Origin of the sequence: Thalassospira lohafexi (assembly GCF_002844275.1) — a bacterium.
GTDB lineage: Bacteria > Pseudomonadota > Alphaproteobacteria > Rhodospirillales > Thalassospiraceae > Thalassospira > Thalassospira lohafexi.
The window spans coordinates 345,572-402,534 of the sequence record NZ_NXGX01000003.1; the positions used below are offsets into that span (position 1 = coordinate 345,572).

The following is a 56,963-nucleotide window of genomic DNA, read 5'->3' on the forward strand; positions in this document are numbered from 1 at the left end:
AGCGCGTGAAATGGAACAGGTCATTCGCGGCGCGATTGCTGATCCGGAAATTCAGGTGTCGATCAGCTATCCGGCGGGCCGCGACCATGCGCTGGGCGGATCGGCGGCTGAAATTGACCCGAACTTGCCTGAAGTCCGCGAATTGTCAAACGCCGTTGCCACCGCCATGGCCGGGCGCGGCAAGATCGAAGGTGCGCCGTTTTGGTCGGAAACTCCGTTCTTTGTCAATGAGTTGGGTACCCCGGCAGTCTATTGCGCGCCGGGTGATATCCGAAACTGCCACACATTCGAAGAACGCGTCGATATCGAAGAATATTTTGCAGGCATCGTCGCCTTTGCCTGCTTTATGGCCCGTTACTCAGGGATCGCAGACTAACCGTCCGGCGACACAAGACACGTTAAAGCCAAGACAAAACAACGAAACCACAAAACAAAAACACACCATCTATCAGAGGAATGGCTCATGTTGATTAAGGGATTGCTTAAAACCGGTCTTATTGCCGGATTCATGATGAGCAGCACTGCTGCCTTTGCACAAACCGTTGGTCCGAACGGCGAAACCGCCACCCCCAGTGCCGAAATCACCCTTTCGGATGCCGAATTTTCCAGCCTAAAGGAAAAAGGCCTTAAGGCTGCCTTGCTGTGGCATACATCATCGGATTTCATCAATGCGGTATCTGCTGGTGCAACCGATGAATTCGCCAAAGCCGGGGTCAAGATTGCTGTCACCACCGATGCCGGTTTTGATGCCGCACGTCAGCGCAGCGACATCGAAACGGCCCTGACTGCAGAACCTGATATCATTCTGGCCTTGCCGCTTGATCCGGTGACATCTGCTGCGGCTTTCCGCGAAGCAGTTGAAAACGATACCAAACTGGTGTTCCTGTCCAACCTGCCGTCTGACTATAAACATGGTACCGATTATGCCGCCATCGTCACCGATGACCTGTTTGCCATGGGCAAACAGGCTGCGGATGCACTGGCCACAGAAATCGGTGGCAAAGGCAAGGTCGGCTGGATTTTCCATGACGCGACCTATTACGTCACCAACCAGCGTGACAATGCGTTCAAAACCACGATTGAAAATAACTATCCGGACATCGAAATCGTCGCTGAGCAAGGCATCACCGACCCGGCCCGCGCCGAAGAACTGGCAAATGCCATGCTGCTTCAGAATCCCGATCTTGATGGCATCTATGTCACATGGGCCGAACCGGCTGATGGCGTTTTGGCGGCCCTACGTGCCAATGGCAACAAACACACCAAAATCGTCACCCTTGATCTATCCGAACCGGTGGCAATTGACATGGTCCGTGATGGCAATGTAACGGCAATTGTCGCCGACAAGGCCTATGAGTTGGGCCGCGCCATGGCGGCAACCGGCCTTAAGGCTATTTTGGGCGAAGAAACCCCGCCCTTTATCGTTGCGCCGGCCTTAACGGTGAAAAAAGAAAACGTCCTGGATGGCTGGAAAGAGTCGCTTAACCGCGATGCACCGGACTCCATCATCAAAATGATGAACTGATCACCTGCTTGCCGGGCGGTACCTCATCGCCCGGCAAACGGACACCGATAATGTTTTCTGACCATCCATCGACACCCTTTGCTTTGCCGTTCCGCCCAAGGAAGTGACCGATCATGTCCCAATCAAAACCCGGCAACCCGACATCTGCCAACGCCGCCGCAAGCAGATCACTGCGCCAGATTGTTGGCCGGATCAATCTGCAGCAATATGTCGTTTATTTTGGCTTTCTTGCCATCTTCCTGTTCTTTGCCATCACACTGGGCGACAACGGGTTTTTAAGCATCCGCAATCTGTCAAACATCGTGCTGCAAACCGCCCCGGCGACCATCCTTGCGATTGGTCTGGTGTTTGTGTTGTCGGCGGGTGAAATCGACCTGTCGTTTGGCTCCATCGTTGCCGTTTCCGCATTGGCTGCCGCCGTGGTCATGAATGAATACGGGATGGTGGCCGGCATTGCTGCTGGCATGGGGGCTGGTCTGCTGGCCGGGGCAATCAACGGAACGGTTGTCGCCTTTGTCCGTCTGCCATCATTTTTGGTGACCTTGGCAACCATGGGATTGTTTGCCGGGATTGCCCGATCAATGACCAATCTGCGCTCCATCCCGGTTCTGGATGGCGATTTTGCCGGTTTCTTTGGATCGGGCAGCTTTTTAGGCATTCCTTCGTTGATCTGGTGGACGGTTCTGGCCGTTGCAGTTGGTCATTTCATTTACCGCGAAACCCGGTTTGGCGCCCATGTCCTTGCCACCGGTGACAACCCGCAGGCTGCCAGTGTGTCGGGCATCAAGGTTGCGCGCATTCGGCTTTATGTCCTGATGCTGTCGGGCGGATTGGCCGGACTTGCCGGGTTGCTCTATGCCGGGCGTTTGCAGGCGGCCAAATACACGCTTGGCGAATCTGATCTGATGACCGTGATTGCCGCTGTCATCGTCGGTGGAACCCTTTTGCATGGGGGGCGGGGGACGATCATCGGTGCGCTGATTGGATCGCTGATGATGGGGATGCTCAATAACGGGCTGATCCTGATGGGGCTTTCGGTGTCCGATCAAATGATCGTCCGGGGCCTGATCATTCTGGCCGCCGTTGCCGTCTCGTTGCGCGAAAAAGCGCGATAAGCCCAAAAAGCAGGAAAAAAACCATGTTTCTTGATGTCTTACGCCGTCGCAATCCGAAATTCGTCGAGGCCGCCATGGCCCTTCACCGTGACGGCAAAGTGCCCGCCAATGCCTATATCCTTGATCTTGATGCGGTTGAGGCCAATGCGCGCACCTTGAAAACCGAGGCCGACAAACACGGTCTGAAAATATTTGCCATGACCAAGCAGGTCGGACGCGCCAGCTCGTTCTCGCATGCCGTGATGCGTGGCGGCATTGACCGGTCGGTCGCGGTCGATATGGCCTGCGCGCGCGCCACTCATAATGCCGGGCTGCGCGTTGGGCATCTGGGCCATCTTCAACAGGTCGCCAAATTCGAAGCAAACGCAGCCGCCGCACGCTTCCGCCCCGATTATTGGACCGTCTTTAACGATACCAAGGCGACCGAGGCCGCCACCGCCGCCCACAAGGCCGGGTATGTTCAGGATATTCTGGCCCGCATCCACGCCGAAGGCGACACCTTCTATCGCGGCCATGAAGGCGGGTTTAGCGCCGGTGACATCACAGATATTGCTGATTTCATTGATGATTTGGCGGGCGGACGCTTTGCCGGAATTACAACATTCCCGGCCTTACTGTTTGATCATGACAGCCGCAAGGTCCTGCCAACCCAGAATTTAACCACGCTGACCAAGGCCGCCGAACGTCTGGCAAAACATGGCCGTTCTGATATCGAAATAAATGCGCCGGGCACCACATCCTCGGTCCTTTTGGCCGGTCTGGCCGAGGCGGGCGCAACTCAATGCGAACCAGGTAACGGCATCCACGGCACCACCGCCCTTCATGTGGTTGAAGACCTACCGGAACTGCCTGCTGTGCTGTATCTGTCCGAGGTGTCCCACCTGTCGGGTGGTAAGGCTTATTGCTTTGGCGGCGGGTTCTATATTGATCCGATTTTCCCCGATTATGACGTCCAAGCCATCGTTGGCGATGAGCCAACCACCGCGGCAACGGCATTGCGATCGGTTGAAGTACCCCCGCCCTCGATGATTGACTATTACGCCATGATCGATGCCACCGGGCCAAAGGCTCCGAAACCGGGCGATACCGCCATATTCGGTTTCCGCGGGCAGGCCTTTGTCACCCGTGCCTATGTGGTTGGGGTATCGGGTATTTCGACCGGTAATCCGGTTGTTGAAACCATTGAAAACAGCTTTGGCGAAACCACCGCATGGCCGGTTTAGGAGACATCTCATGAGCAATACAAAACCGGTCCTGAGCCTCAAAGACATTCAGAAGCATTTTGGCGCGGTCACCGCGATTGAAAACTTCTCCCTTGATATCCATCCCGGGGAAATTGTTGCCCTTGTCGGTGATAATGGCGCGGGCAAGTCGACCCTGATCAAGATCATCTCGGGCGTTTATGCGCCCAGTTCCGGCACCATCACGATTGAGGATGAAACGGTGTCGATGGCCAGTGCCGAAATTGCACGGTCGCATGGGATTGAGGTCGTCTATCAGGACCTCGCCCTTGCCGATCAGCAAAGCGTGTATATGAACATGTTTCTGGGCCGTGAAATCACAAACAAAATTGGCATGCTTGATCGCAAAACCATGATTTCCGAAACGCAGAAACTGGTTGATGAACTGGATGTCCGTATTCCAAGCCCGCATGCCACCATCCGTGATCTTTCGGGCGGTCAACGCCAGGGGGTTGCGATTGCGCGGGCCACGCGCTGGGCGAAAAAGGTCATCTTGCTTGATGAACCAACGGCGGCATTGGGTGTTGCTGAAACCGCCAAGGTCGAAGAAATCGTTGAATCACTGAAACGGCGCAATATCGGTGTTCTGATCATCAGCCACAGCCTTGATCAGGTTTTCCGTCTGGCTGATCGCGTCTGTGTGCTCCGCCGCGGTCAGCAAATCGGCATTCGTGAAACAGCCAAAACCGACAAAAACGAAATCATCGGCATGATCACCGGCTTACAGCAAAGTGATGCGGCGTAACCCGGACATCCATTGGAACGCCCACCTCCAGCCGAGACGGCTTGGCTGGGGGATACCCTATCAGATATCAGCCTAACTGGTTTCCTCAACCCGCCGGAAGGTATCAGGATAATCCATCACCAAGCCAAACCGATCCAGTTCCAGCTCGGCCTTGAATGACCGGAATAATCCTTCGTAGCGATACCGCCGATCCACAATCAAACAGGTATAGCGCTGCTGTGCCGGGACGGGAAGAAACGCCCCTTCAATCTGGCTTGGCAGTGGGACATAGGCCGCGACAATATCCTGACGGGCCTTTGGCGCCAGCCCAAGCCGCTTGATCGCCAAGGTGTTGGTGGCCGGGGTTACACCAATATCAACATCAAAGCACCCATCAAGCGACGGCACCGGCCGGTCGCCAAGGATGTCATGCCAATGACCGTCCCCATCGGCCACAACATGCAACGTTTGACCACCAATATATTTGACCAGCACTTCACGTGTCCGACATTGCGCGTCCGCACGCACCGAGTAATAGGCACCATATTTGCCCCCGCGCATGCCTGAAACCACTCCTTCAAGGATCAAATGCGCGTCATCCTGAACAAGCGTGCAGCGTTCAAGCCCCTGTCCCTGCCAGTTGGTCCAACACACCGATGTCCGCATTCAATCCTCTCCTCTGTGCAAAATGTCGTCAAACTCCGTCGCCACCGCATGTTGGCGATTTGGGCAAGCAACAACGGAAAATTTCTTACCGCCGATACATCATCTGCCGGTAATTCAGCGCCTCGGCAATATGGGGGCGTTTGACAATGCCACTGCCCGCCAGATCGGCAATCGTGCGCGCAACCCGCAAAATCCGGTGATATCCACGCGCCGAAAGCTTCATGCGCCGGGTGGCATCCTGCAACAGTTCTCGCCCGGCATCATCGGGGGCGGCCGCAGTTTGCAGAACCTCGCCATCGGCCAAGGCATTGGTTGAGATATGTTCGTTTTTATATCGTAACATTTGAAGTTCACGCGCCAGAAACACCCGTTCGCGCACAGTCGCACTGGTTTCGCCGTTTGCCGGCAAATCAAGTTCTTCAGGCTTTACTGCCGGTACATCAATCTGAATGTCAAACCGGTCCAGAAGCGGGCCGGAAAGCCGCGCCTGATAATCCTCGCCACAGCGTGGGGCCCGGCTGCATGCAAGGTCATTATCACCCAGATACCCGCAACGACACGGGTTCATCGCCGCCACCAGCTGCACCCGCGCCGGATAGGTCACATGCGCATTGGCGCGTGCCACTGATACCTGCCCGGTTTCAAGTGGCTGACGCAGCGCATCGAGTACATTTCGCTGAAATTCCGGCAGTTCGTCCAAAAACAGAACCCCGTTATGAGCCAACGACATTTCGCCGGGTTTGACCCGATGGCCGCCACCAACCAGTGCAGGCATCGATGCAGAATGGTGTGGTTGCCTGAACGGCCGCGTGCGGATCAACCCGCCTTCGGGCAGCAATCCCGAAACCGAATGAATGACCGTGGTTTCAAGTGCTTGTCTTGCATCCAGATCAGGTAAAATACCCGGAAGACGTGCGGCCAGCATGGATTTCCCCGATCCGGGCGGGCCGCTCATCAATAAATTATGCCCGCCAGCAGCGGCGATTTCGAGTGCCCTTTTGGCACTTTCCTGTCCCTTGATGTCACGCAGGTCTGACACCGGACTAGCCGGGGCGACATTGGCAACGGCACGTGGCCGGGCGAGAATTTGTGTGCCTTTGAAATGATTGATCAGGCTGACAAGGTTCTTGGGCGCCAGGATCTCAAGATCGCCCGCCCAAAGCGCCTCTGCCCCATTGTCACACGGGCAGATCACGCCAAATTCCTGCATGCTGGCTTCCATGGCGGCGGGTAAGACCCCGCCAACACTGGTGATGCTGCCATCAAGGCCAAGCTCACCGAGGGCTAAAAACCGGGCGATATCCTCATGGCCGATAACATCCATCTCGGCCAGAAGACCCAATGCAATCGGAAGATCGAAATGCGACCCTTCTTTGAGCAAATCGGCCGGGGCAAGGTTAATCGTGATGCGCTTGGGTGGTAAGGCCAGCCCCATGCTTGATAAGGCGGATCGCACCCGTTCGCGGGCCTCGGACACGGCTTTATCAGGCAATCCAACAACCGAAAACGCCGGCAGGCCACTTGCCATTTGCACCTGAACATCCACGGCAATCGTTTCAATCCCGGCAAAGGCAACCGTTGTAACCCGCGCTGTCATGTTGGCTGATCCCCATAACCCCTAGTTGTATCACTTTGACGGGAAATGGGGATCAAGGCAACATATCGTTGGGTGACAGGGGCTTAATGGTCAACTTACCCCCGAAACTTACGACCGACTATTCTGGCGCGTAGTCGGTATTAACCATCCACGGTGTGCCGAATTTGTCATTCACCAGTCCAAACCCCTTGGACCAGAAGGTTTCCTCGAACGGCATCACCACGGTGCCGCCCTCGGCCAGCTTGTCAAAAAGCTGTTTGCCCTCCGCCGCATCGGGGAAATGCACGGAAATATTCATGCCCTGCATCGCGGTAAAATGCTCCGGCGGGCAATCGGATGCCATGATGTGCCAGCCATCCCCCATCAAACAGGCATGGGCAATTTTATCGGCAAAATCGGGCATGTCCTTGCTCATCGGCGTATCGCCAAACGGCATGGCGATCAGTTCGCCACCCAGAACGGATTTATAAAACTCCATTGCCGGGCGGCAATTTCCATCAAAGTTGAGGTAGCTGATAACTTTCATTGGGGCATTCCTTTGTGAAAATCGCAAGTGTGGTGGATGTAAAATTACGGCTGTAACCCGAACTGGGCCTCACAGTTTTCAAGATCAAACGGCACGGAAAAATGTTCATGTGCGATGCGCCATTGCCCATCGCGCTTTTCAAGGTGGCTTGTCGCCCGCATCCAACTGGCCTGTTCGCTGCCATCGGCTTCACGCACGCCACAACGGATCAGAAAATGCGCCACCGCCAGATGGCCTGACGCACGGATAACCGGTTCCTGTGACTGGAAAATCATCTCGCGCTGATCGGGCATACAGCGTTGCCAATGTGCGCGGTACGCGGCATGACCGTTAAATTGCAGCGGTCCGGCCGCGTCATAAGAACATATATCATCATGATAAAGCACCATGATCGCATCAAGGTCGCGCGCGCTGGCCGCATCAATCCAGCGGTCAAAAACGTCTTTGATCTCCTGATAATCCTTGCTGGTCGGATTTTTCATCAGACGGTCCTTTGGTTGGTGGCGAAAGGGGACTGAAAAGTATTCTTGTGTGTATTTCCGGGCCTTACGGCGCGGCAACTGCACGCTCAAGTGCTGCGATATCGATCTTTTGCATGGTCATCATCGCTGTCGCCGCCCGGGCGGCGACATTCGGGTCGGCATCGGTCATCAAATCAATCAAGCGGGTCGGGGTGATTTGCCAGAAAACGCCAAAACGGTCCCTGATCCAGCCGCAATCACGCGGCTCCCCGCCTTCGGACAAACAGTCCCAGTAATAATCGACCTCTGCCTGATCCTTGCACTCGACAACAAAGGAAACTGCTTCGGTGAATTTGAAATCGGTTGGGAAATTAAAAGCGGTAAATTTTCGGCCAAAAAGTTCAAAACCAATGGTCAGAACACTGCCTTCCGGGCCGGGCCCCGCTTTGCTTGCGCGCATGGTCTTGCCGATCTTTGCCTCGGCAAATACAGACGCATAAAAATTGACGGCATCTTCGGCACAGCCATTAAACCATAGAAACGGGCTAATCTTTTGCTGCATGGGGCATCCTCCTTGCCACAAAACAAATGGCACTTGATCAAAGCGGTCAAACCGGGTGGTTGATGAGTGTTTTATTGTATTCCCGTTTGACAAATACGTTGATATCAACATAATAATCTCATGTCAAAAAAAGATTTCAACCACAGCGATAGACCCGTACCGTTTGCCGATACCCTGATGGTGCGGGACTCGTGCCTGTGCCTGCATGTGCGCCGGGCGGCACGCACCATTGCGCGACGGTTTGACGATGCTTTTCGTCCGTTTGACCTGACCAGCGGGCAATATTCGCTGTTGATGTCGTTGAACCGGCCATATCCACCGCATATGAAGGATGTCGCCGACCTTTTGGCGATGGATCGCACCACATTGACCGCCAACCTCAAACCGCTTGAACGGCGCGGTCTGGTGGCAATTAATCCCGACCCAAAAGATAAAAGGGGCCGTTTGCTCACACTGACCGAGGATGGCTTGGCCCTTCTCGCGCGCGCCTTTCCCGTCTGGGAAAAAACCCAGCGGGACCTTGAAGGACTGGTGGCCCATTCAGATCCAAAACAACTGTTGGCGGATCTGATCAGTCTGTCTCAGGAACCAAAGCAGGAATCGGAAAAATAGGTTTCCAACGTCTTACGCGGTTTCAAGCCGATATTTAAGAAACGCTTTCCCGTCATGGTCCACCGGACCAACAAAACGGGCACCAATGCGCCGCAAGGCCCCCAGTTTCGTGCGCGACGGCGGCAGCAGAAAGGTGACAAAGGGAATGCGCGGGTCGGATCGGGCAAAGGCAAGCGCCTTGCGCGTAATCATCATGCCCAGCCCAAAGCAATCAGGCCGCAGCACCAACCCGAAATCCCATTCATCGCCTTCTTTTTGAAACCCGCCCCATCCGGCGTAATTCCCGTCATGCAGGATCGCCCAATGACCGAGCCCGTCGCGCTGCCAACAGGCATCCTTGGCAGCCCTGAACCGCACGTAATCATCATCACCCCACGCACCTGTCAAAAGCGGCATGTGAACACCCATGCGCGGATCAGACATATGGGAAATCACCACATCAGGGGCGACATCGCCAAGTGGCACAAAGGCAATTGCATCACCTGACATCACAGATCGGCTACGCATCGGGCTGGTCCAGTCAATCATCAAAAAAGGCGCAAAAGACACCCGTCCATTGCGCCGTTCCCTGATTGATCTGTCAATTGCCCGAACGATCACGCCCGATCACAATCGGTCAGACCCTATTCGTCCGATGTGCTGCCATCACGCGGCGGCAGGAATTCCTTGCGGCACGGAACAGCTTCTTCGTTGACCACAGTCCAGCCAAAATTGCGAAACTTGCCAAAGCTTTCTTTTTTCATCGTGATGCCGCTTTCCTTGTGCTTACGCACTTCGCGGGGATCTTCACCGTCAATCTTGTCGGCACGGATCCAGGCCCGTTCACGCATTCCTTTGGTGATCGTCGGTTCGGTCATACAGGCTCTTTTCATCGATTAAGTGGGTAAACCACATCATAACGCAATCTGGCTTGGTTCGCGATGGCTTTAACCGATGCGCAGGCGTCAATCAATTGACTTCGCATCGGTGTCATGGGGCAGGTGAAAAACGGTCTCGGTAAACGCTTCACGTTCAGACATGATCGCCATCCAGTCGCGCACCCGCACCGGAATGTCAAACCGCCGGTCCGGCCAGCGAAAATCAATATAATACAGCCCCACCAGAACCGAATAGGTGCCCAGATGCGCATCTTCGGTCCGCAAAGACGCCAACCCGTCCAAAATCGCATCGATGCTGCTTTGAACAGCCTGCGCCTGTCGCTCCATTACGAAATCAGAACGATCATCTTCGGGGCGCTGGGCATCGGCAAACAGCCGCCCGGTCGCCGCCATCATGCCATCGGCAAGTCCTTGCCATTTCAACGCATTCAGCCGGGCGATACCGTCTTGCGGAATGATGCCATCCGACGCCCCGGAAGCACGCGCAACCTGATCAAGGTAATCACAAATCACCGCAGACTCATACACCGCCATGCCATCGGGCAGGATCAATGTCGGGACCTTGGCCAAAGGATTGTGTGCGCGAAGCGCATCATCGGTCCATGGATCAATCAGGATTTCACGCACCTGTTTTTCCAGACCCAATTCACGCAAAGCCACGCGCACCTTGCGCGAAAATGGTGATGTTGGCGCATAATAAAGCTGCATCGTCAAAGCCCCTTGCCGTGATCTGCCCTGATCCGGGCGTCCTCCTAGACCTTAAGGTCCGGTGTCCAGCCAATCCCTTCGAGATGCCATTTCGCATCCCAGTTCTTACCTTTACGGGTCAGTGTAAGGTAATTTCGCGCCGCACAATAGACACCTTTGCGATCGGGCAGCGGTTTTAACTTTGTCGGGCGTTCAGGCAACGGATGATCACCGATCCAGGCCAGCAATCCCAATGCCCGCGCAAATGCCTTGGGTGGGGCGGTATGGGAAATGCCCGATGCCACCAGTTGATGGATGGTTTTGCCCATGGTTTCAAAAGTGCCCCGCGTGGCGACATGAATTTCACCCGACACGATCGTGATCTCGTGATCATGATCGTTGGCAATACGTTCAAGCAGTTCAAGGAACCGGCACCATTCGCGGCGATGCCAACGGCTTTGCCACTGATCACGCAGGTCATCTTCGTATTTCTGGGCACTGGGCATCATATACAGGAAAAATTCCACCAGCGACAAACGCGGACCAATTACCGGCACGCTCGACATCAGCAAAATGCGGTTGCCCTCGGGAATGCTCTCAAGGGCCGGGGCAATATCGCGCCAGCCATGATCGCCCATGATGACTTCCGGTGTCCGTTCAGATCGCAAATCTGGCGCGATCACGGTCATCCCGGGGAAATCAACCTTCCACGCAAGACTTTTGCCCGACCGGTCAAGCACCATGTCGGGCAGACAATCGGGCTCGGTGTCAGGCAGACCATCAGACAGGCCATCTGGCCGCCCATCGGCACTGGTACCAAGCTGCATCAAACAGAATGCCTCACGTGCGCAGGCAAACATACCGCGCGCCACCGCTGCCCCTTGGAACCATTTCTTGTGACTGCCCCAGCCATCAAAAATATCATGGTCATCCCACATCATAAGCGACGGAACCCGTGCGAGCATGTGGCTGATCTGCGGCTGGTCATAGATCGTCAGATAATAATCAAGATAGAATTTCAAAACCGCATCGCGCATCTCATCGGAAAAGGCGGTTGCCAGCTTTTGCCGACGCCGCGCCTTGTTCCAGGCGATAATCTCCGGGTGGCACTGCCAGACCCCGTCGGCATAAATCTGATCCCCACCATGCAGCAAAAGCGAAAAGGGCCGCTTTTCATGCTGATCAGCAAGGTCACTCCAAAGCGCATTGCGTTCCTCAAGCGGCCGGTCAAGATCGCCGTCTTCCTGCCCGTTGCACGACACAAATCCGATGTGTAAATCCGATGCCATTTCGGCACAAACATGGTATGTTTCGTTTCCGAAACTATAATTCGCATTAGGAATTGCTGGCAGGCCAAAATCAAACCGCCAGTAAGACCGGCCAAACAGGGTTGCCAGTTTTTCCGGCGTGACCAAGTCACGCCCCATTGCACGCAATTCCGGTACCTTGGCCCCCTCGGGTGCCACGATCAGGGCTGCCAACCGGGTGGTTGTGCCATCACTGCCACGCGCAAACAAAAACGGGCCAAACAGACCGTCACGGGAAGGTGTGGAAACCTGATTTTCTGTCATGCGGTCCTGTTACCTTGGCCAAAGATGCTCTTAAATCATACGCTTGATACGGGTTTTGGTTCCAGCGTTGCCTTTTGGATGGCGCAATCACACCAGAACAACATGCACAAAAAAGGGCAAGCGACCTTGATCACGTCGCCCAAAACTCGCTTCACGGATGTACATCCTCAAATTCAGTGATTGAGCTGCAAGGGCAATCGTTTACGCTACGAACATCAAGATACCAACCGGCCGTGACATTGAGGAGAACGCCCTTGGCTTCACAACGCCCCAAAGCAATCCCGACCGTTCAGGTCGATGACGATACCGTTCGCGTGACCGAATGGCATTTTCCCCCGGGTGCGGAAACCGGCGGTCACGTCCATGAAATGGACTATGTCGTTGTCCCGATGACCACCGGTGATCTGACCATTGAAATGCACGACGGCACCATCGTCACATCGCCGCTGACCGCCGGGAAATCTTATGCCCGTAAAACCGGCGTTGCCCATAATGTCATTAACGACAACACGTTTGCCTTCACCTTTGTCGAAGTCGAAATCAAACCTACCGCCAAATAACCAAAAAAAGGGCAGGTACCAATTGCACCTGCCCTCAATAAATAGCGTCGCCTGCGGGTTGAACCTATGCCAGCCGACTGTCAATCGCATCCCAGATCAGGCTTTCAAGCTTTGATCCGTCAAAACGGTTCACTTCCTGCAACCCGGTTGGCGAGGTGACGTTGATTTCGGTCATGTAATCGCCAATCACGTCAATCCCGACAAAGATCAAATCGCGCTTTTTAAGTTCCGGGCCGATCCGCTCGCAAATTTCGCGTTCGCGGTCGGTCAGCATCGATTTTACCGCCACACCACCAACATGCATGTTTGATCGTGCTTCGCCCTCGGCCGGGACGCGGTTGATCGCGCCAACCGCCCTGCCATCGACCAGAATGATGCGTTTGTCGCCTTTGCGCACATCGGGCAAATAGGCCTGCACCATCAATGGTTCACGCGACTGGGCGGCAAAAATCTCCAGCAGGGAATTTAAGTTCTCATCGCCGGGTTTAAGGTGGAACACACCCGCCCCCCCATTGCCAAACAGCGGCTTGACGATGATGTCCTTGTATTCTTCGCGGAAATCCCTGATCCGGGCGGCGGAGCGCGTGATCATGGTCGGCGGCATCAGGTCGGGAAACTCGGTGACAAAAATCTTTTCCGGTGCATTGCGCACATGCCCCGGATGATTGACCACGAAGGTTTCCGGGTGGATGGATTCAAGCAAATGGGTTGCTGTGATGTAATTCATGTCAAACGGCGGATCCTGACGCATCAGGATAACATCGGTTTCCTTTGCCAGATTAATGATCCTGGCATCGCCCAGCTCATAGTGATTGCCCGCTTCATAACGCAAGGTCATCGGGCGGACTTCGGCCAGAACCCGGCCCCGGTCATAAAACATGTCGTCGGGATGATAATGCAAAAGATCATATCCGCGTGACTGGGCCTCAAGGCCCATCACAAAGGTCGAATCGCCTTTGATATCAATGGATTCAATCGGATCCATCTGGATGGCAACGATACGGCTCATGAAATGCGTTCTCCTCTTCACCGGTTTGTATCAGCCATGTCGCAAATACGGCACAAAGCCGCCAATTGTGATCATTTGCGGGCACGGCTTGACCCGGCTGGCCTTCCCGGCCAAATGATGCGATATGTTATTCGCTCTTGTGGGTATTCATTTGGCAGGATTTTTATCATCTGCCATTCATGTTCCGCAATCGCGTTAAGATATTTGTTCCGAAGATCAGGCAGGCAAGACAGGCATATGACGTTTTTCTCCAAATTCTCGCAGACCGCTTTTCATACGTTCGGCAAGAAATCCCGTTCGTTGATGGCCGCCTCTGTGCTGAGTGCCGCTATCGGACTTGGCGCGATCACAAGTCTGACCTTGCTGCCAAATGCCGCCCATGCGCAGTCTGCTGATATCAGCCCGGAAATGATCAAAAAGATCGAAACCTATATGGGCGATATCACCACTCTTCGGGCTGATTTTGTTCAGATTTCATCGGATGGCGGGGCCGCCGAGGGCAAGCTTTACATGCAACGTCCGGGCAAAATGCGGTTTGAATATAACCCGCCAGCCCAGATATTGCTGGTCTCGACCGGGCATGATTTCATTTACTATGACAAGGAAATCAACGCTCCGACCTATTTCGATATTGATGAAACCCCCGCCGGGATCATTCTGGCTGAAAACATTTCCCTGACCGACAAGGTTAAAATCGTTGATTACCGCCGCACGGCCGAAACCATTCGTGTCGAACTGGTGCGTAAATCCGATCCGGGGGCGGGCAGTGTGACCCTGGTGTTTGCCGAAAGCCCGATGCAGTTGCGCCAGTGGATCGTCACCGACCCGACAGGGATCGAAACCACCGTGACCCTTTTCAACACCGAAGAGCACGTTTCACTTGATCCCGAGCTGTTCAAATTTGATCGCATCTGGCCAAATCAGCGCAACTAACCCGAAAATTTTCATCACCTGACGATCACGATCTGATGAGCGCAAAGCCGCTGGTCAAACCGTAAAATGATGTGATTCAAACCCTTGCAGACATTAGGGTTTCGTAACGATCTGCCTATCCTGATCAAATCGCCGCAAACGGCAAAAAATCTTGCGTTTGGGCCCTGGGATATCTGGCAGAAACCGGCTCTGATCCCTATATGAAAGACTGTCACAAGGTTCCTGATAAATGAATGGAACCCGGTGTGAGGATAAGGTCTCCCCTACCTGTCCTCACGCTCCAGATTAACGGAGCGCTGGCGTTCGGTCTTCCCCCCTGGCCGGACGCCTTTTTTTTGCCCAACCCGAACGATATGACGGTTTGCGCATAAAAATGGCCAAAGAAATTTCCCGCACAGGCAATAGATTTCACGCGCTGTTAATTTTCATTGCCTACTACTTTAAGGCATGATTCCCTCGTGGCGAGATTTTCCGCCAACTGAAGACACAGGACCGACACGTTCGATGATCAATGACTTTATGAAATCCGTCGCGCAATTCTCCGACCCGCGTTTCCGCAAGGTCGTGCTGATCGGTGTTGCTGGCGCGCTGGCAACCATTGTCGGTCTTTGGCTTCTGATCTGGTTCGGACTGAGTTCGATCACCTTCTTTGCCGATGGTGGCTGGCTTGAAAGTGCCGCCGACTGGATTCTTGGCATTGGCCTTGCCGTGCTTGTTGTCCTGTTGTTTCCCGCAGCCACGGTCCTGATCTCGAGCCTTCTGCTCGATCAGATTGCCGATGCGGTCGAAGACAAACATTACCCGACCCTGCCCGAAACCCGCCCGCAACCCATCAGCGAGGCCCTGATCAGCGGTCTGAAATTTGCCGCAACCGCACTGGCCCTTAACATTTTGATATTGCCGCTGCTTTTGGCGGGACCGGTCTATATCATCGCCTTTTACGGCATGAACGGTTACCTTCTGTCGCGTGAATATTTTGAACTGGTCGCCATACGCCGTTATGATGCGCGCACGGTTGAGGCCATCCGCAAAAGCCGCCAGAAAAAGCTATGGCTTGCCGGTGTCGGCCTGACCTTTTTAATGACAATTCCGCTGGTCAATCTGGTCGCACCGATTATCGCCACGGCCTTTATGGTTCATTACTCTGTTCGCCTGGGAACATATGTCCCGGAAACTGCGGTCTGACGTTCTGCAAATTGCTGTCGGACCGCGCGCCGAAATACCGAAACAAAGACTCAAAGGATCTGGTCATCCAATGTTTGGAAAGAAAAAAGCCAACAAAACAGTCGACAGCCGTCCGGCTTCGTCAGATACATCTCCCTCAGGAGAGTCAGGTGCTCTTTCCGCGGCAAACAATGAGACCAAGATCGAGTCTTCTGACGTCGCCAACAAAAATAGCGTCAATACCGGCCCTGCCGTAAAAACAGAAAAACGTACTGAGCCGCAGCTTTTCAGCAAGCCGCGTACAAAGGATGAACCACAAATGTCCAGTAAACCGCACTCCACCAGCTTCCGCCCGGAAATCCCAAAACGCCCGCTTGAGATTCCAACCCGCGGCAGCTCAGGACGCCCAGCCAGCGCCAGTCACAATTCCGACGGCAAAAAGCTGACAGTTGGTCGTGATATCCGTCTGGCTGGCGAAATCGGTTCTTGCGACGTTTTGGTCGTCGAAGGACACGTTGAAGCCCAGATCAAGGATTGCGCACGTTTGGAAATTTCCAACGGCGGCACCTTTGTCGGTTCAGCTCAGGTTGACGAAGCCGAAATCAGCGGAAAATTTGACGGTGATTTGAACGCACGCCGCGTTGTGATCATTGGCTCGGCTGAAATCAGCGGCAAAATCACCTATGGCGCGCTTCAGATCGAAAATGGCGCACGCATCAAGGGCAGCCTTGATTACGTCGAAAGCAGCGATGATGGCACGTCACGCAGCGGCAACAGTGCGGCAATCACCATTCCGCGCAAATCGGACGATTCCTGATCCCGTGTTCGCAGTGCGATCAAATATAACCCAGCCCCGAACGCATGCCTGGCGTGCCTTCGGGGTGGTGTTTCTTCTGGCCGTGATCGGCGCAACGCTCACCGCGTGTGGTGGAAATGCAGTGCCACCGGGCACCACCAATACAAGCTACGGCAAGACAGCAACCAGCACTGTATCTGGTCCCAAAACGGGGACCGTGGCCGGCAGATCGACAAAATCGATCACACAAGACGTCCCGCGCCGTAGCCAAACGCAAAAACCCAAAACCACTCCGAAAAAAACAGCCGCCATTCCGTTTAAACCCATCGCGGCCGAAACGCTTACCGGGTTGTCGGAAAAGGCTGTTTTGGAAAAAGTCGGCGAACCGGAACTGATGCGCGGCGAAGGTGACATCCGCGTCTGGCAATATCGGTCTGATGAATGTTCGTTTGATATGTTCTTTTCGCCCGCTGCACAGTCAGATGCCAAAACCGATGACCGCGAATTGCATCATATGCTGGCCCGAATGCGCCGCGGGAACGAAAAAATCTCCATCCAGGACTGTCTTGATCAGGTGCGGAAACAACGTCTTTCGCGCGGATAACGTCTTGTGTGATCGATTTTGCCGATACGATCTGATTTCCTTGGTTGAATATTTACCTTTTGTTGGCAGGGTCGATAAGCAACCTCATAAATTCGCCACATCAGGCGACTTTATTCGTCCAGTCATGGTCCTTTAGGGTCTGTACGCAATTGAATGGCTAAACACGTTTTAGAACAGTCCATTGCGTACAGATCCTAAGGGCCCGTCCCGAAACTTCTAGACACGATACGCGACCTCATGAAAAAACACGCCCATCGTCTCGTCAGAACTTCGCTGGCTGCTGCCTTTATCGCGCTGATAAGCACTTTTTGCGTGGCAGTCCCTGTCACCAGCGCACAGGCCCAAAACACTCCCAAGCTGATTGATGTCTTCGGCAAGTGGGAAGCCTATACCTATTCCGAGAAAGGCCAAAAAGTCTGCTATATGGGCAGTCAGCCAACCTCGGCAAAAGGTGATTATACCCAACGTGGACGGATTTACGCGATGGTCACCCATCGTCCGTCGCTTAAGCTTCTCAACGAAGTCAGCTTCATCACCGGCTATACCTATAAGTCTGATAGCAAGGTGGATCTCCGAATCGATTCCACATCCTTCAAGCTGTTTACCCATGATGATTCCGCATGGGCCTCGACCAGCGAAGGCGATCAGAAATTGATCAAGGCCATGAAAGCCGGATCAACGATGGTTGTTGTCGGCTACTCATCGCGTGACACCAAAACCACAGACACCTATTCATTGTCCGGGTTTACTGCCGCCTATAACGCGATTTCAAAGGCTTGCAGCGTCAAGCCGGTGAACTAGGCACAGCTTAGGGGTCAGGCTAGATAAACGCAGGGGTTCACCTTCTGCGATACATATTGCAACCGTGATTGCGCATGCGCGATGGCTGCAATGTGAAATTTATCATTTCTAAATTGGCTCAGCCCCGCTATATGCGGGGCTGAGTTCATTGCATTTGGATTTTGCGTGCCCGCGCACGCGCTCTGATCGATTTTCTGCTATGATCACGAAAACACAAGGCACGTTGTGCGTGATCGGCGAAATCACCAGATAGCAACATGACACACGACCACCAGAACCAAGAGAGAGACCGGGATGACCGACGTCCTGACTGAAAACGCATCCGCACTTCCAGCCGACGCCAGCACTGGCACGTCTGGCACTGGCACGTCCGGCACCACCGGTCCTTCGCTGTCCGACTTCGTCACGCGCGCCGCCAACGGGCAGGCAGCCGACGGGCGTCGCGATCTGGTGGGCATCCCCCGCGAAGAACTGACCGAACTGATGGCCGCCATGGGCGAAAGCAAGTTCCGCGTCAAACAGCTGTGGAACTGGGTCTATTACCGCGGTGTCACCGACATCGAGGATATGACCAACATTTCCAAGAAACTGCGCGATCGTCTGGCACAGGATTTCTATGTCGGGCGTCCGGTGCTGACGGCCGATCAGAAAAGTACCGATGACACCCATAAATGGCTGATGAAGTTCCACGACGGAAATGAAGCCGAAACTGTCTATATCCCGGATCGCAACGAAGACCGCGGTGCGGTGTGCATTTCATCGCAAGTCGGCTGCACGCTGACCTGTAAATTCTGCCACACCGGCACCCAGCTTCTGGTCCGCAACCTGACACCGGGTGAAATCGTCAGTCAGTTCATGATTGCGCGTGACAGTTATGGCGAATGGCCAACCCCGTCCAACGGTATTCGCCGTCTGTCAAACATCGTGATGATGGGCATGGGCGAACCGCTGTTTAACTATGAAAACGTCCGCGATGCGCTGCGCATTGCCATGGACGGCGAAGGCATTTCCATCTCGCGCCGCCGTGTGACGCTGTCGACATCGGGTGTGGTGCCTGAAATCGTGCGCTGTGGCGAAGAACTTGGTGTTGGTCTGGCGATTTCACTGCATGCGCCCGAAGACGACCTGCGCAACGAAATCATGCCGATCAACAAAAAATACCCGCTTAAGGAATTGATGGATGCCTGCCGGCATTATCCGGGCATGTCCAATTCGCGGCCGATCACCATGGAATATGTCATGCTCAAGGGCATCAATGACAAGCCCGAACATGCCCGCGCACTGGCCAAACTGGTCAAAGGCGTTCACTGCAAGTTCAACCTGATCCCGTTCAACAAATGGCCGGGGTCGGATTACGAATGCACGCCGACCAATGACATCAAGAAGTTCGCCCAGATTCTGCTTGATAACGGCTATGAAGCCCCAATCCGCTGGCCGCGCGGGCGCGATATTCTCGCTGCCTGTGGTCAGCTCAAATCCGAAAGCCAGCGTCAGCGCAAATCACGCGTTGGCGCAAGTGCGGGTGGCTGTGCCAAATCGGGTGACAGCGACGAAGGTGTGGTTGCCGCCCAATAAGGCCCCCCGCCAAAAGAGCTTCCACACAGATCAACACCGGACGGCACATCGCCTCCGGTGTTTTTCGTATCTGCAATCTGCACTAAATCACGATTTAACGATTTTGATGCAAAGATAATCACAGTTTAAAGGCTAAAATAATAAACAAAATACTTGATCAAGATGTTTTAAAACATCTTGATCAGATTAATTTTATTTAAAAAGGTCCGGTACTTACTCAGATGATGTGATGTCCGTGACATCAATATTCATCGACAAAATACCCCCAAGTCCGCCAACCGTCATATCAGAAAGCCGCCAGCAGGTTTCGTCATTATCAAGCCGGTCAAGATAGGCGTCACGCGCTTTTGCATCGACAAAATCAAGCGTGTAGCAATGCGTGAAACCTTGATTAAGCCCACCACCTTGCAGGTTTTTGCCCCCCGCAAACCCGACCATACCCGGTGTCGCCACAGCATTGGCTTTGATTGCCCCAAGAACGTCTTTGATGTCATCGGGTTTTGTAACACCAGAAAACTGCAGCAGGACAACATGGCGGATCATTGCGGAACCTTTTTTGGCCAACTGGCCGGATCAATGGTTTTGGGCAGCAACACAAATTTCTGACCGGTTCTATTCATATGTCCGGCAAACAACGCCGCGTCATCCCCCGGGCCAAAGAAGATATCCCCGCGCACCGGCCCGCGAATGGCCCCGCCGGTATCCTGTGCCACCATCAAACGATGAAACGTGCGATCCGCATTCATTGGATCAGACGTTTCCAGCCACACCGGAACACCCATCGCATGGAACCGGCGATCCACCGCCAGCGACCGGCCCGGTTCAAGTGCCACGCCTTGCGATCCCAGCGGCCCGGCATCGGGATCATCGGGATCGGTTTTAAGCGGCTGGAAAAACACAAAGGATGCATTGGTGTTCATCACCGCATCGGCCTCATCAGGATTGTCATGCAACCATTTTCGGATGGTCTGAAGCGACACGGTTTCACGGGTTAACGCCCCGCGCTCGATCAATTCACGGCCAATCGCGTAATAGGCCTGGCCATTGGTCGCGGCATAGCCCACCCGCAATACGCTGTCATCGGGTAAAACCACGCGTCCCGATCCCTGAATTTGCAGGAAAAACGCATCGACCGCATCATCAACCCAGACCATTTCAAGATTGCGCCCCGAAAGCGCCCCGCCTTCGATTTCAGCCCGGTCGTAATAGGGTTTCAAACTGCTGCCCGACAGACGCCCGACCAGCTTTTTGCCTTTAAGCTCGTCGCTAAACTCGCCGAGATCGACCGATACCATGTCATCAGGTTTTAGATAGATCGCTGTCTGATATTTGCCGTCCCGCGTCAGGTTGCCGCGCAGTTCCGGCTCATAATATCCGGTAAACAGCCCCTCGGATGTCTTGCCATTGCCGACAAGATACGGGGTAAAATCACTTTGGAAGAACGCCCGTGCGTCGTCTTTGCGTAGGGTATCAGCATCCAGTGCGAGCGCGGTCTCACATGGCCCGCGCCACTGGCCAATCGTCCCCATACGGGCATCTGGCCCAACCCCACGGTCATCGTCGCGGCGGACCATCGCCCGACATGACCGCTGAAACGCACGGACCGATCCGCGCATGTCATCGCGTTGCCAGCCATCAAGTTGGCCATACGGCACCGCGCGCAGGGTCAATTCATCTTTTTGTGGGGCCGGTTCTTTCTCCGTTTCTGTGATCAACCCGCTGATATCGGGCCAAAACATCCACACAAGGGCACATATCACCCCGACAAAAATCGACAAAAAGGAAAGGCTGCGCGACAGAACCAGACGTCTTTTCAAGATGGAACCCGTTAAATGCAAAGGCCAAAAATACGAAACCCGCGCTGTTGCGAAGACACAACATCACGCCAGTCCGATTTTCCAGAAACATGTTTAACAAGCCGATAATCCCGGGCGAATGTTTTGCCGCCAAACCGCAATAAAAAGCTGATTTCCACGTGGCCCATTAAACACGTGGCCGATTAAAAAAGGCGACCCGTCTGATGCGGGTCGCCTGATATCGTGTGTTTGGATGTAACCGGTTACGCGACGGCTCGTCAGATTACGCCGACGGTTCGTCTTCCGGGGTTTCGGTTGCCACCAGCTGCCAGTTCGGATCATTGTTTTGCGTATTGCGCGCAAACGTCCAAAGGTCTTCGGCTTCAACCACCTGATTGGGATCGCCCGAAACAACGTCGCCTTCGGCATTGCGAATGACCGAGACTTCTTCGGAAACAAATTTGACCGTCACATACGCCGTACGCTCTTCAAAGCTGGCATCATGGATCGTCGCACTTTTAATTCCGACCAGCGTCGTTTCCTCGTGCTCACCCTTTTCAGAGCGCGCATCGATCGCCGCAGAGAAATTCTTGTAAACCTCGGCCGACAGAAGCGGATTAAGCGCGTCCTTGTCGCCCTTGGCGAAATACTCAACAATCATTTCAAACGCCATGCGCGCGCCATTCAGGAAATCTTGCTGGGTAAAGCTCGGATCAGCCTTTTGAATTTTCTGCAACGTTGCGAACGTCCCAGATGGAACATCTGACTGCGCGTCTGCGTTTTCAGAATCCGGCAGGCGATAAACGTTATCGGTCTGCGGCGCAGCGCCATTCTGGGCGGTGCTGCCATTGTCTTCGTGCTTTTGACGGCCAAAGACATCGGACTGGTTCTGTTTTTCGTTGCCGGTACGACGGCCAAGAACACCGCGCAAACGCAGCACGAGAAAAACAGCGATCAGAGCGAAAAGAAAAATATCGAAATATTGCAAGATCCGGACTCTTGATCTTTGAGGTTTCAAAAAGGTCGCGTTTAACAAAACGACCGTGGACGAGAAATGGTATGAACCCAACCAAATGCAAGGGCAACCAATCATCACACCTTAAATGTGATCATCTTCACCCTCGAAGATGTCTGTTACGGGCAAACTGCCGTAATTTCGTCGCGTTATATATTTAATTGTTCGACAATTAGTTATCTACAGAGCATAGCAGATTAATCGGAAATAACTGAAATCCAAGTTGTTTTCTGTAATAATTATTCAGATGAACATGATCTGGCGGTGACATCCGCCGCAAATGTCGAACCAACAAGCGGGTCATTCCCCAAATATCGGAGCAATAATGGGCGTGTATTTTCTGGCCATCTTTGTCGCCATGCCGATCATCGAGATCGCCGTATTTATTCAGGCAGGCGAAGTCATCGGTCTGTGGCCGACCATTGGTGTGGTTATTCTGACCGCAATTCTTGGCACCACACTGATGCGTGCTCAGGGATTGCAAACGCTGGCCAAAGCACAAAGCCAGATGGATCAGGGTGAAATGCCCATCGGCGCGATGTTTGACGGGATTTGCATTCTGGTGGCCGGTGTGTTGCTCCTCACCCCGGGCTTTGTCACCGATACCATGGGCTTCCTGCTTCTGATCCCGCCGCTCCGTCAGGTTGTCGGCGCCAAACTGATCATGAAGCTGGTCCAGTCGGGCAATATCCGCACGAACTTTGGCGGCGGACCCGGTGGCGCTGGTGGCGCTGGTCATCCGGGCGGCTCAGGCCGCGCTGGCGGCGGTCAAAACTCCCGTCGTCCGGGCAGAGGACCGATCATTGATGGCGACTTCGAAGATGTCAGCCCCGATGATCACCCGTCCTCATCAGATCGCGACAAAAAGGACAGCAACGATCCCGATCAGGGTCCGCGCAATTTGCCCCCGCACAATTCATAAGAAAATCACAAGACCAATCCCATAACAGCATGTTGCCTGTCATTTCCGGGCCATCGCCCGGTTTTGACATGGCGGCATCGATGATTGCCCGGTAGAACCGCAGAACCGTGGGCTTTAGACGGCATCTGATTGGCTTGCCCGCATGGTTAAGACATGCTACCCCAGATCATCTGCCGCAGGGTTGCGGCGTCAGAAACAAGCATTTCAGCCGGTATTGTTCAATATCGAACGCCACATTTACACAAATTTGCGGTGTGCTCTGTCCTTCGGGCCTGAATGGCTTATTTCTGATCAAGACCGACTTTAATGGGAGCGAAACTTAATGGCCGAGAATACCACTGGTGCAGAGCAGGGCGGCGAAAAGAAGCCCGCGGCAAATCCGATTACGATCCATACCCAGTACATCAAGGATCTTTCGTTTGAAAATCCGAATGCACCGGAAAGCGTTGCCCTTCAGGAGCAGCCAAAAATCAACATCGATGTCGATGTCGAAGCCCGCACCACCCAGGATCAGAAGCTTCATGAAGTGACCCTTAAAATCAACGTCAAAGCCGACGTTGCCGATAAGGTCGCCTTCATTGCCGAACTTCAGTATGGTGCCGTTGTGACGCTCAATGTCGAAGAACAGCACCGCCTGCCAGTTCTGATGATCGAAGTGCCGCGTCTTCTGTTCCCCTATGTGCGCAAAATCGTATCAGACCTGACCGCCGATGGTGGCTTCCCGCCACTGATGATGCAGCAGATTGATTTTGCTGATCTTTTCCGTAAGAAATTCGCCAAACAGATGGACGGCCAGCCTGCGGGCAATGCCTGATCCTCTATTTGGTACGATACCAAAACAAAGGCCGCCAATCTGGCGGCCTTTTTATTTTAATATCGTAATAAATAACCACTGCCGACCGAAAGTACCGGGTCCAAAAGTGTGATCAGAACGGACGTGCGATCACCATAAAGACGATGATAACCATCAGGATCGTCGGGACTTCGTTGAAAATCCTGAAGAATTTCTGGGATTTGGTATTGGCATCGGCCTCAAACGCCCGGCGATAGCGCGCCAGCATCATGTGCGATACCGTCATCAGAACCACACACAGCAATTTGACGTGGAACCAGCCTTCGGTCATCACACCGGCTGCATGGATCAAATAACCGCCAAAAATCCATGACGCGATCATCGCCGGATTCATGATGGCGCGCAACAAACGCCGTTCCATCACCTTGAATTTCTCACTGGCTTCCGAGCCGGGTGCAACTTCGCAGTGATAGACATAAAGACGCGGCAAATAAAGCAGCCCCGCCATCCAGGAAATAATGCTGATGACATGCAGGGATTTGATAACGCTGTAACTGTCCATCTCTCTCTTCTCTGAATGACGTTTGCGGGTGGGATGGTTGTCGTAATCTTCGGGATACCAAAACCATATCAGCAAACAGGCCGGTTCCTAAGCGGTAACCGGCCTTATTTTTAACGATGTCTGTGCTTATGCGCCGCCAGGTTGCTTGGCAACTGCACAGGAATGTTCGTCCGGGCACCACCAACCGCGCGTTTCAACCGTGTAATCATCCGATCCGTTTTGATCGAGTTCAACTTGCGTTTGTTTCACAACCGAAACCAACCCGTTAATGAACTTCGGATGTGAGCACACGGTGCGGACCCGTTCATAGATCGGCACGTTTTTCTCATGCGCCAGTTCGCCGTATTCGATATCAAGCTCAACCAGCGTTTCGGAATGCTCGGTGACAAAGGCAATCGGCACAATCACAAGCCCGACACCTTCTTTGCCGGCTCGCTCGATCTCGGTTTCGGTCGACGGACCAATCCATTCCATCGGCCCAACCCGGCTTTGATAGCAAACCTTCCAGTCGAGGCCCTCAATCGCGAGTTTCTCAACAACCGCGGCAGAGGTTTTTTCAATCTGCGACTGATAGGGATCACCGCGCTTGGTGATCACCGCCTTGGGCACACCATGGGCTGAGAACAACAACCGTGGAGCGGCAATACCAAGTTCTTTGGCCTTTGCCACCGCCGTATCATAACCGGTTTTGATCATCTCGGCCGAGGCATCGATAAAGCCCGGATTGGTCGGATAACAACACGCGGTTTTAATCGGCGCGCTTAGCCCCACCTTATGGCACGCCCGTTTCCAATCCTTGACCGACGATCCGCTGGTCGTGGTTGAAAACTGCGGATACAGCGGAAGCAGAATTTGTTCATCCGCGCCCCATGCCTTGACCTCGGCAGCCGTCTGATCGGCAAACGGCTTCCAATAGCGCATGGCAATGAAGCAGCGATTTTCGTACTTGGTATCACCCTCATCGGCATTCAACGCCGCCTGAAGGGCATCTGCCTGTTCCTGGGTCAATTCCAGAAGTGGTGATTTACCCCCGATATGGGCATAGATTTCCTGTGCGACCGGCGCGCGCCGATGCGAAATCAATTTGGCCAGCAAATATCGAAACGGGTTCGGCAGGCTGATAATCGCCGGGTCATTGAACAGATTGAACAAAAACGGCTCGACCGCTTCCGGGCTGTCCGGCCCACCGAGATTGAAAAGAACAATAGCGCGTTTCTTACGCGTCGTTTCGGACATTTGGCGTATCCTTCATGGCGTTTTGACCAGTTCCCGACAAACTGGAAATCTTGATCACTGGATAAACCCGTCCCGCTCCAAAGGCCTATTCTGGTCAAACAAGCCGCGGACGCAACGGAATTAACCCACTATACGCATTGAATTTTCCAATCGATTTGATTGATTTCAAAAATCACAAAATAAAACGCAGTTATTTCAGTCCATTCATCGCCGGACGGCTGAAATAACTGCGTGCAGGTCTTATTGGCTACGGATGAATTTCACCAACTTATCGACATTATCGGGCGAGGTTTCCGGGGTAATGCCGTGGCCAAGATTGAAAATAAACGGCCCGTTTTTCAACGTTTCAAGGATACGGCGCGTTTCATCAATCATCTCATCACCACCAGTGATCAAATACATCGGATCAAGGTTACCCTGCACCGGACCAAGCTTCTGAAGGTTTTCCGCGACCCATTTCAACGGCACACCACTATCAAGCCCAACCGCAGTCACACCTGTTTGTTGCTTGAAATCAATCATGTGCAATCCGGCACCACGCGGAAAGCCAATGATCGGCAAATCCGGATGAACGGCGCGCAAACTGGCGACAATCTTTTTGGTCGGCTCAATCACCCAGCGTTTAAAGCCGTTCTCCGACAAAACGCCACCCCAGGTTTCAAACAGCTGGATGCATTCCGCCCCGGCCTCAACCTGTTTGAGCAAATATTGCGTTGTCGCCTCAACCACAATATCAATCAGCTGGTCAAACCCTTTGGGATCGCCATAGGCAAACCGACGGATATTGGCAAAATCCTTACTGCCTTTGCCTTCGACCATATAGGTCGCCACGGTCCACGGACCTCCTGCGAACCCAATGAGGGCGGTATGGTCGGGAATGGCGTCAGAAAGCTTTGAAACGGTCTCATAGATGGGTCCAAGCGATGCATGAATGCCATCAATCGACAATCTGCCAAGGCCTGAAGCATCACGGATGGGCTCAAGCTGTGGGCCTTCACCCTGCTTGAAGGCCAAATGCTGTCCAAGTGCCTTCGGAATAACGAGGATATCGGAGAACAGAATTGCCGCATCGAAGTCATAGCGCCGAAGCGGCTGCAACGTGACTTCGCAGGCAAGATCAGGATTGTAGCAAAGATCAAGGAACGACCCTGCCTCGGCACGTGTCGCACGGTATTCCGGAAGATAGCGACCGGCTTGGCGCATCAGCCAGATGGGTGGCACCGGCAGTGTTTCACCATTCAGGGCACGCAAGAAAGTCTTATTCGAATTGGGCATCTGGTTTCCTGTTTCTCTGTCCCGATCGGTTTTTATCGCTGACCAAGGCCTGACCCCCGGGCTCAGTGCCCGTGGCTCAGATTTTGATCTTCTGACCCCGTTAATTTTGTCCTGTGGCCTTGGCCGGGACGTTTTCCACGTTCTGCCTACCAAACCCTTATTTAATTAAAAAGGATGTTGTTTGTAGGTGGATACCTGTGGATAACAGGGATTAAATTTAACGCACAGTTTATTCACAATTCGACTCGGGAAAAATGATCCATCTCAAGCGGTCTTGGGGAAAACTGGGGACGACTCCGAACGACTCCCAGACTCTGCCTTGGGATAAGCTCGTTTTGAAGAGTGGGGATAACGTGGATAAAGCTGGTTTTTGCCTCTTTATCCCTGCTATTACGGGAAAAAATAATCAGTTATCCCGCTCGGGACAGAGGGTATGAGAAACTTTGTATGACGGGGAGGATAAATCCTGTGGAAAAAATGGACCCGGAGTCGCACCCGTTATCCACATTAATCCACAGGGGCGACTCCGTACCCCTAACTCCGGGTTGGACGAATATGCCTTATCCATCCGTCTAGTGATCGAAATATCGAACACCTAAAATAAAGAGTGCAAAAATCGCTTGGGCGGCAAAAAGTGGATAACTACGTGCTTGCATCGCTAAAAATCGCCAAAAGACGGATGGGCCATGGCCGAAACAGATAAAATTTTCCATCTTCATCTGGTTTCCGATTCCACCGGCGAAACGGTTGACGGGGTGGCACGGGCCTGTATTGCCCAGTTTCCTGATGTCCGGGCCCATGAACATGTCTGGTCGCTGATCAGAACCGACGCCCAGCTGGCGCGCGTCTTGGCCGATATTGAACGCAATCCGGGCATTGTCCTTTACACCGTGTTTGACAGCGAAATCCGCCGCAAACTCGAAGAAGGCTGTCGCCGTTTACAAGTTCCGCACAGCCACGTCCTTGATAATACCGTGACCATGATGGCCGGTTATTTGGGGCAGCAATCACGCGGCCGCACGGGCGCACTTCATAAAATGGACGAGGAATATTTCAGCCGGATCGAGGCCATTGATTACACCCTGTCGCATGATGACGGGCAGTCTGGCTGGGATCTGGAAGAAGCCGATGTGGTGATTGTTGGTGTTTCGCGCACGTCAAAAACCCCGACCTCGGTCTATCTGGCCAATCGCGGCATCAAAACCGCCAATATTCCGTTTGTGCCGGGCTGTCCGCTGCCGCCCGATCTTGATCAGCTTAAAAAGCCGCTGATTGTTGGTTTGATCAAGGATGTCGATCAGCTGGTGTCGATCCGCAAAAACCGCCTGCGCCAAATCGACCGCGGCGAGGGCGGGGATTATGTCGACCCGGTTGCCGTGCGTGATGAAGTCCATCAGGCGCGGCGCTATTTTACCGATCGCAGTTGGAAGATTATCAATGTAACCCGCCGCTCCATCGAAGAAACGGCTGCCATGATCATGGCGACCATGTATGACCGGCGCGGTCATTAGAAAACCTGCTTTGATCCGAAACTCTATATCCGGACACTCTATATAGAGTGACGCAAAATTCTTGAATTTGGGAAGTACCGCATGAACCACCGCCTCATTCTGGCCTCCAGCAGCAAAACCCGCCACGCCATGCTTAAAAATGCCGGGGTCGATTGCGATGCCATTGCCTCGATGATTGACGAGGAAGGCTATAAACAATCAATGAAGGCCGAGGGTGCCAATGCGGCGCAAGCCGCCGAAACACTGGCGGAAATGAAGGCGCTGCGCATGTATCGCCAGCAACCCGACGGCATTGTGATTGCCGCCGATCAGATGCTCGAATGCAATGGCATCTGGTTTGATAAGCCCAAAGACCGCGACAATACCCGCGCACAGCTTCTGGCCCTGCGCGGTAAAACCCATCAATTGGTCTCAGCCGCTGTTATATATAAAGAAGGCTCACGCATATGGGGCACGATTGATACCGCCCATCTGACCATGCGCAATTTCACCGAAGAATGGCTTGATTGGTATCTTGATGCCGCGGGCGAGGACATCTTTGACTGTGTCGGCGGTTATCAGCTTGAAGGCATCGGTGCCCAGCTGTTTACCGAGGTGCGCGGTGATTACTTTACCGTTCTGGGCTTGCCCCTCTTGCCCCTGATCGGTTTTTTGCGTGATCATGGTGTTCTGAAAGCTTAATAATAGCAGTGGCATAGAATAAAAAACCATCAGGCAGGAACACCATCGTCATGACATCACGCATTCCTTATCGCACCCTTTCGGGCAATTCGCGTCTGGCCGGTGTCATGGGCTGGCCCGTCTCGCATTCCAAATCGCCGCGTTTGCATGGCTACTGGCTGGCGAAATACGGTATTGATGGCAGCTATATGCCGCTGCCGGTTGAGCCGAAAAACTTTCAGGCCGCGCTGAATTCCCTGCGCAATCTTGGGTTTTCCGGGGTTAATGTCACCATTCCGCAAAAGGAAATGGCGATGCCTGAATGTGATGAATTGTCTGAACGTGCCCGGCGCATCGGGGCGGTCAATACCGTCACCTTTGCCAAGGATGGCCGGATGCTGGGCGATAACACCGACGGGTTCGGTTTTATCGAAAACCTGCGTCAGGAAGCCCCCGATATCGCATTTTGTTCCGGCCCGGCGGTGGTGCTGGGGGCAGGTGGGGCGTCGCGGGCGGTTTTGGTTGCCCTGCTTGATGAAGGCAGCCCGGAAATCCGCATTGCCAACCGGACCCGCAAACGGGCTGATGATTTGGCCGCGGAAATCAACGATCCGCGCATTACCGTGATCGATTGGCCGGTCGCGCCGACCGCATTGGAAAACGCATCACTTGTCGTCAATACCACAAGCCTTGGCATGGTCGGCCAACCCGCCCTTGAAATTGATCTGACAGGATTGCCGCAATCCGCCCTTGTCACTGATATTGTCTATGCACCGCTGATGACCGATTTGCTGATGCAGGCCAAAAAACGCGGTAACCCGATTGTCGATGGTCTGGGCATGTTGCTGCATCAGGCCCGGCCAGGCTTCCATCGCTGGTTTGGAATTGATCCTGAAGTGACACAAGAACTGCGCGACTTTGTCTTATCGCCTGATTAAGCATTCAAGAGTAATCTTATTATGATAATAATGGGACTTACCGGGTCCATCGGGATGGGAAAATCAACCGCGGCCGGGATGTTTCGCTATCTCGGTGTGCCGGTCCATGACGCCGATGCCACCAGCCATGATTTGATGGCACCAAAAGGTGCGGCTTTTGATCTGATTGCCCAAGCTTTTCCGGGTATCATCCGCAATGGCCGGATTGACCGAAAGCTCCTCAGCAAAAAGGCCTTTGCCGATCCGGGTGTTTTGCGCACCCTGGAAAAAATCCTTCATCCCTTGATCCGGGCAGCCGAAATCCGGTTCTTGCATCAACAACGATCCCTTGGCCGCCACCTTGTGGTGCTTGATATCCCGCTTCTGTTTGAAACCGGTGGGCAAAACCGCTGTGATAGTGTTGCGGTGGTATCCGCCCCGGCATTCATTCAACGCCAACGTGTCATGCGTCGAGAAGGGATGACGCCGAGCAAATTTTCCGCCATCCTGTCAAAACAGATGCCTGATTTTGAAAAACGACAGCGCGCTGATTTTATCATCCCGACAGGGCTGGGGCGTGCCGTGACGTTTGACCATATTTGCGGAATTTGTGCCCAATTTTTGTGACCCTCTATGACCCTCTATGACCCTCGGACCCTGATACATGCGTGAAATCGTCCTCGATACTGAAACCACCGGTCTTGACCCGTATTCCGACCATCGTTTGGTGGAAATTGGCTGTATCGAACTGATCAATCACATGCCCACCGGGCGTCAGTATCACCAATATATCAACCCGCAACGCCCGATGCCCAAAGAAGCCTTCGACGTGCACGGGCTTGGCGATGATTTCCTGAAAGACCAGCCGGTCTTTGCCGAGGTTGCCGATGATTTCATCGAATTTATTGGCGATGATTCGGTTCTGGTCATTCACAATGCGCCCTTTGATATGAAGTTCCTCAATGCGGAACTTGGCTGGTTGAACAAACCCAAAATTCCCATGGAGCGCGCCCTTGATACCGTGCAAATGGCGCGCAAAAAATTCCCGGGCTCCCCGGTCAGCCTTGATGCGCTGTGTCGACGGTTCAAGATTGATAACTCCAACCGGACCCTGCACGGCGCCCTGCTTGATTCCGATCTTCTGGCGGTGGTCTATCTTGAACTTCTCGGCGGGCGTCAGCACGGCCTGTCGCTTGATCCCAATGCACGCGGCGATGATGACGACGGCGCGGAACGCGTTCTGGGGCCAAAGGAAAACCGTCTGGAACCACGCCCGCACGTGATCAGTGACACTGAGCTTGCCGCCCACAAGGCCTATATCGAAAGCAAGGTTATCGATGCGGTGTGGCTAAAAACAAAAGAGGCGTGATGTGATTAATCGCTTTTCACGGTGGGCAATTCGGTCGAACGGATGGTGTTGGTATCGTGTGAAGGCTGTTTTTACGTCTCTGTGTGTTCTGGCGATTTTAAATCCAGCCATCGCCACTGCTGAAGACGATCCGCTGGGCAATCCCGTGTCGGGGTTTGACGGAACCTATAAAATCCATCTGTCTGAAAACCCCAAAGTCAGATCATCGGGCCGTCCCGAACCTGGTTATTTTGACAGTCTTGTCACTGAAGTTTTCAAAAAGGCCGGAATCCCGAGCCAGCTGGTCGCGCAAGTCCCGTGGAAACGGGTGATGGAACTGGCAACCAAAGACGCTGGTCACGTCATTTATCCCACCACACGCACAGAATCGCGCGAAGATGCCTTTAACTGGGTTGGCCCGATCAGCCGGACAATCTGGAACTTATACGGGATTTCGACCAAAAACTGGGGCGAACTGGGGTTTGAACGGGTGTTAAGCGAAGCCCGGATCGGTGTGTTGTTGGGATCGGCCCGCGAAGGATATCTGCAGCAACGCGGTGCGGCGCAATTGATCTTGGTCCCGCGTGAAGAATTACTGTTGCCGATGTTGCTGGCCGATCGGGTCGATCTGATTGCCATCGGCGGCAATATTTTGCGTCATTATATTGACGCCATCGACATCAGTGATACGCCCGGAAAACTGCCAAAAATTGATGGGGCATTGGCCTATCGCAGTTGTTATCTCTATGCCGCCGTCAGTGGTGATGTGCCAGACCGCGATATTCAAAAACTGCAACAGCAGCTTGATGATTTCAAACGCGATGGATTTTTTGTTGAAAACCGCCGCAATCACGGCCTGTCGACCAATCAGTCAGGGTCGTTCCTAAGTGCCATGCTCGATCTTGATAATAACGGTGTCAGCTGTGTCGATCTGAACGGCGATGGCGACGACGACTAGACCGCCAATTTGGGTGCGTTTTGTTTGACTAAAAATCTTCAAACAGGCGTGGCATCAGCACGCGAAAGGCTTTATGCCTTTGCAAACTGATACCGGGTCTGAGGCGGTTTTCAATTCAAACCCCTTGGTCTAACGGCTTCTTATCCTGTGACAGGCAGCGTATTTTCTTGAAAACCATGGGGTTTTTGCGGGAAAATTGCGCCGGGCACAGGAATTGGCACAGGAATTGGCACAGGAATGGGCACAGCAATGGGCCGCAGCAGAGCGCACTAAGGTTAATCGATCTGGTCCGATGACACAGAAAAAGACGCAGAAACGACGCCGTGCCGTCAATGAAGAGGAAAAGGCCCTGTGGGAGGTCTTTACCCGTGACGTCAAACCCTTGCGCACTAAAAAGCGCAAAGGCGGAGATGCCGTGTTTGATCCTGATGACGACGGCCATATGAGCGATACCGCCATCCCATTGCCCGACAGTCTTGCCGACAACCTGCAAAAATCCGAAGAAAACCGTGCTGTGCGCAATTTGCCCTCGGCGCGCAATGCCGATCGGGGCCCGCAGGTCAAAAACCGTAAGCTCGAAGATCTTAAACCCGGTGTGACCGACGGGATTGACCGCTCCACCGCCAATAAGTTCCAAAAAGGCAAAATGAGCATCGATGGCCGCATCGATCTGCATGGCATGACCCAGGAAGTCGCCCACAATGCGCTCAATTCCTTTATCGAAGACAGCTGGCGGGCGGGAAAACGCTGTGTGCTGGTGATCACCGGTAAGGGATCGCGCCCCGATGAATATGGCCGCACCGGGCTTTTGCGGTCGCGCACCCCGCAATGGCTGAGCGCCCCGCGCCTGCGCACCCGCATTCTTGCCATTCATCAGGCCCAGATTCAGCACGGCGGGGCCGGGGCCTTTTATGTTTTGTTGAAACGGAGACGCCCGTGACACCTTTTGGCAACCGCATCAGGGAATTACGGGCCCGCAACGATGTCACCCTGACCGATATGGCAAGCGCATTGCAGCTCTCACCGGCTTATTTGTCAGCCCTTGAACATGGCCATCGCGGTCGGCCCAGCCCCGGTCTGGTGCAGCAGATTTGCGGCTATTTCAATCTGGTCTGGGATGAGGTTGACGATATCAAACGTCTGGCCCAGCTTTCGCACCCGAAAATCACCGTCGATACCGCCGGGCTGGAACCCGAAGCCACCGAACTTGCCAATCTTTTGTCTGAACGGATCGCAGGATTAAGTGACGATCAGTTGTCGCGCATGCTCGACATTGTCCGCGAACGACCATCCTAAGGGCTTTAGGGCAGGGAAACTCAAACCGATCCGATGCTGGACCAAATGCCGGACAAATTTACTGTTCTGGTTGAGGCATTTTGACACGTTTTATGACCCTAAAACCGCAAGTTGGTTACAGAATCGTGTTTTTTGTGCATCAGAGGCACTAAAATAGCGACATTGCGCGAAACACGGTTTGACTATTGTGATTATCGCGGTTATCAATCGGGGGTGTTTCGATCCAGAAACATGAAAAAACCCTGCCTTTATGCAACTACAAGGTTTCGAACCGTCCGCACGCCCCAGCATTTGCCTGAGTGCCTTGCCCGACGGTCAACCGCACATCCTATCCTATCCCATTGACGTCTTCGCCCTTCCGGCAACCACAGATCATTAAACGCACATATGCATCTTCAAGACCTTAAAAAGAAATCACCGACCGAGCTGCTTGCTCTGTCCGATGAACTTGAAATCGAAAATGCCAGCACACTCCGTAAACAGGAGTTGATGTTCGCCATTCTCAAACAGTTGGCCGAGAACGACCACGCCATTTTTGGTCTGGGTGTTCTTGAAGTGCTGCCGGATGGCTTTGGCTTTTTGCGGAGTCCCGAGGCAAACTACCTTGCCGGACCCGACGATATTTACGTCTCCCCCAGTCAGGTGCGCCGCTTTAGCCTGCGTACCGGTGACACGGTGGAAGGCCAGATCCGCTCGCCCAAAGAAGGCGAACGGTATTTTGCGCTGCTCAAAGTCGACAAGGTCAACTTTGACGCGCCCGAAAAAGTCCGTCAGCGCGTTAACTTTGATAACCTGACCCCGCTGTATCCTGACGAGCCGCTCAAGATGGAGCGGACCATCGATCAGGAAGGCAACAAGGACACCACCAACCGGGTGATCGAACTTGTTGCCCCGCTTGGTAAAGGTCAGCGTGCCCTGATCGTGGCACCGCCCCGGACCGGTAAGACCGTGATGCTGCAAAATATTGCGCACGCGATCGAGGAAAACCATCCCGAGGCCTATCTGATCGTTCTTCTGATTGATGAACGCCCAGAAGAAGTCACCGACATGGACCGCTCGGTCAAAGGTGAAGTCATCAGCTCAACCTTCGACGAACCGGCACAGCGCCACGTTCAGGTCACCGAAATGGTGCTTGAAAAGGCCAAACGCCTCGTCGAGCACAAGCATGATGTCGTCATCCTGCTCGATTCCATTACCCGTCTGGCGCGTGCGTATAACACCGTCGTGCCAAGCTCGGGCAAGGTGCTGACCGGGGGTGTTGATGCCAACGCGCTGCAACGTCCAAAACGCTTCTTTGGTGCGGCCCGTAACATCGAAGAAGGCGGCTCGCTGACCATCATCGCGACCGCCCTGATCGATACCGGCTCGCGCATGGATGAGGTCATCTTTGAAGAATTCAAAGGGACCGGTAACTCCGAGCTTATCCTGGATCGTAAACTGTCTGACAAACGTATCTTCCCGTCGATTGATATCCTTAAATCGGGTACCCGTAAGGAAGAACTGCTGGTCGACAAATCGGTTCTGTCGAAAATGTGGGTTCTGCGCCGTATCCTCAACCCGATGGGGCCACAGGACGCGATGGAATTCCTTTTGGGCAAGCTCAAAACAACCAAAAGCAACGACGATTTCTTCGATTCCATGAACGGCTAGGCCAACCCTTTGGTTCTAAACCGTTATGTGACAATCATCTGATGATTAAACGGGGCCTTTCGGGGCCCCGTTTTTTTGTTGCCTGACGCGTATGATGGTCATTGTTTCACATGAAACAGTATGGCTTGAATTCTGCTGTCCCGCGATCATACTGCTATCTAGGCTGAGGACGTGGGAGTTAACGGATGAATGGTGTCGAAATTGCCACGGTCATGTTTGGTATTGCGCTGACGCAGATATCGCCGGGGCCGAACATGATGGCGGTGTCTTCGGCTGCGCTGTCAGGTGGGCGGCGGCCCGGTTTGCTGAGTGCGGCGGGCATTGCGACGGGCGTGTTCATATGGTCGGTGCTGTTTGCCTTTGGCATCGGTGCCGTCATTGATGCTTTCCCGCAAACATTGACCGCGATGAAACTGCTTGGCGGCGCCTATTTTCTGTATCTTGCCCTGAAATCCTTGCGGGCCTGCCTGAAACACAGAAATGGCCTGCAACAAGGGTTTTCTGCCGGTCAAACCGCGCAGCGGTCGGGTCTTGATGCCTATCGCACTGGACTTCTGGTGGTGTTGACCAATCCCAAGGCAGCACTGATGTGGGTGGCGGTATCGATGTTTCTGGCCACGACACATGGGGCGCACGCCGCATTGGTTCTGATTGGGGGGATGGCGGCGATGTCGGCACTGGTGATTTATGGCACCTATGCCGTGCTGTTTTCGACCGGCGTTGCCGTTCGGGCCTATCAGCGGTTTTTCCGAACAATTGATGGCCTGTTCGGTGCGGTTTTCGGGGTGATTGGCGGACGTCTTTTGATCGATGGCCTGCGCGATTTGCGCAATTAGGGTCAGATCCTCCTCGACAGGATTTACATCAGCACCAGTGTCACCTCGGCCCCATATCCGTCCAGCCGTTGCTGCTCGACCATCGCGTCGCCGGGATCGATGCTGAGTTTACCATCGCCCAGACGAATGCCAATATGGTGCGGGCCGTAACACAGGGTAATCGCCAGCTCATCACTGGTTTCAAGGGTGCAGGTCGCGCTGTCCCCACCGGCTAAATGATGGGGCGGGGCACTGTCCCAACCGGTTTGGGGCGCCAGACTGGTCAGACTAAGTGCCTGTTTGGCATTGCCATTGCGCAAGGTCAATTTCAGCTGCATGGCATGGGACATGGTGGGCCTCCTTGGTCGGGACGTTGGTGAACCGGGGCATAATCCCTATGTAGGAATTGATTTTCCGATGCGATAGGGGATCAATGCTTGAAACCCGCCAACAGCCATGTGATTCTGATGGTCTTCATTCACGACGGTTGCGAGCTTGATGCAGCTTTTACTCAAATCAGTTGATTTTGCCGCCCGCGCGCACCGCGATCAGCGGCGCAAAGGCCCGGCAGAAGAACCCTATATCAACCACCCGATTGAGGTTTCGCGCCTGATTGTCGAATGCGAACCACATACGCACGAAGACATCCTCTGTGCCGCCATCCTGCATGACGTGATCGAGGATTGCGGCGCGACCCGCGATGAAATTGCCGCCTGTTTCAATGATACGGTCGCCGATATCGTGTTGGAAGTCAGCGATGACAAGGCCTTGCCGCGTGATGAGCGTAAAGCACAGCAGATCGAAACCGCCCCCGACCTGACCGAGGCGGCCAAACTGGTCCGCCTTGCCGATAAGGTCGCCAATGTCGGGGCGATGTTGACCGACACCCCGATTGGCTGGGACGAAGACCAAATCCTTGCCTATGTCACTTGGGCCGAGGCGGTTGTCGCCCCATGCCGTGTGGTCAGTGACAATCTGTCAGAACGCTTTGACGCGATTGCGCGCGATGTCCGGGCCTTCCACACCCCCGAAGAACAACAAAAGGCAGAAGCCGGGGTTTAATCCAGCCTCTGCCTTTATTTAAATCTAAGATTATATATCTGATCTTAGATAATAATTTTATACTGTAAGGACAATCGATCCGTTGGTTTTACGGCCTTCAAGATCATCATGCGCCTGCTTGGCATCTGCCAACGGATAGGTCGCTGTAATGTCGATTTTGACCGCGCCGGATTTCAGCACATCAAACAGATCATTGGCCGTGGCCAGCAATTCTTCGCGGGTCGCGGTATAGTGGAAGATGCTGGGTCGGGTCAGGAAATAGGCACCGGGAGCCAGCGCCTTGATCGGCACGGGCGGGACAGGCCCGGATGACTGACCAAAAGTAACCATCATGCCCAGCCGTTTCAGGCATTTAAGCGAATCATCGAATGTGTCTTTCCCGACCGAATCGTAAACAACTTCAACGCCTTGGCCCTTGGTGATTTCCATCACCCGTTCGGACACCACTTCATCGCGGTACAGGATCGGGTAATCGCAACCCTTTGCCTTGGCAATCTCGGCCTTTTCGGGCGATCCAACCGTGCCAATCACGGTCGCACCCAGATGCTTGGCCCACTGACAGACAATCTGGCCAACACCGCCTGCGGCGGCATGGATCAAAATGGTGTCGCCCTTTTTAACGGTGTAGGTCCGGCGCAAAAGGTATTGTGCGGTCATGCCCTGGAGCATGGCGGCTGCGGCCAGTTCGAAACTGACATCATCGGGGATTTTGACCAGCCCCTTGGCCGGCATGACGCGGGCCTCGGCATAGGCACCAAGCGGCTGCGCGGCATAGGCCACCCGATCCCCAACCGAAAGGTCCGTAACCCCGGCACCAACCGCCTCAATCACGCCAGCCCCCTCAAGCCCAAGCCCGGATGGCAGGGACGGGGCCGGATACACACCGGAGCGGAAATAAATATCGATATAGTTCAGGCCAACGGCCTTTTGCGCCAGGCGGACTTCACCTTCGCCCGGTGCGCCAACCTCGACGTCTTCAAAGCGCAGCACATCACTGCCGCCGGTTTCATAAAAGCGGAATGCTTTGGTCATTTAAGACCTCCCGTTATTTGTTCGCGTTCTGTGAACGTCTGTTGCGTCAATGGCAGGAGTGTAGGTCAGAACTTGGTGTTTTGCAGCAGGGGATTACGCCGAACTGTTGTGCAGTGATGCAGACGACAACGGGCGCGCGCCGGACGACTGAAAATGTCGGTGGCTTCTTGCGGGCTCCTGACTCATCCTGTCATGAGCTTCTGCTAAGCTTCCTTGCAACGGGTTTTGCTCTTGATGAGCAGAAGCTTATGTATTTTCGGGCGTAATTTGGTCTTTAACGGGGAGTTTTATGATGTCTGTGATCAGTCACATCACATTGGGAACAAACGATAAATCGCGTTCTAAAGCCTTTTATGACGCCGCTCTGGGGGCCATCGGCTTTAAACGCGTGCCCAAGCCCGCTGAAAAGCCTCTGGCGTATGACCGTAATGGGCAAATGCCGACCATTTATATCTATACGCCCGAGGATGGCCGCCCGGCGACTTGGGGCAATGGCACCCATGTCGCCTTTACCGCCGACACCCGCCAACAGGTCGATGCCTTCCACGCCGCCGCCATGCAAAATGGTGGCATGGATGAAGGCCAACCGGGCTTGCGCAGCCATTATGGCCCGAACTACTACGCGGCCTATGTCCGTGATCCCGATGGCAATAAATTACAGGCGGTCTGTTACGCCAGCGGTGACACCGCATAAAGTACCGGCATCTGCGCAACGATTAGGCGGTAGCGGATTAAAGATCAAAACTACCCTGATCATCGCCAAGCGGAAGGTCGACACCTTCGATCTTTAAAAGTGCCCGCTTGGTTTCAAGTCCGCCATCTCCGGAATAACCACCCGGCTTGTCGCCCGATGCCAGAACCCGGTGGCAGGGAATGATGATCGGGATCGGGTTGAGCCCGCAGGCGGTGCCAACCGATTGAAATGCCTTGGGCGATCCGGCGGCGGTGGCAAGGTCCTTATAGGTCGCGGTTGACCCGGCCGGTATTTTGCGCATGGCGTCCCAGACCGCCTTTTGGAAATCGGTGCCATCCGGGGCAAGCGGCAGATCAAAATCGCCGCGTTTTCCTGCAAAATAATCCGCAAGCTGCGCTTTGGCGTCTTCAAGAACCGGGCTTGTTTCCATCTCTTCGACAAAACCCCAGTCGAGTGCGACGATCACACCGTCAAATTCAAAGATGGTCAGCGGGCCAACCGGGCTGTTGATCGAAATCTGGGGCATGGTCTGTCGTGATCCTGTTAAAGACGGGCAGGGGCATGTGCGGCGGTGGCGCATACCCTCTTGCCCGTCAAAGCCGTGTATAAGTGCCTTATGCCGCCTTGGCCGGTAGGTCGGCAAGCAATTTGGTAAGGTCATCAGGTGTCGTCACCGGGGCGGAGCACACCGGCCCCTGACAGACATAGGCGGTTTCCTTGCCATCAATCGCGGTTTTGCCAGATGCCGGGTGACCTGCGGGCAGGGTATCGGTTTCTGACAGGATGGTAATCGCCCGGTTGGGCAGATAGGCGGCAAAGATCGCACGGCGCATCTCAAGATAAATCTGGCTGCGGTCCTTGGCAATCAGGACAATTTGCACCGGGTTTTGCAGCATTTCCGCGGCCAGAAGCAATCCCGGCATATTGGGGAACTGTTCGGTCAAACGCCCGCCAAAGGCCGAAAGCGTGATTTCCGTGCGGTCGCGATAGGTCGTATTCCCGGTCAGCGCAAAAAGCTTGGCCAAATTCTGCGCCATAATCGCATTGCCCGACGGGACTGCGTTATCCATATGCGGTTTCTGACGGACAATCAGGTCCGTGGCATCCGATGCCGACTGAAAATAGCCGCCTTTGGCATCGGCAAACAGGGTTTCGACAGTTTCTGACCATGCAACCGCCTCACGCAGATAGGCATCCTCGCCAAAGCATTCAAACAGGCGCAAAGCAGCCCGGATCATATGGGCGTAGTCTTCTAGCATCCCGGTATGCTGGGCTTTGCCGTCGCGGTAACTGTGCAGGAACCGGTCATTTTTCATCAGGGTATTGGTGACGAAATTATAGGCCAGCTTGGCGTAATCCAGCCAATCGGCGCGCTTGAACGTCATGGCGGCTTCGGCCATGGCGGCAATTGTCATCGCGTTCCAGTCGGTCAGAGCCTTGTCATCCCAGCCCGGACGGATGCGCTTGGCGCGTTCGCTCAGCAATATTTGGCGCAGGTCCGCCAGTTTTTCCTCGGTCGCCTCATCGGCAAGGCCCAAGCCCGACTGGGTGCGGTTAAGGATGGTATTGCCTTCCCAGTTGCCGTCTTTTGACACGTCATAGAATTTCTTGAACAACGCGGCATCATCGCCCAGAAGCGCGTCAATTTCGGCCTCTGTCCAGACATAGAACTTGCCTTCGACCCCTTCGCTGTCGGCATCAAGGCTGGCGGTAAAGGCGCCACCCGTGATGCGCATTTCGCGTAAGGTCCAGGTGATGGTTTCTTCCACGCGCCTTGCATACAGCGGATTGGCATCAATGCGCCAGACATCGCACAAAAGATCAATCAGCTGCGCATTGTCATAGAGCATCTTTTCAAAATGCGGCACCAGCCACTGGTCATCGACCGCATAGCGGGCAAATCCGCCGCCCAGATGGTCATAAATGCCGCCCTGACACATGCGATCAAGGCTGTGTTTGACGATGCGTTTAAGTTCATCATCGTCGCTGCGCACCCCGGTCCGCCAGATCAGCGACAATAGGCTGGGCTGCGGGAATTTCGGCGCACCGGTTGTGCCGCCATTTTTGGCATCCATGATCTGCAAACAGCCATGCCCGCAACGATCAATCATTTCCAAGCTCGGCACGGCACCATTGGCCCCGCTGTTCATTTTTTGAAGGGCTTGGGAAATCTGCGTGACGTTGTGGCGGATATCTTCGGGCTTTTCGGCATAAAGCTTGGCGATGGTTTTAAGGACCTCATCAAACCCCGGGCGGCCATAACGCGCGGTTTTGGGAAAATACGTTCCGCCCCAGAACGGCTCCCCATCGGGGGTCAAAAACATGGTCAGCGGCCAGCCGCCCTGTTGACCGAGTAACGCCAGCGCATTTTGATACACCGCATCCAGATCGGGGCGTTCTTCACGGTCAAGCTTGATGTTGACGAACAACTCATTCATCAGCCCGGCCATGCCGTCATCTTCGAAACTTTCATGGGCCATGACATGGCACCAGTGACACGCCGCATAGCCGACAGACAAAAGGATCGGCTTGTTGGCGGCCTTGGCAGCAGCCAGAACCTCCGTGCTCCAGGGTTGCCAGTGCACCGGGTTATCTGCGTGCTGGCGCAGATAGGGGCTGGTTTCTGATCCAAGATTGTTTGTCGCGAGATCCATGTCATTTCCTGTGCCGCCAATCGGGTGGCCGGCGTTTGGTGGGCAGGTGCGAATCATGTGGCGTTCATGATCCGTAACTCTTTGTTATGGTGTTTATCCTAAGGGTAGAACCATCATACTTAAAGGCCAACGGCGGTAATTCTTTGTCGGGTGACCCGATAAAGTGGTTTTTGCGGCGCGGATTTGCCGATTATGCCCGGTTATGCCCGATTATGATTGAGATGCCGCCGGGGCAAGTCATAATGATTGCGACCAGATAACAGAAAAGAACAAGGAGATCGGGGCGATGAAAGTAACCGTCGATATAGATTGCAGCCCGGAAGAACTGCGCACCTTCTTTGGCTTGCCAGATGTTCAGCCGATGCAACAGGCGATGATGAAAGAAATCGAAGACCGCATGAAAGCCAATCTTGCGGCGATGGACCCCGAAACCATGGTCAATACCTGGCTGCCTCAGGGCATGCAGAACTGGGATCAGATGCAAAAGGCGTTCTGGGGTCAGTTCAACGCCGCCGGACAAGCCGGGCAGGGCGGAAAACCGGGCAAAAAAAGCGATAAGGACTGAATTGTTGAGCGACCATTACTATCAGGCACATGTGTTTGTCTGTCAGAACGAACGCCCAAACGGGCATGAACGCGGATGCTGCCAGTCCAAGGGTGCGACCAAACTGCGTAATTACATGAAGGTCCGCGCCAAGGAACTGGGCCTGCCGATGACCCGGATCAATACCGCCGGGTGCCTTGATCGTTGCGAATTGGGGCCGGTGATGGTGATTTACCCCGAAGGTACGTGGTATCGCTATGACAGCATGGAAGACATCGACGCGATCCTGACGGACCACCTTGTCGGTGGGCAGGTGGTCGAACGGCTCCGGCTTGCGGTGGATCAATGACGATCGTGACGTCGTCACGGTCCCGGGTTTCTAAGGTTTTGACCGCCAAATTTTCCGACACCGATTGCTGTGTCGTGACTCCTGAGCAGCCATCATCTCAAACCGTCACTCTCGCGTAGACGGGAGTCCATGGTGCTGCAAGCGCCGACCGCTTGTCTTCGTGCCTAAACGCGATCTGGATACCCGCCGTCGCGGGCATGACGGGTGACGGGGAAAACTCTCTGAAACAGTTTTTATTCTTCTGTTCCGGCCTTAAAGACCTGTTGGTATTTAAAGCGATATGTTGACCTTTCGGTCTGTCTGACCGATATCGACAGCACAGATTGACCGATCGCGTTGCCACGCCATCACGCAGGCCGCAGCGGTTGCCACAGCCAAAACGACGGACAGATGATGATTGCACACCAAAACACCATTTTTGCCCTGTCATCCGGGGCCGGACGCGCCGGCGTTGCCGTCATCCGTCTTTCGGGTCCTGCGGCGGGCCAGACGCTCTGTGCGTTGCTGGGCCGTGATCACCTGCCCAAACCGCGCCAGGCGGTCTATGCGCCGATCCGTGATCCGCAAACCGGCGAACGGCTTGATGATGCGGTGGCGATCTATTTTGCTGGTCCGGCCAGCTTTACCGGCGAAGACGTGGTGGAGCTTCATACCCACGGTGGGCGGGCTGTCATTGATGGGGTGCTGGAATGCCTGTCGCGCCAACCGGGCCTGCGGATTGCCGAACCGGGCGAATATACCAAGCGCGCCTTTGAAAACGGCAAGATGGACCTGACCGCCGCCGAAGGCATTGCCGATTTGATCGATGCCGAAACCGCCGCCCAGCGCCGTCAGGCCGTGCGCCAGATGGCCGGGGAGTTGGGCGCGCTATATGAAGATTGGCGCGCACGCCTGATGAAGGCGCTGGCCCATATTGAGGCCGATATTGATTTCCCCGACGAAGATTTGCCCGACGGGATTGTACCGGTGGTGCGCGGCGATTTGATCGCGGTGGGCGAGGCAATCACCCGCCATCTGGCCGATAATCGCCGGGGTGAACGTCTGCGCGAAGGGTTCCAGATTGTCATCCTTGGCGCGCCCAATGCCGGGAAATCAAGCTTGCTTAACCGCCTTGCCCAGCGCGATGCCGCCATTGTATCGGAAATTGCCGGGACCACACGCGACATGATCGAAGTCCATCTTGATCTGGGTGGGTTCCCCGTCACCATGGTTGATACGGCTGGCTTGCGCGAAAGTGGTGATGTGATTGAAACCGAAGGCGTGCGGCGTGCAACGGCACGGGCGGATAATGCCGATTTGCGGCTTGTGGTGATTGATCGCGACGACTGGCCGACCATTGATCCCGAAGCCGCCCGTTTGATTGATGGCAGCACCATATTGCTGATCAACAAGGTCGATGATCTTGGCAGCGCCGATATTCCCAAGGTTTGGAACGGGACATCGGCGGGCGGGGCCAAGCTGGAGCTTCCCGTTTTGCCCATATCGGCCATGACCGGGCAGGGGATGGAAAGCCTCTTGCAACTGCTGGAGACTCGCGTAAAAGAAGGGCTCGATTTTGCCGGTCCCGTACCCCTGACACGGTTGCGGCACAGGCGCGCACTTGAAAGTGCCAGCGACCATCTGGATCGCGGAATGAAGACCGATATCGCCGAACTTGCTGCTGAGGATGTACGCCTCGCGGTGCGGGAAATCGGCAAGATTACCGGACGTGTCGATGTGGAAGACTTGCTTGATATTATCTTCGGCGACTTCTGTATCGGCAAATAAGATTACCAGAAAGTGTTTCACGTGAAACATCGGCCGTTCCGATGACGCGTGTTTGACGTTTAGAACCCCTAAAAGGTTCGATCCCGCAAAACGACGGCGGGGGATGGAATGAGGAAGTCGATGTCTCAGACTGAGCAGCAGAACCGTTTTGATGTGATTGTGGTTGGTGGTGGCCATGCCGGTTGCGAAGCCGCAGCTGCCGCTGCGCGCATGGGCGCAAACACCGCACTGGTCACGCACCGCGCCGATCGCATCGGGGAAATGTCGTGTAACCCGGCCATCGGTGGTCTGGGCAAGGGACATATGGTCCGCGAAGTCGATGCGCTGGACGGGGTGATGGGCCGTGCGATTGACCGGGCTGGCATTCAGTTCCGCATGCTCAACCGCTCCAAAGGACCGGCCGTACGCGGACCGCGTGCACAGGCCGACCGCAAGCTGTATCGTCAGGCGGTGCAGGATATTTTGGCTGAACAAGAAAACCTCACCATCCTTGAAGGCGGTGTTGAAGACCTGATCATTGATGAGAACCATCGCGTTGCGGGTGTGATCACCGGCGATGGCAGCAGCTATCATGCGGGCGCAGTCGTTCTGACCACCGGCACGTTCTTACGCGGGCTTATTCATATCGGTGAAAAAACCACGCCGGCTGGCCGCATTGGCGATGCGCCGTCGATGGGGCTGTCCGAGACGCTGGAAAAATACGATTTCAAACTGGGCCGTCTTAAAACCGGGACACCGGCGCGCCTTGATGGCCGCACCATTGATTGGGCCAGCCTGCAGGAACAGCCGGGCGATACACCACCCGATCCGTTTTCCTTCCTGACCTCTAAAATCACCGTGCCGCAAATCCCGTGTCATTTGACCTGGACGACGGACGCGACCCACGAAATCATTCGTGCCAATCTGCACCGCGCGCCAATGTATAGTGGCCAGATCAACAGCAGCGGCCCGCGCTATTGCCCGTCGATTGAAGACAAGGTCGTGCGCTTTGCCGAGAAAAATCAGCACCAGATTTTCCTGGAGCCCGAAGGCTTGGATGATCCAACCGTCTATCCGAACGGCATTTCAACCTCATTGCCGGAGGATGTTCAGCTCGCCATGCTGGTCACCATTCCGGGTCTGGAAAAGGTTGAAATCTTCCGTCCCGGCTATGCGGTGGAATATGATTTCGTTGATCCGCGTGAATTGCGCCATACGCTGGAAACCAAAAAAATCGCCGGGCTGTTCTTTGCCGGGCAGATCAATGGCACGACCGGCTATGAAGAAGCCGCCGGGCAGGGGCTTGTCGCCGGGGTCAACGCAGCACTTCTATGTGATGGCGGCGAACGCGAATTCCGGCTTGATCGGGCGGACGCCTATATCGGGGTGATGATCGATGATCTGGTGACGCAAGGGACGCGCGAACCCTATCGCATGTTTACATCCCGCGCCGAATACCGGTTGATGCTGCGCGCCGATAACGCCGATCAGCGGTTGACCGATCGCGGGCTTGAAATTGGTTGTGTCGCATCGACCCGTGAACAGGTCTGGGGCGATAAAAAAGCCGCGCTTCAGGCTGCCAAGAGTGACGTGTCCAGCTTGGCCGAAACACCCAATACGCTGGTGAAATTTGGCATCAAGATCAACCTTGATGGCGTGCGCCGCAGTGCCTACGACCTGCTGGCTTATCCTGATATCGACTTTGACACCCTGACCAAGGTCTGGCCGCAGCTTGCCACCATTGATCCGGCGATCAAGGAACAGGTGGCGATTGATGCACAGTACAAAGGCTACCTTGACCGTCAATCTGCCGACATTGCGGCCTTCCGCCGGGACGAAGAATTGCGCCTGCCACGCGGTCTTGATTTCGATAAGGTCGGTGGGTTGTCGGCGGAAATCCGCATTAAGCTGAAAGAAATTCAGCCGGAAACCATCGGCGCCGCATCGCGTATTCCCGGTGTGACCCCGGCGGCGGTGACCGCCCTGTTGGGTCATATCAAAAGTCACAAGCATCAGGTCAAAAACGCCCGCAGCGCATAAGGGCTTTAAGCGATAGACGTGTAGGCGCGCGAGGCACCCCGACGCCTCTAACAAAGTTCGTACCATCGACAAAGATCAACAGCCCGGTCGGTTTGCTCCGATCGGGCTGTTTTCGTTTAGGCCAGCGCAACCAAACACCACACCTAAAACGCCAAGCCGTATCTACGTCCTTACGGGGTAACCTTTGAAGGCGAGGGGGTAGGTCATCCGAAGGAAGTAAGGTATCTTTCAATAAGATCAGCCCGCGCCCTCAAACGCCAAGAATCGATCTTTCTGCCCGTCGCAAAGGGTCATCTGGCTAAACGGACACCTGTTCAAATTTGGGCTGGCTCTAGGCTGGTTGATGTCCGAAGGGAAGAGACAAGCGGCGGGAGAAGGTTGCCAAATTCTCGACAGGATACGAACGTCAAGCCTCTGAGGTTGAGGGCGGCTTGGGGGCTGGCTGGGCGGCAAAGAATTTCAGCAAAGATTATTTTGTTGGACAGGCAGCGGTTCGGCGGACATCGCTGCCAGCGACCAAGAGGTAAAGGGTAGGTGTCTCGATATTCAGATGCGTGCCCGCGAGCGCAGGCTCATGAGGAAGTAAGCCGATGCATTTTTCTGACGAAAAACATCTTTTTCAATGTTTCACGTGAAACATTTCGGCAAAAATTGATCTATTTTCGCTGCTCGGAGCGATAAAAAGATGCGTCAATGTGAAGTCAAAGCTGGCGTGTTTTGAAAACGCGGCGTATAAATCGTTTATGCAATCCATTTCCGAACCCGTAAAAACATGGTTTGAGCGCGATTTGAGTGTTTCACGTGAAACATTGGACCGCTTGAACCAGTATGCAGACCTCGTTGTGAAGTGGCAGCCGCGAATTAATATTGTCGGCGCCAGCACAGCAGAAGACGTTTGGGGACGTCATTTACAGGATTCTGCGCAGCTTTGGCCGCATCTTCAGGACGTCGCGACCACTGGTAAAATCGTTGATTTTGGGTCTGGCGCTGGTTTCCCCGGCATTGTCCTTGCCATTTTAGGGGCAGGGAATGTCACGATGATGGAATCCAACACCAAGAAAACCGTCTTTCTGATGGAAGCCGCACGGGTGTGTGGTGTTCTTGGGCAGACCAAGATTGCCCGCGAGCGAATCGAAGCGGCCCAGCCGTGCGAAGCCGATGTGGTGACGGCGCGTGCTTTCGCACCCCTGCCAAAACTGTTGGAATTTGGCCAAAGACACCTGAAACCGGGTGGCCATTATGTGTTGCTAAAAGGACGTGCCTTTGAGGATGAACTGGCGGACGCACGCGACGCTGGTTGGACATTTGATGTAACCACGCATGCCAGCCTGGTCGATCCGGACGGCGTTGTGATGATCTTAAAAGGAGTGAGCCGGTGACCGACGTAATTGACTTGCCGCTTTCGACCAAAGCCAAGGGTGAAGGACATCGCCCGCGCATCATTTCAGTGGCCAATCAGAAGGGTGGGGTTGGTAAAACAACGACAACGATCAATCTGGCGACCGCCTTGGCAGCCGTCAACCAGCGGGTTTTGATTGTTGATCTTGACCCGCAGGGCAATGCCAGCACCGGTCTTGGGCTGCGCCCGTCAGACCGTCAGATCAGTTCCTATGACGTGTTGATCAATGGCAACACCCTTGAAGAAGCGCGGATTGATACGCCGATCCCGCGTCTGAGCATTGTGCCCGCGGGCATGGATTTGACGGGGGCGGAGATTGAGCTGGTTGATTTCGAACGGCGCGAAACCCAGCTTAAAGAATCGCTGGCCCGGTTGCCGCATGACGTTGATTACGTGCTGATTGATTGTCCGCCGTCTTTGGGGCTTTTGACCCTGAATGCACTGGTGGCGTCTGACGCAGTTTTGGTGCCATTGCAGTGTGAATTCTTTGCCCTTGAAGGCATTAGTCATCTGGTGCGCACGATCAAGCGGGTCAAAAAGGCGTTTAATCCGGATCTTGAGATTCAGGGCATTGTTCTGACCATGTATGACAAGCGTAATAACCTGTCTGCACAGGTTGCCAATGATGTACGTGATTATTTTGGCGATGTGGTTTATCGCACCGTGATCCCGCGCAATGTTCGGGTATCGGAAGCACCAAGTCACGGCACGCCGGTTCTGGTTTACGATATGAAATGCCCCGGTTCACGGGCCTATCTTAATCTCGCCAGTGAAGTCTTGAAACGCGAAGGGGTGAAAGCATGAGCGAAGCAAAAAAACGTGGGTTGGGTCGCGGGCTGTCGGCTCTTCTGGGTGAAGAAGACGAGGATGTCGGGGTTGCCGTTGCCGCCAATGCCGACGCGGCGGTCGCACACCCGGGGCCGGGGGGCACGACGCAGCATATTGCGATTACCGATCTGAAACCGTCGCCGTTCCAGCCGCGCAGTAATTTTGACGATGAAGCAATCGATGACCTCGCGGCCTCAATCCGCGAGAAGGGTATTATCCAGCCGATTCTTGTCCGTGCGTCGTCAACCGGCGAAACCACCTATGAAATCATTGCTGGCGAACGGCGCTGGCGTGCCGCGCAGCGCGCCCAGCTGCATGAAGTGCCGGTCTTGGTGCGCGACTTTGATGACCGTGAAACGGCCGAAATTGCCCTGATTGAGAACCTGCAGCGTCAGGATCTTTCGCCGCTGGAAGAAGCTGAAGGCTATAACCGGCTGATGAGCGAGTTTGCCCATACGCAGGAAGCGCTGGGTCAGGCGCTGGGCAAAAGCCGAAGCCACATCGCCAACAGTTTGCGCCTGCTCGCCCTTGCCGCACCGATCAAGCAGATGCTGTCAGACAAAGTTTTAAGTGCTGGTCATGCGCGTGCTTTGCTGGGTGCTGAGAATGCGGTTGAGTTGGCAACCCAGATTGTCAAAAAGGGCCTGAACGTCCGCCAGACGGAAAAACTGGTGAAAACCGACGGCGGTAAAACAGCCCGTCCGAAGAAGTCATCAGGGGGGCGTTCGGCCGACAAAGACCCAGATACAGTGTCTCTGGAACGTGACCTTAGCAACATGTTGGGGTTGGCGGTTAATATCGACTTTGACGGGGCGGCGGGTAAAATCTCCATCCGCTATGAAACGCTTGAGCAGCTTGACGATATTTTACAGCGCCTGACCCACGGTAAGGCAGGGGAAATGGCGGGTGACGACTCCAGTGCTGATCTGTCTGATTCGGATGAAAACGAATTCGACTCGATGTTTATCGAAGACGATGAAGCCGGTAGCGGTGCGGAAAATGATGATGAGGATGCGCTGACGGTTGAGCTCGAATCGATTGCCGATGCGGTGCATGGCACTGAAGACAGGGCTGGGGACGTGCTGGACGACGACCTGATCATGGATGATGAGCCCGAAGGGGATGCGCCGATCGAACAGGAAGAGGTTGGCGAAGACGCGCTGGAGGAGGTGGCCGATGGCACCGGAAAAAAGCCGGAACGTAAAATCCGCATGCAAGATCTTGATCGCGACAAGATGAACGCGCTCAAGGCTCTTAAGCAAGAGCAGGATAAAGCCAGAGCCAAGGCTAACGGGACTGAGGTTGTAGTGAAGCGCATTCTTTAGGGTTTAAAGCCCCGTTATACCGTCTCAGCGTCGATTTGAACCGGGTTATAGACTCATACGAAAAGAGAAGGGCTTTAGAAACCGGGGACTCGGCGCTATACAGCCGCTCTGCGCACTTTTGGCGCGCATTCTGGGTGTTGAATCATGCCATTTACAGGTTAAGTCAGGCTTTTCCCGAGGCTGCCCTGTGATGTTTTAGCGACGTGCCTGCTTTTGCCGGGCGACGGCGATTTTGATCATGGCACGGTGCGCGATGGTTTCAGGAACGGCAAGACTACTTTTGCAGTCTTTTTCTGCCTCAAGCAGGATTTGCAGCGCGCGTTGCAAGGTTGGAACGGCCCAATTGTTCAGGTTGGCCCGGAACTGATCGGCGGCCTTGAAAAACAGCGGCGGGCGCAGGGATTTCATTGCCTGTTCAGTATTGGCTCCTTGGGTGATCTGTCCTTTGACCAGATGCAGTTTCTGGAAATATCCGAGCATCATGCGAAGCGCGCCAACAGGATTGAGGCCTTCTTCGGTGAGGCGGGTAAGGGCCGTGTCGAGATTGACGACATTGCCCTGTGAAACGGCTTGTATGACATCGTCATAATGGCGGGCTGAGCTGTCGCCAACGCAATCCATCGCATCGGCCAGTGTGACTTGACCGTCCTTGAACGCATAGAGGGCGAGTTTTTCAAGCTCGCTTCGCGATATCATGCGGTCCGAGCCCAGATTGGCAACCAGATAGCGGGTCGCATCGCGATCAATGCGCAGTTTGTGATCTTCCATCACCGCACTGATCAGACCTTCAAGGTCGCGGCCGCTGTCGGCATAGCACGGAAGGGCCATGCCGTTGCCGGCCTTTTCAACCGCCTGACGCAATTTGGAACGGGATGGCAAACTGCCAGCTTCGATCACGATCAGGGCGTCACCCGCAGGGTCTTTGAGGAAGTCGGCAATTGCCGCGGCCTGTGCATCGCCAATGTCGCGGAGTCGGATGACGCGACGCCCGCCACCAAAACTGATGGCGGCGGCTTCGTCGCGCAGGCGGCTGCTGTCTTCTTTTAGCTGGGCACTGCCCATTTCGATTACCCGAAAAGGATCCTTGAGGTCTTCGACGACGGTTTTGGCAAGCTTTACCGCACGTTCGCGCACAAGACCTTCGTCCTCGCCATAGATCAGCACCAACTGTGCCTTGGCGTCTGGCGCACGGAGAAAGGTTTCGACCTGGGCTGCCTTGAGTTTCATCGGTTAGATACGTCTTCCAGAGAAGGTCTTACGGAATGGCGCGCAGGCCAACGGCAACCTGATTGGCGATTTGCTGTGCCAGATTACGCGCGGCGTCACGACGGGCGGCTTTTTCTGCTTCGAGGCTGGCAAAGTCCGAATCGACAATGTTGTAACTAGTGCGTGCCCTTACGAAGCCCTGACGCAACAGTGCGGCGTCGGACTTGCGGGTTAGTTGATAGGTTGCTTCAAGCAAATAGTCGGCAATTGTTGCTTCGTTGTCTTTGGTAAAGCCCTGTTCGCTGGTCGACTCGGATACTTCTACGTCCAATGTGTAAGCAGGATTGGAAGCCTGACCGCGGGGGGTAAGAGTTTCGATTAAAAGGTTGCGCGTAATTTGGCCGACACGGTCATTGATCAGGGTGACTTCGACCTGTGACATATCTACAGCGGTGCTTTGTCCACTGCGATCTTCTGCATAGAGCGGGCGAAAGCCGCAGGCACTCAGAGACATCAGGGCAATCAGTGTGAGTGCTGGGAAAATGGCGCGCAATTTCATTCAATAGAACCTTTTATCCAAGGAGCTTTCATCAGACCGTGGCGACACAATAGGTCGTAACCGATAAAAGGGCAAAACAGAGTGAGATTGGCAAGGAAAGAATGAAGAGCATCCGGGCTTTCCGAGAGGCCGTTTTGCACACTTTGTGTTTCGGAATGAGCTGTCAGGTTTTGAAACATTTTTCGAAGATTGGCGATTGCGACGTTACTCCGTCCTGCCATCAGTGCCGGATATAGTGTGGCAAAGGTGCTTTCAGCTGTTGCCGGGATTGTGTCAACGCATCCGGTCGCGGGTTTTGCATCAGCCAATGTACGCCAGACCAGACGCAGCCAGCGCCAATGGCCAATCAGTGCGTTTTGCGTGATCTGAAGCGGTCTGTGCAGCGGGACATCTGCCAGCAAGGCAAGGGTGAGGACATCAAGACCAACTTCCTGACACATCGTTCGGGCATCTGGTACAACAAAATCCGTGGTGACTTTTCCCGAAGTTGCCGGGGTCGCGACAAATTCCCCGCCAGCCATTGTGGTGATGGACGCGGCAAGTATCTGGCGCAGGGGGCTGAGCGGTCCGGAAAGTGCTGCATATATATCGGGGCGTTGCTGTTCAACGAAGAACCCCCAATCGCGCATCAGCGAATGGGGGTTGTATTCAGGCGATATATATAAAGAGGTATCGTCCATCAGCCTACTCGGCGGTTGCGCTATCGATTCGCAACTGGCGGGCGCGGGTGAGGATGGCGTCTTCCATCGATGTGACTGTACCCGGTTCGACCACGGCATCCTGCCACTGATTGGGGCCGACATTGACTTGGCGGAAAACCGAAACCTTAATCGCGTCCGACCGAAGGGCTGTGCCAAGGATATAAGCCGTCAGTTTGAACCGCTCATTTGGCGTTTCACCGGGCGTATACCAGTCGGTAATGATCACGCCGCCAAACGGATCGGCTGAGTTAAGTGGCATGAAAGAAAGGGTGTCGAGGGTTGCCCGCCACAGGAAGCTGTTCACACCAATGCCCGATCCAGTGCCCTTTTTGGAATCCTCTCCGCCAAACAGGCTCAGACTATCACCGAAGACTGTGCCACGCTCTTTCTCTTGGGCGCGGGTCATGGCGCGGCCATTTACGCGTTCATCGGTGTTTGCCGATCCGGGAAACTGGTCATAGTCGACAGAACTTGAAGAACAGCCCGCCAGCACGACAGCGAATCCGGCGCAAAGTACCAAAGATTTAAACGAAGACAAGGTCACCATTTTCGGCCTTTAAGATCATTGGAATGCAAAATTTCCGCGAATATAGGGCGGATCGGGTTTGTGATCAAAGAAAACCGGTGTGCTTTTTGTGCCACAGTGTTTGATCAATGTATCATTTTGGACACAGTGTTGCTTGACGGTGCGATCATTTGGTGGCTCCATGCTTCTCGAACCGGGCGGCATAAGCTGTCCAAATAATTTTTGTAGCGTAAAACGCTTGCAAAGACGTTGAGGGAAAAGATGAAAAAGATTCTTGTTGCTTCCAGCGCACTCGTCGCTGTCGCATTCGCAGGCCAGGCACAGGCTTCCGAGAAAATCAGCCTGTCGGTTGGTGGTTATATGGAACAGTGGATTGGTGTTGCTGATCAGGACCGTGGTGAATCACGTAACGCTTTCCAGTCCGACACCGAAGTTCACTTCTCGGGTTCGACCACCCTTGATAACGGTATCGAAGTTGGTGCCAAAATCGAACTCGAAGGTGAAGGCGGCAACGCAGGCACCATGGTTGACGAACAGTACCTGTACGTTAATGGCGGCTTCGGTCAGGTCAAACTCGGTGCCGAAGACGGCGCTGCTGCTGACATGGGCATTACTGGTCCTTCTGTTGGCCCGGTTGGCGTCAACGATGGCGATCTGCCGAACTGGGTTGCTATCAATGCTTTCCCTGACACCGTTCCGGCTGGTGGCGATTCCAAGCGTCTGACCTATTACACCCCGGTTATGGGTGGTTTCCGCGCTGGTTTGTCCTATGCGGATGATGACTCTTCGGAAAACAGTGACACGGTAACAACCGGTGACAACCGCGTTTCCGGTGGTCTTGAATTCCGTCACGACTTCGACGGTGTTTCCCTTGGTGTTTCGCTTGTTGGTGAGCACATGGGTGAAGGCGAATGGTACGGCCTCGGCGCAACCGTTGGCTTTGGTAACTTCACCGTTGGTGGTTCTGTTTCTGAAACCGATGGCGAATTCGGCCAGGGTCAATCAGCCACCCAGGTTAGTGACACTACCGATTTCGAAATCGGCGTTGCTTATGCAATGGATGCAGCGTCTGTGTCCCTTAGCTATGGCTATGGTGAGAACGAAAGCACCGCAGCTGGTTCCACCGATGCAGCGACCAGCGGCGTTGATGAAATCAACACCGTTGACCTCGGCCTTGCTTACACGCTTGGCGCTGGCGTAACCTGGAAGTCTTCTATCTTCTGGTTCGATGACAAAGGTCAGAATGCTGGCAATGCTGACGACAATGACGGTTACGGCGCTGTTACCGGTCTTGCTCTTTCCTTCTAATCCTTAATCGGATTAGCTGAAAAGTTGAAGGGGGTGGATTTTCCACCCCCTTCTTTTTTTGTTTGTTGCTATGTTGAGCAAATCCTAAAGCGATCAAACTTCTGGTGGGACGTTAGGATTTTGCGGCTAATAGATTTCTTCGCGGTTTCGGGTTCTAGATAAGTGGGTTGTTGGGCTTTCCGACCGTTTTTTAACGATGGCTTACGTCAAACCGGTTCTGGCAAAATCGTTCAAGTGGTTTCCCCAAGGTAAGAGGCTAGGTCCTAGACCATCCACAACGTCCACACATGCCGCATTATCATTTCCTCAATCGCTAAATCCCTGTGACTTTTCAATCGACTGTAGAGAATATGCTTTTCATCATATTTAAATGACCATTATTTATTTATATCACTTATTTATGTGATTTTCTGATCATGCAGGTGTTTAATGGTAAAACAATAAGACGATTGATCAGTAAAAAGATCTACTTTGCGGCTAGTTGCGTGACAAAAATGCAACATTGCGATATATAAATAACTAATGGTCATTTATTGATATTGACCAAGGGTCATTTGATTGGTTTTATGGGTCTCGACAGATCGAAGGGCCGCTCGGTTCATTCCCCTTCGTCTCAAACCAATTTTTATCTCGAGGGTTATGATGAAAAAGATTCTTTTTGCTTCCAGCGCACTCGCCGCTGTTGCTTTTGCCGGTTCCGCACAGGCGTCCGAAAAAATCCAGCTTGAAGTTGGTGGTTACATGGAACAGTGGGCTGGTTTCTCTGATCAGGACAACACCCCGTCAGGTGGCCGTAACAATGCATTCCAGTCCGATACCGAAGTTCACTTCTCGGGCAAAACCACCCTTGATAACGGCATTGAAGTTGGTGCCAAAATCGAGCTCGAAGGCGAAACCTCTGGTGACCAGATTGACGAACAGTACCTGTTCGTAAACGGTGGCTTTGGTCGCATCGAAATGGGTAAGAACGACAGTGCAGCTGACTCAATGGCTCTGCAGGCACCGTCGGTTGGTCCGGTTGGCGTCAACGATGGTGATTTGTCAAACTGGGTCGATGCATATTTGATCGATACCATCCGTTCGAGTGGCGATCAGAACCGCGTTAGCTACTTCACCCCGTCCTTCGGTGGTTTCCGTGCCGGTGCGTCGTATGCTGACGACAGCCAGCGCAATGGTAGCAACAGCTACAATGGCACAGACGGCGGCGGTGACAGCATCGTTTCTGGTGCACTTGCCTTTGATCATGACTTCAACGGTGTTGCTCTTGGTCTTTCTGCCACCGGTGAACATTCAGAAGACGGTTACTGGTACGGTCTTGGTTCGACTGTTGGCTTTGGCAACTTCACCGTTGGTGGTTCTTACGGCCACACCGAAGACGACTACGGTCTGAACGCCACCAACCAAGACCTCGATGCGTTTGACCTTGGTGTTTCCTATGCGATGGACGCCGCAACCGTATCCTTGGGCTATGGTTACGAAGAAGTTGACAACAGCGGTGATATCAGCACGGTTGACCTCGGCATGGCTTACACCCTTGGTGCAGGCGTGACTTGGAAATCTTCTGTCTATTGGTTTGACCAGGAAGCAGACAGCACCAACAATTCTGCTACCAGCGGCATCAGCGGCGACAATGACGGCTACGGTGTTGTTACCGGTCTGCGTCTCGACTTCTAATTCTTCGGAATTGGATTACAGATGTGAAGGAGGTGGCTTTGGCCGCCTCCTTCTTTTTTTGTCTGCCTGACGTGTTTGATGCTGATGATTGCACCGAATAAGATGCGATGACTTATGGCGTCGCCAGTATTTTCAAATCTTCGTCGAGAATTTGAAAAATCGCATCTGGATCAGACTGCAAATGCGATACACAAGGTACGGTTGATGAGACAACCATCTTTTCGGCCAAAGCTTTGTTGCTGGCTGCCGGAAGGTTGCCAAGTTTTTCAAACGGGACTTTCAGGCTGCCCATGCAGCCGATCTGGCCATCGGAGGTCGCACGGAGTTTGGCAAGCCCGCAGGGGGCGGCACAAAAATCACCGCGATAGGTGCTTTGCCAGTTGCGTAAATTTGTATGGCGGCCTTGCAGGACCTTGGCCGCGGCGGATGTGTAAATCCCAAGGCCCGGTGTTTGAAACAGCTTGGTGATGTGGGCCGGGCCGCTGTCGGCCAGCACGACGTAATCCTGTTTTTCCATAAAACCGATCAGTTCGCCAATCGTGCGAAATCCGTCAATGATGGTGACATTTTCAAGCTTATCGGCGGCAATGCTGTCTTTATAGGCGCGCATGACCCCCTGATAGGCATTCAAAATAAGCGTGATCTGATGCCCGGCATTGCCCAGCATTTGCGCGATGTCGCGGACCAATGCCGGGGGCAGGGTGCGCAAGGGGGATGAGGCCATGGGCAAAATGCCGATGTTCATGCCGGGCTTTGCCATTGGTTGGCGCGCCGGCAGGGCAATCGGTGATATTGCAAAGGCCGTGCACAGGGATTCTTCGGGGTTAACCGGCATCAGGGTAATTGTATCCCAGCCTTCCATTTCGCTGAGATCAATCACGTGATCAAAGCGGGCGAGCTGTTTTGACGATATGAACAGTTGGAAGATTTCGATGTCGGCAACCGTGGCGAAAAT

Annotated in this window: 61 protein-coding genes (2 of these 61 running past the window's edge); 36 read left to right on the top strand and 25 right to left on the bottom strand. The window is 54.1% G+C overall.

Annotated elements, in window-relative coordinates; all coding sequences use genetic code 11:
* The 5 genes from COO92_RS08585 to COO92_RS08605 form a co-directional block, all read left to right on the top strand.
* Positions 1 to 376 carry the final stretch of a M20 family metallopeptidase gene (locus tag COO92_RS08585; RefSeq protein ID WP_101301380.1) on the top strand. Its footprint begins 899 nt before the window's first position, so only the last 376 of its 1,275 coding nucleotides appear in the window; its start codon lies off the left edge, out of view; its stop codon occupies positions 374 to 376.
* Positions 377 to 463: 87 nt separating this feature from the next.
* On the top strand, positions 464 to 1,525 hold the full coding sequence (locus COO92_RS08590) for a substrate-binding domain-containing protein (RefSeq protein WP_101301382.1): 1,062 nt from the start codon (positions 464 to 466) through the stop codon (positions 1,523 to 1,525).
* A 113-nt stretch (positions 1,526 to 1,638) separates the two neighbouring features.
* A complete protein-coding gene (locus tag COO92_RS08595) occupies positions 1,639 to 2,640 on the top strand; it encodes an ABC transporter permease (protein ID WP_101301384.1) in 1,002 nt (333 codons plus the stop codon).
* 23 nt (positions 2,641 to 2,663) lie between these two features.
* On the top strand, positions 2,664 to 3,863 hold the full coding sequence (locus tag COO92_RS08600; protein ID WP_101301386.1) for an alanine racemase: 1,200 nt from the start codon (positions 2,664 to 2,666) through the stop codon (positions 3,861 to 3,863).
* Positions 3,864 to 3,873: 10 nt separating this feature from the next.
* Complete coding sequence (locus COO92_RS08605; RefSeq protein WP_101301388.1) at positions 3,874 to 4,626, top strand: ATP-binding cassette domain-containing protein; 753 nt, start codon at positions 3,874 to 3,876, stop codon at positions 4,624 to 4,626.
* 72 nt (positions 4,627 to 4,698) lie between these two features.
* Here COO92_RS08605 and COO92_RS08610 read toward each other — a convergent pair whose 3' ends face one another.
* From COO92_RS08610 to COO92_RS08630, 5 genes are all read right to left on the bottom strand, one after another.
* Positions 4,699 to 5,271: a putative glycolipid-binding domain-containing protein gene (locus COO92_RS08610; protein ID WP_101301389.1), complete on the bottom strand. Its 573-nt coding sequence runs from the start codon at positions 5,269 to 5,271 to the stop codon at positions 4,699 to 4,701.
* 85 nt (positions 5,272 to 5,356) lie between these two features.
* Positions 5,357 to 6,868 (bottom strand): YifB family Mg chelatase-like AAA ATPase, encoded by a 1,512-nt coding sequence (locus COO92_RS08615; RefSeq protein ID WP_101301391.1) that lies wholly within the window; start codon positions 6,866 to 6,868, stop codon positions 5,357 to 5,359.
* Positions 6,869 to 6,986: 118 nt separating this feature from the next.
* The gene (locus COO92_RS08620; RefSeq protein WP_101301393.1) at positions 6,987 to 7,394 is read right to left on the bottom strand and encodes a VOC family protein; all 408 of its coding nucleotides are present in this window, start codon (positions 7,392 to 7,394) and stop codon (positions 6,987 to 6,989) included.
* A gap of 44 nt (positions 7,395 to 7,438) precedes the next feature.
* Positions 7,439 to 7,876, bottom strand: coding sequence for a YybH family protein (locus COO92_RS08625; protein WP_101301395.1), 438 nt, complete (start codon positions 7,874 to 7,876; stop codon positions 7,439 to 7,441).
* 64 nt (positions 7,877 to 7,940) lie between these two features.
* Positions 7,941 to 8,417: a VOC family protein gene (locus COO92_RS08630; protein ID WP_101301397.1), complete on the bottom strand. Its 477-nt coding sequence runs from the start codon at positions 8,415 to 8,417 to the stop codon at positions 7,941 to 7,943.
* A 120-nt stretch (positions 8,418 to 8,537) separates the two neighbouring features.
* On the opposite strand from COO92_RS08630, the gene COO92_RS08635 reads away from it, so the two are divergent.
* A complete protein-coding gene (locus COO92_RS08635; protein WP_101301399.1) occupies positions 8,538 to 9,029 on the top strand; it encodes a MarR family winged helix-turn-helix transcriptional regulator in 492 nt (163 codons plus the stop codon).
* Between the two features lie 12 nt (positions 9,030 to 9,041).
* On the opposite strand, the gene COO92_RS08640 is transcribed toward COO92_RS08635, so the two are convergent.
* The 4 genes from COO92_RS08640 to COO92_RS08655 form a co-directional block, all read right to left on the bottom strand.
* Positions 9,042 to 9,536, bottom strand: coding sequence for a GNAT family N-acetyltransferase (locus COO92_RS08640; RefSeq protein WP_206186381.1), 495 nt, complete (start codon positions 9,534 to 9,536; stop codon positions 9,042 to 9,044).
* A gap of 116 nt (positions 9,537 to 9,652) precedes the next feature.
* Complete coding sequence (locus COO92_RS08645; protein ID WP_022733669.1) at positions 9,653 to 9,886, bottom strand: hypothetical protein; 234 nt, start codon at positions 9,884 to 9,886, stop codon at positions 9,653 to 9,655.
* An 87-nt stretch (positions 9,887 to 9,973) separates the two neighbouring features.
* Positions 9,974 to 10,615, bottom strand: a complete 642-nt coding sequence (locus COO92_RS08650) for a glutathione S-transferase (protein ID WP_101301401.1) — start codon at positions 10,613 to 10,615, stop codon at positions 9,974 to 9,976.
* A 44-nt stretch (positions 10,616 to 10,659) separates the two neighbouring features.
* Positions 10,660 to 12,165, bottom strand: coding sequence for an alkaline phosphatase D family protein (locus tag COO92_RS08655; RefSeq protein WP_101301403.1), 1,506 nt, complete (start codon positions 12,163 to 12,165; stop codon positions 10,660 to 10,662).
* Positions 12,166 to 12,419: 254 nt separating this feature from the next.
* Here COO92_RS08655 and COO92_RS08660 point away from each other — a divergent pair, with 254 nt between their 5' ends.
* Complete coding sequence (locus tag COO92_RS08660; protein WP_101301405.1) at positions 12,420 to 12,725, top strand: cupin domain-containing protein; 306 nt, start codon at positions 12,420 to 12,422, stop codon at positions 12,723 to 12,725.
* A 64-nt stretch (positions 12,726 to 12,789) separates the two neighbouring features.
* Here the strand turns inward: COO92_RS08660 and gshB are convergent, their stop codons facing one another.
* On the bottom strand, positions 12,790 to 13,734 hold the full coding sequence (gene gshB, locus COO92_RS08665) for a glutathione synthase (RefSeq protein ID WP_101301407.1): 945 nt from the start codon (positions 13,732 to 13,734) through the stop codon (positions 12,790 to 12,792).
* A gap of 237 nt (positions 13,735 to 13,971) precedes the next feature.
* On the opposite strand from gshB, the gene COO92_RS08670 reads away from it, so the two are divergent.
* The 6 genes from COO92_RS08670 (at position 13,972) to rlmN (ending at position 19,607) form a co-directional block, all read left to right on the top strand.
* Positions 13,972 to 14,667 (top strand): LolA family protein, encoded by a 696-nt coding sequence (locus COO92_RS08670; protein WP_101301409.1) that lies wholly within the window; start codon positions 13,972 to 13,974, stop codon positions 14,665 to 14,667.
* A 504-nt stretch (positions 14,668 to 15,171) separates the two neighbouring features.
* Positions 15,172 to 15,852, top strand: coding sequence for an EI24 domain-containing protein (locus tag COO92_RS08675; protein WP_022733663.1), 681 nt, complete (start codon positions 15,172 to 15,174; stop codon positions 15,850 to 15,852).
* Positions 15,853 to 16,150: 298 nt separating this feature from the next.
* Positions 16,151 to 16,648 (top strand): bactofilin family protein, encoded by a 498-nt coding sequence (locus tag COO92_RS08680; protein ID WP_240626376.1) that lies wholly within the window; start codon positions 16,151 to 16,153, stop codon positions 16,646 to 16,648.
* A 64-nt stretch (positions 16,649 to 16,712) separates the two neighbouring features.
* Positions 16,713 to 17,231: a hypothetical protein gene (locus tag COO92_RS08685; RefSeq protein ID WP_133125053.1), complete on the top strand. Its 519-nt coding sequence runs from the start codon at positions 16,713 to 16,715 to the stop codon at positions 17,229 to 17,231.
* 312 nt (positions 17,232 to 17,543) lie between these two features.
* Positions 17,544 to 18,032, top strand: a complete 489-nt coding sequence (locus COO92_RS08690) for an invasion associated locus B family protein (RefSeq protein WP_240626377.1) — start codon at positions 17,544 to 17,546, stop codon at positions 18,030 to 18,032.
* A gap of 294 nt (positions 18,033 to 18,326) precedes the next feature.
* Positions 18,327 to 19,607 (top strand): dual-specificity RNA methyltransferase RlmN, encoded by a 1,281-nt coding sequence (rlmN, locus tag COO92_RS08695; protein ID WP_101301412.1) that lies wholly within the window; start codon positions 18,327 to 18,329, stop codon positions 19,605 to 19,607.
* Between the two features lie 213 nt (positions 19,608 to 19,820).
* On the opposite strand, the gene COO92_RS08700 is transcribed toward rlmN, so the two are convergent.
* The 3 genes from COO92_RS08700 to COO92_RS08710 all read right to left on the bottom strand — a co-directional run bounded on the left by COO92_RS08700 (position 19,821) and on the right by COO92_RS08710 (position 22,391).
* The gene (locus COO92_RS08700; protein WP_101301414.1) at positions 19,821 to 20,150 is read right to left on the bottom strand and encodes a Dabb family protein; all 330 of its coding nucleotides are present in this window, start codon (positions 20,148 to 20,150) and stop codon (positions 19,821 to 19,823) included.
* Positions 20,147 to 21,424, bottom strand: coding sequence for a murein transglycosylase A (gene mltA / locus COO92_RS08705; RefSeq protein WP_101301416.1), 1,278 nt, complete (start codon positions 21,422 to 21,424; stop codon positions 20,147 to 20,149). The genes COO92_RS08700 and mltA overlap by 4 nt, the downstream gene beginning before the upstream one ends.
* A 262-nt stretch (positions 21,425 to 21,686) precedes the next feature.
* Complete coding sequence (locus COO92_RS08710) at positions 21,687 to 22,391, bottom strand: Tim44/TimA family putative adaptor protein (protein ID WP_101301417.1); 705 nt, start codon at positions 22,389 to 22,391, stop codon at positions 21,687 to 21,689.
* A gap of 352 nt (positions 22,392 to 22,743) precedes the next feature.
* Here COO92_RS08710 and COO92_RS08715 point away from each other — a divergent pair, with 352 nt between their 5' ends.
* Positions 22,744 to 23,340, top strand: a complete 597-nt coding sequence (locus COO92_RS08715; protein WP_101301419.1) for an FxsA family protein — start codon at positions 22,744 to 22,746, stop codon at positions 23,338 to 23,340.
* A gap of 322 nt (positions 23,341 to 23,662) precedes the next feature.
* Positions 23,663 to 24,154 (top strand): protein-export chaperone SecB, encoded by a 492-nt coding sequence (gene secB, locus COO92_RS08720; RefSeq protein ID WP_101301420.1) that lies wholly within the window; start codon positions 23,663 to 23,665, stop codon positions 24,152 to 24,154.
* Between the two features lie 112 nt (positions 24,155 to 24,266).
* Here the strand turns inward: secB and hemJ are convergent, their stop codons facing one another.
* The 3 genes from hemJ to hemE form a co-directional block, all read right to left on the bottom strand.
* Complete coding sequence (hemJ, locus tag COO92_RS08725) at positions 24,267 to 24,695, bottom strand: protoporphyrinogen oxidase HemJ (RefSeq protein ID WP_101301422.1); 429 nt, start codon at positions 24,693 to 24,695, stop codon at positions 24,267 to 24,269.
* Positions 24,696 to 24,821: 126 nt separating this feature from the next.
* Positions 24,822 to 25,931, bottom strand: a complete 1,110-nt coding sequence (gene hemH, locus COO92_RS08730) for a ferrochelatase (RefSeq protein WP_101301424.1) — start codon at positions 25,929 to 25,931, stop codon at positions 24,822 to 24,824.
* Positions 25,932 to 26,171: 240 nt separating this feature from the next.
* Positions 26,172 to 27,206 (bottom strand): uroporphyrinogen decarboxylase, encoded by a 1,035-nt coding sequence (hemE, locus tag COO92_RS08735; protein WP_101301426.1) that lies wholly within the window; start codon positions 27,204 to 27,206, stop codon positions 26,172 to 26,174.
* Positions 27,207 to 27,892: 686 nt separating this feature from the next.
* On the opposite strand from hemE, the gene COO92_RS08740 reads away from it, so the two are divergent.
* From COO92_RS08740 to COO92_RS08785, 10 genes are all read left to right on the top strand, one after another.
* Positions 27,893 to 28,717 (top strand): pyruvate, water dikinase regulatory protein, encoded by an 825-nt coding sequence (locus tag COO92_RS08740; RefSeq protein ID WP_022733648.1) that lies wholly within the window; start codon positions 27,893 to 27,895, stop codon positions 28,715 to 28,717.
* Positions 28,718 to 28,798: 81 nt separating this feature from the next.
* Entirely contained in the window at positions 28,799 to 29,398 is a 600-nt protein-coding gene (locus COO92_RS08745) for a Maf family protein (RefSeq protein ID WP_101301428.1), read from the top strand.
* A 50-nt stretch (positions 29,399 to 29,448) separates the two neighbouring features.
* A complete protein-coding gene (locus COO92_RS08750) occupies positions 29,449 to 30,315 on the top strand; it encodes a shikimate dehydrogenase (protein ID WP_101301430.1) in 867 nt (288 codons plus the stop codon).
* A gap of 30 nt (positions 30,316 to 30,345) precedes the next feature.
* Positions 30,346 to 30,921: a dephospho-CoA kinase gene (gene coaE / locus COO92_RS08755; protein WP_276307558.1), complete on the top strand. Its 576-nt coding sequence runs from the start codon at positions 30,346 to 30,348 to the stop codon at positions 30,919 to 30,921.
* Between the two features lie 37 nt (positions 30,922 to 30,958).
* A complete protein-coding gene (gene dnaQ / locus COO92_RS08760; protein ID WP_101301434.1) occupies positions 30,959 to 31,663 on the top strand; it encodes a DNA polymerase III subunit epsilon in 705 nt (234 codons plus the stop codon).
* A gap of 58 nt (positions 31,664 to 31,721) precedes the next feature.
* Complete coding sequence (locus COO92_RS08765; protein WP_240626379.1) at positions 31,722 to 32,600, top strand: substrate-binding periplasmic protein; 879 nt, start codon at positions 31,722 to 31,724, stop codon at positions 32,598 to 32,600.
* A gap of 214 nt (positions 32,601 to 32,814) precedes the next feature.
* Positions 32,815 to 33,540 carry a Smr/MutS family protein gene (locus tag COO92_RS08770; protein ID WP_240626380.1) on the top strand — a complete coding sequence of 242 codons (726 nt, stop codon included), beginning with the start codon at positions 32,815 to 32,817 and terminating at the stop codon, positions 33,538 to 33,540.
* Complete coding sequence (locus tag COO92_RS08775) at positions 33,537 to 33,896, top strand: helix-turn-helix domain-containing protein (protein WP_101301437.1); 360 nt, start codon at positions 33,537 to 33,539, stop codon at positions 33,894 to 33,896. The genes COO92_RS08770 and COO92_RS08775 overlap by 4 nt, the downstream gene beginning before the upstream one ends.
* Positions 33,897 to 34,283: 387 nt before the next feature.
* Positions 34,284 to 35,546 carry a transcription termination factor Rho gene (gene rho / locus COO92_RS08780; protein WP_101301439.1) on the top strand — a complete coding sequence of 421 codons (1,263 nt, stop codon included), beginning with the start codon at positions 34,284 to 34,286 and terminating at the stop codon, positions 35,544 to 35,546.
* Between the two features lie 185 nt (positions 35,547 to 35,731).
* Entirely contained in the window at positions 35,732 to 36,382 is a 651-nt protein-coding gene (locus COO92_RS08785) for a LysE family translocator (protein WP_101301440.1), read from the top strand.
* 23 nt (positions 36,383 to 36,405) lie between these two features.
* Here COO92_RS08785 and COO92_RS08790 read toward each other — a convergent pair whose 3' ends face one another.
* Positions 36,406 to 36,711: a hypothetical protein gene (locus COO92_RS08790; RefSeq protein ID WP_101301442.1), complete on the bottom strand. Its 306-nt coding sequence runs from the start codon at positions 36,709 to 36,711 to the stop codon at positions 36,406 to 36,408.
* Between the two features lie 148 nt (positions 36,712 to 36,859).
* On the opposite strand from COO92_RS08790, the gene COO92_RS08795 reads away from it, so the two are divergent.
* Positions 36,860 to 37,423, top strand: a complete 564-nt coding sequence (locus COO92_RS08795) for an HD domain-containing protein (RefSeq protein ID WP_028791745.1) — start codon at positions 36,860 to 36,862, stop codon at positions 37,421 to 37,423.
* Positions 37,424 to 37,480: 57 nt separating this feature from the next.
* Here the strand turns inward: COO92_RS08795 and COO92_RS08800 are convergent, their stop codons facing one another.
* Entirely contained in the window at positions 37,481 to 38,455 is a 975-nt protein-coding gene (locus COO92_RS08800; RefSeq protein WP_101301443.1) for a quinone oxidoreductase family protein, read from the bottom strand.
* Positions 38,456 to 38,747: 292 nt separating this feature from the next.
* On the opposite strand from COO92_RS08800, the gene COO92_RS08805 reads away from it, so the two are divergent.
* Complete coding sequence (locus COO92_RS08805) at positions 38,748 to 39,149, top strand: VOC family protein (RefSeq protein ID WP_101301764.1); 402 nt, start codon at positions 38,748 to 38,750, stop codon at positions 39,147 to 39,149.
* 37 nt (positions 39,150 to 39,186) lie between these two features.
* On the opposite strand, the gene COO92_RS08810 is transcribed toward COO92_RS08805, so the two are convergent.
* Together COO92_RS08810 and COO92_RS08815 are read right to left on the bottom strand one after the other, a co-directional pair.
* The gene (locus COO92_RS08810) at positions 39,187 to 39,675 is read right to left on the bottom strand and encodes a methylated-DNA--[protein]-cysteine S-methyltransferase (RefSeq protein WP_101301445.1); all 489 of its coding nucleotides are present in this window, start codon (positions 39,673 to 39,675) and stop codon (positions 39,187 to 39,189) included.
* Between the two features lie 88 nt (positions 39,676 to 39,763).
* Entirely contained in the window at positions 39,764 to 41,803 is a 2,040-nt protein-coding gene (locus COO92_RS08815) for a thioredoxin domain-containing protein (RefSeq protein WP_101301447.1), read from the bottom strand.
* A gap of 286 nt (positions 41,804 to 42,089) precedes the next feature.
* On the opposite strand from COO92_RS08815, the gene COO92_RS08820 reads away from it, so the two are divergent.
* From COO92_RS08820 to COO92_RS08850, 7 genes are all read left to right on the top strand, one after another.
* Positions 42,090 to 42,368 carry a DUF6489 family protein gene (locus COO92_RS08820; RefSeq protein WP_101301449.1) on the top strand — a complete coding sequence of 93 codons (279 nt, stop codon included), beginning with the start codon at positions 42,090 to 42,092 and terminating at the stop codon, positions 42,366 to 42,368.
* A gap of 4 nt (positions 42,369 to 42,372) precedes the next feature.
* Positions 42,373 to 42,696, top strand: coding sequence for a (2Fe-2S) ferredoxin domain-containing protein (locus tag COO92_RS08825; protein ID WP_101301765.1), 324 nt, complete (start codon positions 42,373 to 42,375; stop codon positions 42,694 to 42,696).
* Positions 42,697 to 43,089: 393 nt separating this feature from the next.
* Positions 43,090 to 44,463: a tRNA uridine-5-carboxymethylaminomethyl(34) synthesis GTPase MnmE gene (mnmE, locus tag COO92_RS08830; protein ID WP_101301767.1), complete on the top strand. Its 1,374-nt coding sequence runs from the start codon at positions 43,090 to 43,092 to the stop codon at positions 44,461 to 44,463.
* Between the two features lie 120 nt (positions 44,464 to 44,583).
* Positions 44,584 to 46,482 (top strand): tRNA uridine-5-carboxymethylaminomethyl(34) synthesis enzyme MnmG, encoded by a 1,899-nt coding sequence (gene mnmG, locus COO92_RS08835; RefSeq protein WP_101301450.1) that lies wholly within the window; start codon positions 44,584 to 44,586, stop codon positions 46,480 to 46,482.
* Between the two features lie 743 nt (positions 46,483 to 47,225).
* A complete protein-coding gene (gene rsmG, locus COO92_RS08840) occupies positions 47,226 to 47,861 on the top strand; it encodes a 16S rRNA (guanine(527)-N(7))-methyltransferase RsmG (RefSeq protein WP_101301769.1) in 636 nt (211 codons plus the stop codon).
* Positions 47,858 to 48,685, top strand: coding sequence for a ParA family protein (locus COO92_RS08845; RefSeq protein ID WP_101301452.1), 828 nt, complete (start codon positions 47,858 to 47,860; stop codon positions 48,683 to 48,685). The genes rsmG and COO92_RS08845 overlap by 4 nt, the downstream gene beginning before the upstream one ends.
* Positions 48,682 to 50,034 carry a ParB/RepB/Spo0J family partition protein gene (locus tag COO92_RS08850; RefSeq protein WP_101301453.1) on the top strand — a complete coding sequence of 451 codons (1,353 nt, stop codon included), beginning with the start codon at positions 48,682 to 48,684 and terminating at the stop codon, positions 50,032 to 50,034. Before COO92_RS08845 ends, COO92_RS08850 begins: the two co-directional genes overlap by 4 nt.
* A gap of 195 nt (positions 50,035 to 50,229) precedes the next feature.
* On the opposite strand, the gene holA is transcribed toward COO92_RS08850, so the two are convergent.
* From holA to COO92_RS08870, 4 genes are read right to left on the bottom strand one after another with little or no spacing between them, the layout of a single operon-like run.
* Entirely contained in the window at positions 50,230 to 51,261 is a 1,032-nt protein-coding gene (holA, locus tag COO92_RS08855; RefSeq protein ID WP_101301455.1) for a DNA polymerase III subunit delta, read from the bottom strand.
* A gap of 28 nt (positions 51,262 to 51,289) precedes the next feature.
* The gene (gene lptE, locus COO92_RS08860) at positions 51,290 to 51,799 is read right to left on the bottom strand and encodes an LPS assembly lipoprotein LptE (protein WP_101301457.1); all 510 of its coding nucleotides are present in this window, start codon (positions 51,797 to 51,799) and stop codon (positions 51,290 to 51,292) included.
* Complete coding sequence (locus COO92_RS08865) at positions 51,796 to 52,479, bottom strand: hypothetical protein (RefSeq protein WP_133125054.1); 684 nt, start codon at positions 52,477 to 52,479, stop codon at positions 51,796 to 51,798. Before COO92_RS08865 ends, lptE begins: the two co-directional genes overlap by 4 nt.
* A 4-nt stretch (positions 52,480 to 52,483) precedes the next feature.
* Positions 52,484 to 52,993 carry a DUF3576 domain-containing protein gene (locus COO92_RS08870; protein ID WP_101301771.1) on the bottom strand — a complete coding sequence of 170 codons (510 nt, stop codon included), beginning with the start codon at positions 52,991 to 52,993 and terminating at the stop codon, positions 52,484 to 52,486.
* A gap of 294 nt (positions 52,994 to 53,287) precedes the next feature.
* On the opposite strand from COO92_RS08870, the gene COO92_RS08875 reads away from it, so the two are divergent.
* Positions 53,288 to 54,334 (top strand): porin, encoded by a 1,047-nt coding sequence (locus COO92_RS08875; RefSeq protein WP_101301461.1) that lies wholly within the window; start codon positions 53,288 to 53,290, stop codon positions 54,332 to 54,334.
* 642 nt (positions 54,335 to 54,976) lie between these two features.
* Positions 54,977 to 56,008, top strand: coding sequence for a porin (locus tag COO92_RS08880; RefSeq protein WP_101301773.1), 1,032 nt, complete (start codon positions 54,977 to 54,979; stop codon positions 56,006 to 56,008).
* Positions 56,009 to 56,120: 112 nt separating this feature from the next.
* On the opposite strand, the gene COO92_RS08885 is transcribed toward COO92_RS08880, so the two are convergent.
* Positions 56,121 to 56,963 carry the 3' portion of a glycosyltransferase family 9 protein gene (locus COO92_RS08885; protein ID WP_101301463.1) on the bottom strand. The gene runs 399 nt beyond the window's last position, so only the last 843 of its 1,242 coding nucleotides appear in the window; its start codon lies beyond the right edge, outside the window; it ends in the stop codon at positions 56,121 to 56,123.

Bases quoted from the DNA above. Each gene is read 5' to 3' on its own strand.
- COO92_RS08590 (WP_101301382.1), top strand. From the start codon at position 464: ATGTTGATTAAGGGATTGCTTAAAACCGGTCTTATTGCCGGATTCATG.
- COO92_RS08595 (WP_101301384.1), top strand. From the start codon at position 1,639: ATGTCCCAATCAAAACCCGGCAACCCGACATCTGCCAACGCCGCCGCA.
- COO92_RS08600 (WP_101301386.1), top strand. From the start codon at position 2,664: ATGTTTCTTGATGTCTTACGCCGTCGCAATCCGAAATTCGTCGAGGCC.
- COO92_RS08605 (WP_101301388.1), top strand. From the start codon at position 3,874: ATGAGCAATACAAAACCGGTCCTGAGCCTCAAAGACATTCAGAAGCAT.
- COO92_RS08610 (WP_101301389.1), bottom strand. From the start codon at position 5,271: ATGCGGACATCGGTGTGTTGGACCAACTGGCAGGGACAGGGGCTTGAA.
- COO92_RS08615 (WP_101301391.1), bottom strand. From the start codon at position 6,868: ATGACAGCGCGGGTTACAACGGTTGCCTTTGCCGGGATTGAAACGATT.
- COO92_RS08620 (WP_101301393.1), bottom strand. From the start codon at position 7,394: ATGAAAGTTATCAGCTACCTCAACTTTGATGGAAATTGCCGCCCGGCA.
- COO92_RS08625 (WP_101301395.1), bottom strand. From the start codon at position 7,876: ATGAAAAATCCGACCAGCAAGGATTATCAGGAGATCAAAGACGTTTTT.
- COO92_RS08630 (WP_101301397.1), bottom strand. From the start codon at position 8,417: ATGCAGCAAAAGATTAGCCCGTTTCTATGGTTTAATGGCTGTGCCGAA.
- COO92_RS08635 (WP_101301399.1), top strand. From the start codon at position 8,538: ATGTCAAAAAAAGATTTCAACCACAGCGATAGACCCGTACCGTTTGCC.
- COO92_RS08640 (WP_206186381.1), bottom strand. From the start codon at position 9,536: ATGCGTAGCCGATCTGTGATGTCAGGTGATGCAATTGCCTTTGTGCCA.
- COO92_RS08645 (WP_022733669.1), bottom strand. From the start codon at position 9,886: ATGACCGAACCGACGATCACCAAAGGAATGCGTGAACGGGCCTGGATC.
- COO92_RS08650 (WP_101301401.1), bottom strand. From the start codon at position 10,615: ATGCAGCTTTATTATGCGCCAACATCACCATTTTCGCGCAAGGTGCGC.
- COO92_RS08655 (WP_101301403.1), bottom strand. From the start codon at position 12,165: ATGACAGAAAATCAGGTTTCCACACCTTCCCGTGACGGTCTGTTTGGC.
- gshB (WP_101301407.1), bottom strand. From the start codon at position 13,734: ATGAGCCGTATCGTTGCCATCCAGATGGATCCGATTGAATCCATTGAT.
- COO92_RS08670 (WP_101301409.1), top strand. From the start codon at position 13,972: ATGACGTTTTTCTCCAAATTCTCGCAGACCGCTTTTCATACGTTCGGC.
- COO92_RS08675 (WP_022733663.1), top strand. From the start codon at position 15,172: ATGATCAATGACTTTATGAAATCCGTCGCGCAATTCTCCGACCCGCGT.
- COO92_RS08680 (WP_240626376.1), top strand. From the start codon at position 16,151: ATGTCCAGTAAACCGCACTCCACCAGCTTCCGCCCGGAAATCCCAAAA.
- rlmN (WP_101301412.1), top strand. From the start codon at position 18,327: ATGACCGACGTCCTGACTGAAAACGCATCCGCACTTCCAGCCGACGCC.
- COO92_RS08700 (WP_101301414.1), bottom strand. From the start codon at position 20,150: ATGATCCGCCATGTTGTCCTGCTGCAGTTTTCTGGTGTTACAAAACCC.
- COO92_RS08715 (WP_101301419.1), top strand. From the start codon at position 22,744: ATGGGCGTGTATTTTCTGGCCATCTTTGTCGCCATGCCGATCATCGAG.
- secB (WP_101301420.1), top strand. From the start codon at position 23,663: ATGGCCGAGAATACCACTGGTGCAGAGCAGGGCGGCGAAAAGAAGCCC.
- hemJ (WP_101301422.1), bottom strand. From the start codon at position 24,695: ATGGACAGTTACAGCGTTATCAAATCCCTGCATGTCATCAGCATTATT.
- hemH (WP_101301424.1), bottom strand. From the start codon at position 25,931: ATGTCCGAAACGACGCGTAAGAAACGCGCTATTGTTCTTTTCAATCTC.
- hemE (WP_101301426.1), bottom strand. From the start codon at position 27,206: ATGCCCAATTCGAATAAGACTTTCTTGCGTGCCCTGAATGGTGAAACA.
- COO92_RS08740 (WP_022733648.1), top strand. From the start codon at position 27,893: ATGGCCGAAACAGATAAAATTTTCCATCTTCATCTGGTTTCCGATTCC.
- COO92_RS08745 (WP_101301428.1), top strand. From the start codon at position 28,799: ATGAACCACCGCCTCATTCTGGCCTCCAGCAGCAAAACCCGCCACGCC.
- COO92_RS08750 (WP_101301430.1), top strand. From the start codon at position 29,449: ATGACATCACGCATTCCTTATCGCACCCTTTCGGGCAATTCGCGTCTG.
- coaE (WP_276307558.1), top strand. From the start codon at position 30,346: ATGGGACTTACCGGGTCCATCGGGATGGGAAAATCAACCGCGGCCGGG.
- dnaQ (WP_101301434.1), top strand. From the start codon at position 30,959: ATGCGTGAAATCGTCCTCGATACTGAAACCACCGGTCTTGACCCGTAT.
- rho (WP_101301439.1), top strand. From the start codon at position 34,284: ATGCATCTTCAAGACCTTAAAAAGAAATCACCGACCGAGCTGCTTGCT.
- COO92_RS08785 (WP_101301440.1), top strand. From the start codon at position 35,732: ATGAATGGTGTCGAAATTGCCACGGTCATGTTTGGTATTGCGCTGACG.
- COO92_RS08790 (WP_101301442.1), bottom strand. From the start codon at position 36,711: ATGTCCCATGCCATGCAGCTGAAATTGACCTTGCGCAATGGCAATGCC.
- COO92_RS08795 (WP_028791745.1), top strand. From the start codon at position 36,860: ATGCAGCTTTTACTCAAATCAGTTGATTTTGCCGCCCGCGCGCACCGC.
- COO92_RS08800 (WP_101301443.1), bottom strand. From the start codon at position 38,455: ATGACCAAAGCATTCCGCTTTTATGAAACCGGCGGCAGTGATGTGCTG.
- COO92_RS08805 (WP_101301764.1), top strand. From the start codon at position 38,748: ATGTCTGTGATCAGTCACATCACATTGGGAACAAACGATAAATCGCGT.
- COO92_RS08810 (WP_101301445.1), bottom strand. From the start codon at position 39,675: ATGCCCCAGATTTCGATCAACAGCCCGGTTGGCCCGCTGACCATCTTT.
- COO92_RS08815 (WP_101301447.1), bottom strand. From the start codon at position 41,803: ATGGATCTCGCGACAAACAATCTTGGATCAGAAACCAGCCCCTATCTG.
- COO92_RS08820 (WP_101301449.1), top strand. From the start codon at position 42,090: ATGAAAGTAACCGTCGATATAGATTGCAGCCCGGAAGAACTGCGCACC.
- mnmE (WP_101301767.1), top strand. From the start codon at position 43,090: ATGATTGCACACCAAAACACCATTTTTGCCCTGTCATCCGGGGCCGGA.
- mnmG (WP_101301450.1), top strand. From the start codon at position 44,584: ATGTCTCAGACTGAGCAGCAGAACCGTTTTGATGTGATTGTGGTTGGT.
- rsmG (WP_101301769.1), top strand. From the start codon at position 47,226: ATGCAATCCATTTCCGAACCCGTAAAAACATGGTTTGAGCGCGATTTG.
- COO92_RS08850 (WP_101301453.1), top strand. From the start codon at position 48,682: ATGAGCGAAGCAAAAAAACGTGGGTTGGGTCGCGGGCTGTCGGCTCTT.
- holA (WP_101301455.1), bottom strand. From the start codon at position 51,261: ATGAAACTCAAGGCAGCCCAGGTCGAAACCTTTCTCCGTGCGCCAGAC.
- lptE (WP_101301457.1), bottom strand. From the start codon at position 51,799: ATGAAATTGCGCGCCATTTTCCCAGCACTCACACTGATTGCCCTGATG.
- COO92_RS08865 (WP_133125054.1), bottom strand. From the start codon at position 52,479: ATGGACGATACCTCTTTATATATATCGCCTGAATACAACCCCCATTCG.
- COO92_RS08875 (WP_101301461.1), top strand. From the start codon at position 53,288: ATGAAAAAGATTCTTGTTGCTTCCAGCGCACTCGTCGCTGTCGCATTC.
- COO92_RS08880 (WP_101301773.1), top strand. From the start codon at position 54,977: ATGAAAAAGATTCTTTTTGCTTCCAGCGCACTCGCCGCTGTTGCTTTT.